Annotated in this window: 48 protein-coding genes, 1 rRNA gene and 5 pseudogenes; 25 read left to right on the forward strand and 29 right to left on the reverse strand. The window is 38.1% G+C overall.

The genetic code is table 11. The features are described 5' to 3' along the window. The 5 genes and pseudogenes from LFLEISCH_RS07315 to yugI form a co-directional block, all read right to left on the reverse strand. Positions 1-485: ribosomal RNA gene (locus tag LFLEISCH_RS07315) — 16S ribosomal RNA — on the reverse strand; the annotation flags it as partial. 337 nt (positions 486-822) lie between these two features. Next, a pseudogene (locus tag LFLEISCH_RS07320) lies at positions 823-1,580 on the reverse strand (DeoR/GlpR family DNA-binding transcription regulator). A 56-nt stretch (positions 1,581-1,636) separates the two neighbouring features. Next, on the reverse strand, positions 1,637-2,989 hold the full coding sequence (locus LFLEISCH_RS07325) for a glucose-6-phosphate isomerase (protein WP_007474984.1): 1,353 nt from the start codon (positions 2,987-2,989) through the stop codon (positions 1,637-1,639). A 74-nt stretch (positions 2,990-3,063) separates the two neighbouring features. Continuing rightward, complete coding sequence (locus LFLEISCH_RS07330; RefSeq protein WP_007474986.1) at positions 3,064-3,486, reverse strand: NUDIX hydrolase; 423 nt, start codon at positions 3,484-3,486, stop codon at positions 3,064-3,066. Between the two features lie 183 nt (positions 3,487-3,669). Then, complete coding sequence (yugI, locus tag LFLEISCH_RS07335) at positions 3,670-4,020, reverse strand: S1 domain-containing post-transcriptional regulator GSP13 (RefSeq protein ID WP_007474988.1); 351 nt, start codon at positions 4,018-4,020, stop codon at positions 3,670-3,672. A gap of 175 nt (positions 4,021-4,195) precedes the next feature. Here yugI and LFLEISCH_RS07340 point away from each other — a divergent pair, with 175 nt between their 5' ends. The 3 genes from LFLEISCH_RS07340 to LFLEISCH_RS07350 all read left to right on the forward strand — a co-directional run bounded on the left by LFLEISCH_RS07340 (position 4,196) and on the right by LFLEISCH_RS07350 (position 7,289). Then, positions 4,196-5,365, forward strand: a complete 1,170-nt coding sequence (locus LFLEISCH_RS07340; RefSeq protein ID WP_007474989.1) for a MalY/PatB family protein — start codon at positions 4,196-4,198, stop codon at positions 5,363-5,365. A 146-nt stretch (positions 5,366-5,511) separates the two neighbouring features. Continuing rightward, positions 5,512-6,609, forward strand: coding sequence for an ABC transporter permease (locus tag LFLEISCH_RS07345; RefSeq protein WP_007474991.1), 1,098 nt, complete (start codon positions 5,512-5,514; stop codon positions 6,607-6,609). Next, on the forward strand, positions 6,609-7,289 hold the full coding sequence (locus tag LFLEISCH_RS07350) for an ABC transporter ATP-binding protein (protein WP_007474993.1): 681 nt from the start codon (positions 6,609-6,611) through the stop codon (positions 7,287-7,289). Before LFLEISCH_RS07345 ends, LFLEISCH_RS07350 begins: the two co-directional genes overlap by 1 nt. Positions 7,290-7,478: 189 nt before the next feature. On the opposite strand, the gene LFLEISCH_RS07355 is transcribed toward LFLEISCH_RS07350, so the two are convergent. Then, positions 7,479-7,790 carry a PTS sugar transporter subunit IIB gene (locus tag LFLEISCH_RS07355; RefSeq protein WP_007474995.1) on the reverse strand — a complete coding sequence of 104 codons (312 nt, stop codon included), beginning with the start codon at positions 7,788-7,790 and terminating at the stop codon, positions 7,479-7,481. A gap of 228 nt (positions 7,791-8,018) precedes the next feature. Here LFLEISCH_RS07355 and LFLEISCH_RS07360 point away from each other — a divergent pair, with 228 nt between their 5' ends. Then, entirely contained in the window at positions 8,019-9,380 is a 1,362-nt protein-coding gene (locus LFLEISCH_RS07360; protein ID WP_007474997.1) for an aspartate kinase, read from the forward strand. A 73-nt stretch (positions 9,381-9,453) separates the two neighbouring features. Here LFLEISCH_RS07360 and LFLEISCH_RS07365 read toward each other — a convergent pair whose 3' ends face one another. Next, positions 9,454-10,041: a peptidylprolyl isomerase gene (locus LFLEISCH_RS07365; protein WP_007474999.1), complete on the reverse strand. Its 588-nt coding sequence runs from the start codon at positions 10,039-10,041 to the stop codon at positions 9,454-9,456. A gap of 239 nt (positions 10,042-10,280) precedes the next feature. On the opposite strand from LFLEISCH_RS07365, the gene LFLEISCH_RS07370 reads away from it, so the two are divergent. The 8 genes and pseudogenes from LFLEISCH_RS07370 to mnhG all read left to right on the forward strand — a co-directional run bounded on the left by LFLEISCH_RS07370 (position 10,281) and on the right by mnhG (position 17,639). Next, positions 10,281-11,489, forward strand: a complete 1,209-nt coding sequence (locus tag LFLEISCH_RS07370) for a lmo2377 family MFS transporter (RefSeq protein ID WP_007475001.1) — start codon at positions 10,281-10,283, stop codon at positions 11,487-11,489. A 168-nt stretch (positions 11,490-11,657) separates the two neighbouring features. Continuing rightward, positions 11,658-14,071 (forward strand): annotated as a pseudogene (locus LFLEISCH_RS07375) (Na+/H+ antiporter subunit A). Continuing rightward, the gene (locus LFLEISCH_RS07380) at positions 14,058-14,480 is read left to right on the forward strand and encodes a Na(+)/H(+) antiporter subunit B (protein WP_007475018.1); all 423 of its coding nucleotides are present in this window, start codon (positions 14,058-14,060) and stop codon (positions 14,478-14,480) included. The pseudogene LFLEISCH_RS07375 and the gene LFLEISCH_RS07380 overlap by 14 nt, the downstream one beginning before the upstream one ends. Further along, entirely contained in the window at positions 14,481-14,828 is a 348-nt protein-coding gene (locus tag LFLEISCH_RS07385) for a Na(+)/H(+) antiporter subunit C (protein ID WP_007475021.1), read from the forward strand. Next, positions 14,821-16,305, forward strand: coding sequence for a Na+/H+ antiporter subunit D (locus LFLEISCH_RS07390; protein ID WP_112153719.1), 1,485 nt, complete (start codon positions 14,821-14,823; stop codon positions 16,303-16,305). The genes LFLEISCH_RS07385 and LFLEISCH_RS07390 overlap by 8 nt, the downstream gene beginning before the upstream one ends. Before the next feature lie 51 nt (positions 16,306-16,356). Then, positions 16,357-16,790 (forward strand): annotated as a pseudogene (locus tag LFLEISCH_RS07395) (Na+/H+ antiporter subunit E). Beyond that, positions 16,787-17,074 (forward strand): Na(+)/H(+) antiporter subunit F1, encoded by a 288-nt coding sequence (locus LFLEISCH_RS07400; RefSeq protein ID WP_007475025.1) that lies wholly within the window; start codon positions 16,787-16,789, stop codon positions 17,072-17,074. The pseudogene LFLEISCH_RS07395 and the gene LFLEISCH_RS07400 overlap by 4 nt, the downstream one beginning before the upstream one ends. Beyond that, entirely contained in the window at positions 17,058-17,639 is a 582-nt protein-coding gene (mnhG, locus tag LFLEISCH_RS07405; protein ID WP_007475027.1) for a monovalent cation/H(+) antiporter subunit G, read from the forward strand. Before LFLEISCH_RS07400 ends, mnhG begins: the two co-directional genes overlap by 17 nt. 36 nt (positions 17,640-17,675) lie before the next feature. On the opposite strand, the gene menI is transcribed toward mnhG, so the two are convergent. After that, complete coding sequence (gene menI, locus LFLEISCH_RS07410) at positions 17,676-18,050, reverse strand: 1,4-dihydroxy-2-naphthoyl-CoA hydrolase MenI (protein ID WP_007475029.1); 375 nt, start codon at positions 18,048-18,050, stop codon at positions 17,676-17,678. Positions 18,051-18,167: 117 nt separating this feature from the next. On the opposite strand from menI, the gene LFLEISCH_RS07415 reads away from it, so the two are divergent. Together LFLEISCH_RS07415 and LFLEISCH_RS07420 are read left to right on the forward strand one after the other, a co-directional pair. Next, the gene (locus tag LFLEISCH_RS07415) at positions 18,168-18,650 is read left to right on the forward strand and encodes a divergent PAP2 family protein (protein ID WP_007475031.1); all 483 of its coding nucleotides are present in this window, start codon (positions 18,168-18,170) and stop codon (positions 18,648-18,650) included. Positions 18,651-18,737: 87 nt separating this feature from the next. Then, entirely contained in the window at positions 18,738-19,169 is a 432-nt protein-coding gene (locus LFLEISCH_RS07420) for a hypothetical protein (protein WP_223196413.1), read from the forward strand. A gap of 43 nt (positions 19,170-19,212) precedes the next feature. Here the strand turns inward: LFLEISCH_RS07420 and LFLEISCH_RS07425 are convergent, their stop codons facing one another. Further along, entirely contained in the window at positions 19,213-20,424 is a 1,212-nt protein-coding gene (locus tag LFLEISCH_RS07425; protein ID WP_007475033.1) for an NAD(P)/FAD-dependent oxidoreductase, read from the reverse strand. A gap of 445 nt (positions 20,425-20,869) precedes the next feature. On the opposite strand from LFLEISCH_RS07425, the gene LFLEISCH_RS07430 reads away from it, so the two are divergent. Continuing rightward, on the forward strand, positions 20,870-21,865 hold the full coding sequence (locus LFLEISCH_RS07430) for an NAD(P)/FAD-dependent oxidoreductase (RefSeq protein WP_007475034.1): 996 nt from the start codon (positions 20,870-20,872) through the stop codon (positions 21,863-21,865). 82 nt (positions 21,866-21,947) lie between these two features. On the opposite strand, the gene LFLEISCH_RS07435 is transcribed toward LFLEISCH_RS07430, so the two are convergent. After that, on the reverse strand, positions 21,948-22,145 hold the full coding sequence (locus tag LFLEISCH_RS07435; protein WP_040504798.1) for a hypothetical protein: 198 nt from the start codon (positions 22,143-22,145) through the stop codon (positions 21,948-21,950). A gap of 178 nt (positions 22,146-22,323) precedes the next feature. Between LFLEISCH_RS07435 and LFLEISCH_RS07440 the strand changes: the two genes are divergently transcribed. Then, positions 22,324-22,953 (forward strand): SDR family oxidoreductase, encoded by a 630-nt coding sequence (locus tag LFLEISCH_RS07440; RefSeq protein ID WP_007475035.1) that lies wholly within the window; start codon positions 22,324-22,326, stop codon positions 22,951-22,953. A gap of 45 nt (positions 22,954-22,998) precedes the next feature. Here LFLEISCH_RS07440 and LFLEISCH_RS07445 read toward each other — a convergent pair whose 3' ends face one another. Further along, complete coding sequence (locus LFLEISCH_RS07445; RefSeq protein ID WP_007475036.1) at positions 22,999-23,232, reverse strand: YuzB family protein; 234 nt, start codon at positions 23,230-23,232, stop codon at positions 22,999-23,001. A 47-nt stretch (positions 23,233-23,279) separates the two neighbouring features. Beyond that, entirely contained in the window at positions 23,280-23,609 is a 330-nt protein-coding gene (locus LFLEISCH_RS07450) for a YuzD family protein (protein WP_007475037.1), read from the reverse strand. A 391-nt stretch (positions 23,610-24,000) separates the two neighbouring features. Here LFLEISCH_RS07450 and LFLEISCH_RS07455 point away from each other — a divergent pair, with 391 nt between their 5' ends. Then, positions 24,001-24,237, forward strand: a complete 237-nt coding sequence (locus LFLEISCH_RS07455; protein ID WP_007475047.1) for a NifU family protein — start codon at positions 24,001-24,003, stop codon at positions 24,235-24,237. Between the two features lie 85 nt (positions 24,238-24,322). Further along, positions 24,323-24,823, forward strand: coding sequence for a phosphatidylglycerophosphatase A family protein (locus LFLEISCH_RS07460; RefSeq protein ID WP_007475049.1), 501 nt, complete (start codon positions 24,323-24,325; stop codon positions 24,821-24,823). Positions 24,824-24,843: 20 nt separating this feature from the next. Here the strand turns inward: LFLEISCH_RS07460 and LFLEISCH_RS07465 are convergent. From LFLEISCH_RS07465 to LFLEISCH_RS07480, 4 genes and pseudogenes are all read right to left on the reverse strand, one after another. Then, positions 24,844-26,135: pseudogene (locus LFLEISCH_RS07465) on the reverse strand (hemolysin family protein). A gap of 42 nt (positions 26,136-26,177) precedes the next feature. Beyond that, a complete protein-coding gene (locus tag LFLEISCH_RS07470; RefSeq protein WP_007475051.1) occupies positions 26,178-26,942 on the reverse strand; it encodes a TIGR01457 family HAD-type hydrolase in 765 nt (254 codons plus the stop codon). Positions 26,943-26,957: 15 nt separating this feature from the next. Continuing rightward, complete coding sequence (locus LFLEISCH_RS07475; RefSeq protein ID WP_007475053.1) at positions 26,958-27,233, reverse strand: YutD family protein; 276 nt, start codon at positions 27,231-27,233, stop codon at positions 26,958-26,960. Then, positions 27,230-28,606: a bifunctional metallophosphatase/5'-nucleotidase gene (locus tag LFLEISCH_RS07480; RefSeq protein WP_007475055.1), complete on the reverse strand. Its 1,377-nt coding sequence runs from the start codon at positions 28,604-28,606 to the stop codon at positions 27,230-27,232. The genes LFLEISCH_RS07475 and LFLEISCH_RS07480 overlap by 4 nt, the downstream gene beginning before the upstream one ends. Before the next feature lie 139 nt (positions 28,607-28,745). On the opposite strand from LFLEISCH_RS07480, the gene LFLEISCH_RS07485 reads away from it, so the two are divergent. Both LFLEISCH_RS07485 and LFLEISCH_RS07490 read left to right on the forward strand, forming a co-directional pair. Next, positions 28,746-29,582 carry a sulfite exporter TauE/SafE family protein gene (locus tag LFLEISCH_RS07485; RefSeq protein ID WP_007475057.1) on the forward strand — a complete coding sequence of 279 codons (837 nt, stop codon included), beginning with the start codon at positions 28,746-28,748 and terminating at the stop codon, positions 29,580-29,582. Continuing rightward, positions 29,583-29,954, forward strand: coding sequence for a DUF1634 domain-containing protein (locus tag LFLEISCH_RS07490; protein ID WP_007475059.1), 372 nt, complete (start codon positions 29,583-29,585; stop codon positions 29,952-29,954). 42 nt (positions 29,955-29,996) lie between these two features. On the opposite strand, the gene LFLEISCH_RS07495 is transcribed toward LFLEISCH_RS07490, so the two are convergent. The 3 genes from LFLEISCH_RS07495 to LFLEISCH_RS07505 are packed head-to-tail and all read right to left on the reverse strand — an operon-like array spanning position 29,997 to position 32,099. Then, the gene (locus LFLEISCH_RS07495) at positions 29,997-30,629 is read right to left on the reverse strand and encodes a DUF5105 domain-containing protein (protein ID WP_007475061.1); all 633 of its coding nucleotides are present in this window, start codon (positions 30,627-30,629) and stop codon (positions 29,997-29,999) included. 9 nt (positions 30,630-30,638) lie between these two features. After that, the gene (locus LFLEISCH_RS07500) at positions 30,639-31,235 is read right to left on the reverse strand and encodes a hypothetical protein (RefSeq protein ID WP_007475062.1); all 597 of its coding nucleotides are present in this window, start codon (positions 31,233-31,235) and stop codon (positions 30,639-30,641) included. 60 nt (positions 31,236-31,295) lie between these two features. Next, entirely contained in the window at positions 31,296-32,099 is an 804-nt protein-coding gene (locus LFLEISCH_RS07505) for a YusW family protein (protein WP_007475064.1), read from the reverse strand. A gap of 216 nt (positions 32,100-32,315) precedes the next feature. Between LFLEISCH_RS07505 and LFLEISCH_RS07510 the strand changes: the two genes are divergently transcribed. From LFLEISCH_RS07510 to LFLEISCH_RS07520, 3 genes are read left to right on the forward strand one after another with little or no spacing between them, the layout of a single operon-like run. Continuing rightward, positions 32,316-32,645, forward strand: coding sequence for a PadR family transcriptional regulator (locus LFLEISCH_RS07510; protein WP_007475066.1), 330 nt, complete (start codon positions 32,316-32,318; stop codon positions 32,643-32,645). Continuing rightward, positions 32,638-33,120 carry a DUF1700 domain-containing protein gene (locus tag LFLEISCH_RS07515; protein ID WP_007475068.1) on the forward strand — a complete coding sequence of 161 codons (483 nt, stop codon included), beginning with the start codon at positions 32,638-32,640 and terminating at the stop codon, positions 33,118-33,120. Before LFLEISCH_RS07510 ends, LFLEISCH_RS07515 begins: the two co-directional genes overlap by 8 nt. Further along, a complete protein-coding gene (locus LFLEISCH_RS07520; protein ID WP_007475070.1) occupies positions 33,117-34,202 on the forward strand; it encodes a DUF4097 family beta strand repeat-containing protein in 1,086 nt (361 codons plus the stop codon). The genes LFLEISCH_RS07515 and LFLEISCH_RS07520 overlap by 4 nt, the downstream gene beginning before the upstream one ends. A 226-nt stretch (positions 34,203-34,428) precedes the next feature. Here the strand turns inward: LFLEISCH_RS07520 and LFLEISCH_RS07525 are convergent, their stop codons facing one another. The 4 genes from LFLEISCH_RS07525 to LFLEISCH_RS07540 form a co-directional block, all read right to left on the reverse strand. Continuing rightward, positions 34,429-35,271 (reverse strand): DUF72 domain-containing protein, encoded by an 843-nt coding sequence (locus LFLEISCH_RS07525; RefSeq protein ID WP_007475072.1) that lies wholly within the window; start codon positions 35,269-35,271, stop codon positions 34,429-34,431. Positions 35,272-35,357: 86 nt separating this feature from the next. Then, the gene (locus LFLEISCH_RS07530; protein ID WP_007475083.1) at positions 35,358-36,116 is read right to left on the reverse strand and encodes a tyrosine-protein phosphatase; all 759 of its coding nucleotides are present in this window, start codon (positions 36,114-36,116) and stop codon (positions 35,358-35,360) included. 20 nt (positions 36,117-36,136) lie between these two features. Beyond that, positions 36,137-37,072 carry a ribose-phosphate diphosphokinase gene (locus tag LFLEISCH_RS07535; RefSeq protein WP_007475085.1) on the reverse strand — a complete coding sequence of 312 codons (936 nt, stop codon included), beginning with the start codon at positions 37,070-37,072 and terminating at the stop codon, positions 36,137-36,139. 114 nt (positions 37,073-37,186) lie between these two features. Continuing rightward, positions 37,187-37,432, reverse strand: coding sequence for a DUF896 domain-containing protein (locus tag LFLEISCH_RS07540; RefSeq protein WP_007475087.1), 246 nt, complete (start codon positions 37,430-37,432; stop codon positions 37,187-37,189). A 153-nt stretch (positions 37,433-37,585) separates the two neighbouring features. Between LFLEISCH_RS07540 and LFLEISCH_RS07545 the strand changes: the two genes are divergently transcribed. Beyond that, positions 37,586-38,551 carry a cation diffusion facilitator family transporter gene (locus LFLEISCH_RS07545; RefSeq protein WP_007475091.1) on the forward strand — a complete coding sequence of 322 codons (966 nt, stop codon included), beginning with the start codon at positions 37,586-37,588 and terminating at the stop codon, positions 38,549-38,551. Between the two features lie 32 nt (positions 38,552-38,583). On the opposite strand, the pseudogene LFLEISCH_RS07550 reads toward LFLEISCH_RS07545, so the two are convergent. Further along, a pseudogene (locus LFLEISCH_RS07550) lies at positions 38,584-39,613 on the reverse strand (SDR family oxidoreductase). A gap of 104 nt (positions 39,614-39,717) precedes the next feature. Between LFLEISCH_RS07550 and LFLEISCH_RS07560 the strand changes: the two are divergent. Further along, positions 39,718-40,149 (forward strand): MerR family transcriptional regulator, encoded by a 432-nt coding sequence (locus LFLEISCH_RS07560; protein ID WP_007475098.1) that lies wholly within the window; start codon positions 39,718-39,720, stop codon positions 40,147-40,149. A gap of 16 nt (positions 40,150-40,165) precedes the next feature. On the opposite strand, the gene LFLEISCH_RS07565 is transcribed toward LFLEISCH_RS07560, so the two are convergent. From LFLEISCH_RS07565 to LFLEISCH_RS07585, 5 genes are all read right to left on the reverse strand, one after another. After that, on the reverse strand, positions 40,166-40,927 hold the full coding sequence (locus LFLEISCH_RS07565; protein WP_007475100.1) for a carbonic anhydrase: 762 nt from the start codon (positions 40,925-40,927) through the stop codon (positions 40,166-40,168). A gap of 260 nt (positions 40,928-41,187) precedes the next feature. After that, complete coding sequence (locus LFLEISCH_RS07570) at positions 41,188-41,790, reverse strand: SGNH/GDSL hydrolase family protein (protein ID WP_007475102.1); 603 nt, start codon at positions 41,788-41,790, stop codon at positions 41,188-41,190. 67 nt (positions 41,791-41,857) lie between these two features. Next, positions 41,858-42,601 carry an alpha/beta hydrolase gene (locus LFLEISCH_RS07575; RefSeq protein WP_007475104.1) on the reverse strand — a complete coding sequence of 248 codons (744 nt, stop codon included), beginning with the start codon at positions 42,599-42,601 and terminating at the stop codon, positions 41,858-41,860. 179 nt (positions 42,602-42,780) lie between these two features. Continuing rightward, a complete protein-coding gene (locus LFLEISCH_RS07580) occupies positions 42,781-43,731 on the reverse strand; it encodes an immunoglobulin-like domain-containing protein (protein WP_007475106.1) in 951 nt (316 codons plus the stop codon). Positions 43,732-43,898: 167 nt separating this feature from the next. Next, a partial coding sequence (locus tag LFLEISCH_RS07585) for an immunoglobulin-like domain-containing protein (RefSeq protein ID WP_007475108.1) occupies positions 43,899-46,462 on the reverse strand: 2,564 nt, incomplete at its 5' end.

Here is a 46,462-nt window from a genome sequence, read left to right on the forward strand (position 1 = left end):
GACAAGCAGTGACTCTTATCCTTGTTCTTCTCTAACAACAGTGCTTTACGATCCGAAAACCTTCTTCACACACGCGGCGTTGCTCCGTCAGACTTTCGTCCATTGCGGAAGATTCCCTACTGCTGCCTCCCGTAGGAGTCTGGGCCGTGTCTCAGTCCCAGTGTGGCCGATCACCCTCTCAGGTCGGCTATGCATCGTCGCCTTGGTAGGCCTTTACCCCACCAACTAGCTAATGCACCGCGGGCCCATCTATCAGTGACAGCCGAAACCGTCTTTCAAAAGAAGTTCATGCGAACTTCTCTATTATGCGGTATTAGCACCTGTTTCCAAGTGTTATCCCCCGCTGATAGGCAGGTTGCCCACGTGTTACTCACCCGTCCGCCACTCACCGACAGAGAAGCAAGCTTCTCTTTGGTTCGTTCGACTTGCATGTATTAGGCACGCCGCCAGCGTTCGTCCTGAGCCAGGATCAAACTCTCTTTAAAATGTAAATCGAATTTGAATACTTATTCAACACCGTGAATAAGTTTCCTTAGCGTCACAAATTGACTTTGCTAGCTTCTTACTAGTTTTTTTGGAAACATCTTTTTGTTTCCTGTCCTATGAATTGATTGGTGAAACATCTGTTTCATCGCTTTTTCATCTTCGTTCTGTTCAGTTTTCAAAGGTCATTCTTTCTTTCGTCTCATGCGCGTTTAACGCATCAGCAACGTTTATAAATATACCAACTTTTTATGCATTCGTCAATAGTTTTTCTTATTTTTTTTAAATTACTTGAAAAACAATTGAGATTTTGATGTCTGGACGTTCTGTTACGCCCATTTATGTGATGTATATTTGAACTCCTTTTTCTTCAAATTGTAGCTTTAAAACGGGATCAATTTCGCTTCCTGTAATAATATAGGAGAGATCATCGAGTTCTGCATATTTGTATAGCGAGAGTCGGCCGAATTTTGTATGGTCGGTTACGAGGATGACTTCGTCTGCCGAATGAATCATTTGTTGTTTCGCGGGGACAAGATATTCGTCATAATGCATTAACCCTTTGTCGCTATCTAAAGCCGGAGTTGTTACGAATGCTTTGTGGACATGTAAATTGCGAAGGGTACCGCTTGTTATCATTCCATTTAAAATGTAGGTTTCAGGGTAGACAACGCCACCTGTTACAATGATTTTTGATTTTGAAAACGGAGAATAGATGCGGCGTTAATGTCATTTGTGATAATTGTTAAATCTGAACGTGCCTTTAAGGCTTCAGCGATATGTCCGGTTGTTGTGCCGGCATCTAGAAGGATGGTGTCACCTTCTTCGACCATTTCCGCTGCATAAGTCGCAATTTTTTTCTTTTCTTCATAGCGGACTTCGCTTCTTTTTTTCCAATCGGGCTCTGAAACTACTTTTTCTTCTATCATAACGCCACCGTGAGTTCGCTTTAGCTTTTTGTCTTTTTCAAGTGCGGTTAAATCGCGACGGATGGTCGCCTCATGCACTTCAAAATGCCTGGCTAGTTCACTAACGGTAGCAATTTTGCGTGATCTTACATATTGAACAATTGCGCGTTTCCGTTCAATTGATAGCATTGTTTCTCCTTTCAAAAAAAAGAGCCCTTGCAAAACGCAAGGACTCCTTAAACATTTTAGTCGTTTAAGCGTTTTTCTAATTCTGCTTTTTTCTCTTCGTATCCAGGTTTCCCTAGTAAAGCAAACATATTCGCTTTATAAGCTTCAACACCTGGTTGGTCAAATGGGTTTACACCGTTTAGGTAACCGCTAATACCTACCGCTTTTTCAAAGAAGTAAACAAGATATCCGAATGTATATGGATCAAGTTCCGGTACTTCTACAACAAAGTTAGGTACTTCGCCGTCTGTATGCGCAAGAAGTGTACCTTCAAAGGCCTTCGTATTAACAAAGTCAACTGTTTCACCTGCTAAATAGTTCAAGCCATCTAAATCTACTTCTTCTTTATTAATGGTTAAATTATGACGTGGCGTTTTCACCTTCACTACCGTTTCAAAAAGGTTGCGACGACCGTCTTGGATATATTGACCAAGTGAATGCAAGTCAGTGGAGAAGCTTGCGCTCGACGGATAAATTCCTTTTTGATCTTTTCCTTCACTTTCGCCAAACAATTGTTTCCACCACTCATTAAAATATTGCAAGCCTGGTTCATAACTAATTAAAAGTTCTGTTACCTTCCCTTTTCTATAGAGAACATTACGTGCTGCTGCATATTGATAAGCTAGATTTTCTTTTAAAGAAGGTTTTGCAAAATCTTTACTTGCCGCTTCAGCACCTTCCATCATTTTTTGAATATCAACGCCACTTACTGCAATTGGAAGAAGTCCCACTGCTGTTAGTACGGAGAAACGTCCACCCACATCATCCGGAACCACGAAAGTTTCGTATCCTTCATTATCAGATAGCGTTTTAAGCGCACCCTTTGCTTTATCTGTTGTTGCGTAAATACGAGATTTAGCTTCTTCTTTTCCGTATTTTTTCTCTAAAAGTTCTTTGAAAACTCGGAATGCAATGGCAGGTTCTGTTGTTGTACCTGATTTAGAAATAACATTCACAGAGAAATCACGATCGCCTACTACTTCAATTAAATCGTGTAAATAGGTAGAACTAATGCTGTTTCCTGCAAAAAATACTTGCGGCGTTTTGCGGTCCGCTTTATCTAATACATTATAGAAAGAATGGTTTAATGTTTCGATAGCAGCACGTGCGCCTAAATACGAGCCACCAATTCCGATAACGATTAAAACCTCTGAATCATTCTTAATTTTTTCTGCTGATTTCAAAATGCGTGCGAATTCTTCTTTATCATAATTGCTCGGCAAATCTACCCAACCAAGATAGTCACTTCCTGCGCCTGTACCATTATGCAACAAGTCATGCGCTGCTTTAACTGCAGGTTCCATGTACTCTAATTCACGTTCTTCAAAAAAACGCAGTGCTTTGGAATAATCAAAATTAATGTGTGTCATTATTTCCCCTCCAAAATTATAAATATTTCTGTTCTAACTTTACTGCAAAAAGTGAACTTTAGCAAGGAATGTCGCTAACTAACAGGAAACTCATTGAGGTGGTCATAAAGCACACCTTTATCAAAAATCAGTTTATTTAACGGCGTTTTTTCAAGAGCAAGAAGCCCGTCAGCCGTAGGAATAGATAGCCACTTTACACGAAAAACACTTTCGTCATTAATAGGACGATTAAAATCACCAATTGCGGTTGCTTTGAACACAATTGTGCAAACATGCTCCCATTCTGTGCGACGCTCCCGGCAAAAAAGTAAACTATCAATTGAAATTTCAACGTTTGTCTGTTGTTTGACTTTTTGAATTAAAGCTTCTTCCATTGTTTGATCTTTTTCAACTGTGCCCCCAGGAAATCCCCAAGAAAGATCACGTCTGCGAACTGCTAAAATTTCATCTTTTTTCTCATTATAGATAAACCCTTCAACTTGAATCGTCCTTTTCATGGTATCCTCCCTTTTATTACAAATTATTTCATTGAATCAAATAGTCAAAAAATTAATTTACTGTATTCCACAAATTCACACTGACCATTAGTCAATTGATGCAATACTGCATAAAACGCGAATTATCTGACTTTTTAATCCAAAATTTCGGAAGCCTCTTAAAAAAGAAGTTTCCAAACCTTATTATTTATCTGCTTTTTCAACCCACTCTTGTAATTTATCTCGCAGTGTGTTGAAGCCTTCATCAGCGCCTTTAGTATCTTTTTTCACTGGCGATTTTCTTTCTGGCTTCACTTCTTCTGTCGCACGAATTGAAAGGCTAATTTTATTATTCTCTTCATCTAAATCGAGAATTTTCACTTTTACTTCTTGACCGATTTCTAAAAAATCATGAATATCTTTTACAAAACCATGTGTGACTTCTGAAATGTGCACAAGCCCTTGGGTACTATCATCCAGCGCAACAAATGCACCGTATCCTTGAATGCCCGTTACTTTTCCAGTTATCACATCTCCTACTTGAAATGTACTCATCCTAAAACACCTGCTTTCAAAATTACCGATAATGCACAATTATACCACTTGCTATACGTAACTACAATTATTCATTACTCAATCTTTTAAAGCGAAAGCTGATGCACCGTTAGCAAATTGTGATACAATGACATTGTAAAATGAATACACGCTATACATAAAAGGAGGAACTACAATGAGTCAATTTGATGAAGTCATTCCACGTCTTGGAACAAATTCCGAGAAGTGGGACGGAGCAGAAACTTTATTTGGGAAGAAAGACATTATCCCTATGTGGGTTGCGGATATGGACTTTAGGGCACCTGAGGCCGTTTTAAACGCTTTTGAAAAGCGTATTCAACACGGGATTTTTGGTTACACAAAAAGTGAAGCAAGTATGACAAAAGCCGTTATCGAATGGAATAAAACGCGACATGACTTTCTTATAGATCCAGCTGCTATCCTTTTTAACTCAGCTGTTGTCCCTTCTATCTCGCTTGCTGTTCGGGCGCTCACAAAACCATCGGACAAAGTTTTAATGCACTCGCCTATTTACCCGCCGTTTTTTAAAGTAACAGGGAATGAGACGAAACGCGAAGTCGTTTTATCGCCATTAAAATTTACGGGTACGCGGTTAGAGATGGATTTTGCGGATATGGAACAAAAACTCGCAACAAATGATATTAAGTTATTTTTACTTTGTAATCCTCAAAATCCAGGCGGAATTTCTTGGAAAAAAGAAGAACTTACGAAGTTGGTCGATCTTTGCGAACGTTATAATGTGCCTATTGTTTCGGATGAAATTCATGCTGATTTGGTGGCCAAACATCTTGTTCACACACCGCTCGTGAAAGCGGCACCGCATTATAAAAATCAAATTATTACGCTTATGGCACCGACTAAAACGTTCAATTTGGCGGCTCTAAAAGTATCCTACTTAATTATTGATAATCCTGAATATCGTGCTAAATTTAATGAGTTACAACAATATGTTCATTCACCAGGTATTAATGAATTTGGCCAAATTGCGCTAGAGGTGGCCTACAATGAAGGTAGTGCGTGGTTAGATGAACTTCGGGATTATATTTATGGGAATTTTGAATACGTGAAGGAAGAGCTAAGAAAGAATTGCCCTGAAATTGGCGTAACCGAACTAGAGGCTACCTACTTAATGTGGTTAGATGCTAGGAAACTTAAGAAGAATGAAGCGACATTGTATCAAGATATTATTGATGCCGGTTGTGGGGTTCAAATGGGTTCCGGCTTTGGCGCTGTGGCGGATAAATTCATTCGGCTCAACATTGCTTGTCCACGCGAAACTCTTCAAAAAGGAGTTCAAGCTCTTATTGCTGGGATTCAAAAATAATAATGAAAAACCAGGCTTTGTCGAGGTCTGGTTTTTGTTTTGGCAAATATCCGTTATCATTGTTATACTAAAATTGTAGTAGATTTATTAGGAGGAACGAAAATAACCGTTTTTTCTATATTTTTATAAAAGGAGTTGAAGATTTTATGTTTTTAGGGCTACGTGAAATGCTCTATTCAAAATTACGATACATACTCGTGACAGGCATCATGGTTTTAATTATGTTGCTCTCACTCATTTTATCAGGTCTAGCAAATGGCCTCGCTTATGACAATGCTTCTGCTGTTTCGGATAATGGGGTGCCGTATTACGCCATCGCAAAAGACGCGCAGGGAAAAGTGTCACGCTCACTTTTTGATGAAAATGAGCTGGATAGCGTGAAAGAAGATAAAACAGTGAAAGATGCAGCTGTTCTTGGACAGTCAATGCAAACACTAAAGCGCGAAAGTGATGAGAAAAAGTTTAGCATCGCCTTCTTCGCGATTCAACCCGGTACATTCCTTGACCCAAAAATTTCTTCTGGGAAAGGGCTCGAAGTCACAAAACCCGATGAAATCGTAGTAGATTCTTCTTTGAAAAAAGAGGGGATTAAGCTTGGGGACGTTTTAATGGACGACATGCTCAATAAGGAGCTGACAATCGTTGGATTTACAGAAAACAAAAAGTACAGTCATGCGCCGGTCGTTTATATAAACATGCCAACTTGGCAGTCCATTAATCCGGTTTTATATCACCAAAAAATCCCACAAGTAAGTGCTATTGCGATTCAACCTAAAAATGAAACGGTAAGTTTATCGAACAAGAACCTCTCCGTTTTAACCCAAGCCGAATTTCTAGACCAGATTCCCGGATATTCTGCGGAGCAAATGACGCTTAATATGATGATTTATTTCTTAATTGTCATTGGCGGCTTCATTTTAACAGCTTTCTTCTACGTGATGACGCTACAAAAAACAACCCAATTTGGTATTTTAAAAGCACTCGGCACAAAATCCAGTTATATTGCGGCGAGCGTTATTACTCAGGTTATTACCATTTCTATTATTAGTATACTCATTAGTGTTGGCGTGACACTTTTACTACCTAATGTTTTACCTGAGGCGATGCCATTCCGGATTTCGAACTTTACTATCGGCTTATATAGCGTGATTTTCTTTGTTGTAGCACTCGTTGGTTCATTGCTTTCGATGTGGAAAATCAATAAAGTTGACGCACTTGATGCCATTCGCGGAGGTGACGAATAATGCAACCTATTTTAAAATTTGAAGGGGTTACAAAAAACTATAAATCTGGCCCTACAACGATTCACGCTCTACGCGAAACGGATTTTGAAGCTAAAAGCGGCGAACTAATTGCAATCGTTGGCCCTAGTGGATCTGGTAAAAGTACATTTTTATCACTTGCAGGTGCCCTTTTATCGCCAACGGACGGCAAAATTATTTTAAACGGTCAAGAAATTGGCCAATTAACGAAAAAAGAGCAGACACAAATTCGCCTGACTGAAATTGGTTTTATTTTCCAAGCCGCACATCTAGTCCCTTATCTTCGTGTGGTTGACCAAGTTCGCTTTATTGGTAACCAAGCTAAACAAAATAAAGATGAGGTCACAAAAAAGAGTGTCGACTTACTTAACCATCTTGGACTCGAATCAAGGACAACCTTTTATCCAAAAGATTTATCTGGGGGGGAAAAGCAACGAGTTGCGATTGCCCGCTCCTTAATTAATTCACCGTCTATCATCTTAGCGGATGAACCAACGGCAAGCTTAGATACCGAGCGAAGCCGCGAGGTTGTGGAGCTACTTAGAAAAGAAGTCGAAGGTACGGAACGCGCGGCGATTATGGTGACACATGATGAGCGAATGCTTGATTTATGTGATCATGTTTACCGAATGGAAGACGGGCGTTTGACGAAGGATAGATAATAAAAAAGGCAGAAATCCAGTAAAGTCCATTTTTAAGATGGTACTCACACCGGCTTTCTGCTTTTTATTTTTCGAGAATAAGTATCATTCGTGTGTTTTTTAGAAAAACGACAAAAAAAGTATAAACCTAACCATCCTAAAAATGTATGGACTAGATTTATACTCTTTTATTATTTTAAAGTAGTTATTTTATTTATTTTCTTCCAATAATTTTAGTGCTTGCGCGTATACTGTTTCGCCGTCCATTTTCCCGTATGCTAGCATATCAATAACATCAACTGGAATTCGACCTGCTACTGCATCTTTCACAGTTTTTTCTTGGTAACGAACTTGTGGACCAAGCAGAACAACATCAGCATCCTTTACAACATCGTTAACTTCAGCGATTGAATAAGCAGCGATTTTAGCATCGTCACCTTTTGCTTCTGCTGCTTTTTCCATTTTTGTAACCAGTAAACTAGTGGACATTCCTGCCGCACAGATTAAAACGATATTTTTCATTCGAATTCTTCCTTTCTATATTAAACGGCTATAGTTGTAACACCCTCATTATACAATAAGAAAAGGATTTTAAACAAGTAAACGTTATTAATGTGACAGCTTTTTAACAAAAATGCTGAAATTTTTAAAATAAACTAAAAATAGATTGCACTTTTGAAGTAAAAGAGTGATAATAGACAGAAAATACCTAAATCTTAACCAAGATAACATAAGACAGGAGTTGTATACATGAAAGTCGTTAAATTTGGAGGAAGTTCTCTTGCTTCCGGAATTCAACTGATGAAAGTATTAGATGTTGTAAAAAATGATGATATGCGCAAAATCATTGTGGTTTCTGCGCCTGGAAAGCGATTTTCAGATGATACGAAGGTAACTGACCTTTTGATTGACTGTGCGGCAAAGGCTTTGCTTTTAGAAGATACGACCGAAATTTTTAATAAAATCATCTCGCGTTATCGTGATATTGTACTGGATACGGGTATGGATGACTCTGTTATTTCGGAAATCAGCGGGAATTTAACGGCCATTTTAAAATCAGATAAATCAAATCCTGATCAATTTATGGATAAAATGAAAGCTAGCGGCGAGGACAATAATGCGAAACTAGTTGCCGCGTTTTTTAACCACCAGGGCATAACTGCAACCTATGTTAACCCTAAAGATGCGGGACTTTTTGTAACTGAGGATCACGCAGGGGCACGTGTTTTACCGGAGTCCTATGATAATCTTTTCGCTTTGCGCGACTACTCAGGGCTTGTCATTTTTCCAGGGTTTTTCGGCTATACAAAGTCAGGCGAAATTTCTACCTTTTCCCGTAGTGGCTCGGATATAACAGGGGCAATTGTCGCAAACGGCGTGCAAGCTGAACTTTACGAAAACTTCACAGACGTGGATGCGGTTTTTGTTGTAAACCCTGCTATTGTAAAAAAACCCCAACAAGTAGCTGAACTGACGTACCGAGAAATGCGTGAACTTTCTTATGCTGGCTTCTCTGTTTTTCATGATGAGGCGCTCATTCCAGCCTTCCGTGCGGGTATCCCCGTTCATATTAAAAATACAAACAATCCTGAAAGCACTGGAACACGTGTCATTCGAGAGCGTGATACGTCAAACGGACCCGTCGTTGGTATCGCAAGTGATGATGGTTTTTGTAGTATTTATATTAGTAAGTATTTAATGAACCGCGAAATTGGTTTTGGTCGACAAGTGCTTGAAATTTTAGAGCGAGCTGGCTTAAACTACGAGCATATGCCATCTGGAATTGATGATTTAACAATTATTTTACGAGAAAACCAACTTGATGCTACACTCGAAGCGAAATTAATCCACGAACTCACCCATAAATTAAATGCTGATTTCGTCTCCATTGAACGTAGCCTTTCTCTTATTATGATTGTAGGCGAAGCGATGCGACAAAATATTGGAACAACCTTCCGCGCTAGTCGTGCCTTGTCTAGTGCAAATGTCAATATTGAGATGATTAATCAAGGATCTTCTGAAGTGAGTATTATGTTTGGTGTAAAAAAAGATGATGAACATAAAGCAGTGCAAGCCCTCTACCATGAATTTTTCCAAGAAATAGAGGTATAATAAAAAGCGAGGACATAAAAATGTCACTCGCTTTCTGTTTGTAGAAAAACGCAAAGTTTACGCCAAAATAAGGCTATTCTACAATATTAATTTTTTCAATGACAACATCATGAACAGGTTTATCTTGTGCTCCTGTTTGTACGCCGGCAATATTATCCACGACATCCATTCCTTCGATGACATGTCCAAAAACTGTATGGCGTCCGTCTAACCAAGGTGTGCCGCCTTCTTTATATGCTTCGATGATTTCAGTCGGAAAACCAGCTTCTTCCATTTGTCCTACCATCTCGACTGGCATATCTGGTTTTTGCACGATGAAAAATTGACTTCCATTTGTATGAGGACCTGCATTAGCCATAGATAACGCACCGCGCAAATTAAAAGCATGTTGTGAAAATTCATCTTCAAACGGTTCTCCCCAAATACTTTCGCCGCCTGTTCCCATTCCTTCAGGGTCTCCGCCTTGAATCATAAATTCAGGGATAACGCGGTGGAAAATTAGGCCATCATAATAACCATTTTTTGCATGTGTAACGAAATTTTCAACTGTTTTTGGCGCCACTTCTGGGAAAAGTTTGATTTTAATTGTGCCGCGATTTGTCACCATTTCAGCCAAAATTTCATTTTCAGCGATTTCTTTTGATAATTGAGGGTATGTCATATACGTGTAAGCTCCTTTATAATTATTTAACTTCCAAACCAGATTACTAAAAGATTTACGAAAACCGCAACCATGTATAACACTAAAATTGTTGCAAGTATCCATATAATAATTTTTTTAACCATGAGGCGCTCCTTTTGTTAGAAGAGCGACTCTTGCCGCTCTGATTTATTCAGTTCTTCTTTATTCTAATAAAAAACAGCGCGTTTTGAAACTAAAACGAACGGAGATGACAAAATATGTCAGTAAAAAAACGCAATTTATACATCTGTATGCTGGCGAATTTACTTATGTCCGCTAGTACAACTATGATTATGCCTTTTTTATCACTTTATATCGAAACTTTTGGTGACCATGATCCAGCCTATGTACAAAAATGGGCCGGCTATATTTTCGGCGTTACCTTTCTTGTCGCCTTTATTTTTTCACCAATTTGGGGACGAATTGGCGACCGCTTTGGCTATAAAAAAATTCTCATCTTCACCTCGTTTGGTATGTCCATTAGTATTTTTCTAATGGGATTTGCTCATTCTGTTACAAATTTACTTATTTTACGGATTTTTATGGGGATTGTAACTGGCTTTATTGGGATTTCAAACGCTTTTATTGCACGGCAAACGGATAAGAATGAAGCAGGTAAAATTCTTGGTACACTGCAACTAGGCGGGGTAACAGGGATGCTATTTGGACCTTTACTTGGCGGAGCGATGGCTGATTTATTCGGCTTTAAAAACACTTTTACGGTAACGGGTATCGCTATTTTAATCGCCTCTTTCCTTGTTGCATTCGGTCTTAAAGAAGTGCGAAGTGATGGCCAAAAAGAGGGTCGTCCTATCTATTCACGGAGAGCCGTATTGAAGAAAATTTTTACCCTAAGAGTTCTTTTTACGGTTATGATTATTACAGCCTTAATTCAAATTGCGAACTTTAGCGTACAACCCCTTCTAGCCCTCTATGTGGGGGAAATGACGCATTCTTCAAATATCGCCTTTATGTCAGGCCTCGCATTCTCGGCAACCGGTTTTGGAAATCTTGTAATGACGCGCAGTTGGGGGCGACTTGGCGATAAATATGGCTATGAAAAAATCTTAAATATTTTACTCATTTTAGCGGCACTTACCGTAATCCCACAAGCGTTTATTAGCCATCTATGGACGTTTATTATTTTCCGTTTTCTATTTGGTATCGCAATTGGTGGGATGGTTCCGTGCATTACAGCGTATATACGTCTTGCAGCGCCTGGCCCTATGCAAGGTGAAATGCTTGGTTACAACCAAAGCGCTCGTTTTTTAGGAAATGTGATTGGACCTATTTTAGGAGGGACACTAGCTGGTTATGTCGGGATTAGTAATGTCTTTTTATTTATGAGTGGTATGTTTTTAGTTGCCTTCTTTATTTTATTATACGCCTTACACGCAGACCGAAAGCGTCACCTGAATGTAGACTAATTGTCATGGTAGGGAACTTGTTTTTAGACAAGTTCTCTACTTTTTTTCCTGTAAAAAAGTATGTTATAATAAACTGTATTTATTTTTTTAGCAAAATAAATGTAAGTACTTGCTTAAAAAATTTTTGACATTCTTGTCATTTTATCATAGAAAAAAGGAGGAGCCGTTTTGTCTTTATTGCATCTTGCAATTATTCTGCCATTTGTTGTGGCGATTATTATTCCTATCATTTACAAATGGACTAAGAAAATTCATACTGGCTGGTTAGTTCTACCGGTTCCAATTATTCTTTTCATTTATTTTTTAAGTTTTATCCCAAAAACAATGAATGGTTCTACCGTAGAAACTTTCCAGTGGATTCCAAGGTATGGGATTAATTTTACAGTTGTCGTTGATGGCCTTAGCTTGCTATTTGCGCTTTTAATAACCGGGATTGGTTCGCTAGTTGTATTTTATTCCATTTATTATTTAGGTAAAAATAAGGAGCGCTTAAACAATTTTTATGCCTTTTTAATGATTTTCATGACCGCTATGCTTGGAGTTGTGCTTAGCGATAACTTAATTGTTCTCTATCTATTCTGGGAACTCACTTCTATAAGTTCATTTCTACTAATCGGTTATTGGTATCACCGCGAACGTTCGCGGTATGGTGCCAGAAAATCAATGATGATAACCGTTTTTGGTGGACTTATGATGCTCGGTGGTTTCATTATGCTTCACATTATGACAGATAGTTTTTCCATTCGCGAAATCCTTGCCGCAAGTGAAGCTATCTCACAAAATGCACTTTTTATCCCCGCTATGATTTTAATTTTACTCGGTGCTTTTACAAAATCCGCTCAAGTGCCTTTTCATATTTGGCTACCAGACGCTATGGAAGCACCCACCCCTGTTAGTGCTTATTTACACTCAGCAACGATGGTTAAAGCCGGCATTTATGTTGTAGCGCGCTTTACGCCTCTTTTTGCTCTATCACCTATTTGGTTCTGGACAATTGCTATCGTCGGGACCACTACACTTCTTTGGGGATCCATTAATGCAACTAAGAAGAATGACTTAAAAGCTATATTAGCTTATTCCACGATTAGCCAGCTCGGTTTAATTATGACTTTGCTCGGCATCGGTGCAGCAAGTTTACATTTTGACAATTTGAGTGATGATATTTATGTGTTAGCGATTGTAGCCGCTGTTTTCCATTTGTTTAATCACGCTACTTTTAAAGGAAGTCTCTTTATGATGGTTGGGATTATCGACCACGAAACGGGAACACGTGATATTAGACGCCTCGGAGGCTTATGCGCATCATGCCCATTACCGCAACCATTGCCTTTATTGGTACATTTGCGATGGCCGGATTGCCTCCTTTTAACGGTTTTTTGAGTAAAGAGATGTTTTTAGAGAGTCTTCTAAATTTAACGAAGCTTAACCTTTGGAATGCAGATACTTGGGGGATACTCTTACTTATCGTTGGCTTTATTGCTAGTGTTTTTACGTTCACGTACAGTATGATTATTTTCTTTAAAACTTTTACTGGGAAACAAAAAGCGTATTTATTACCTAAAAAGCCTCACGAGGCACCGTTTGGCTTGCTACTTTCTCCAGCCATTTTAGCTTTTCTCGTGCTTTTCATTGGTATTTTCCCGAATGTGATAGCGGCTCCGATTTTAGAGCCTGCTGTTAAATCGATTGTTCCTTCACTTGCGACAAACGCGGACTTCCATATTCACATTGGTCTATGGCATGGCATTACGCCTGCGCTTCTCATGACTGTTGGTATTGTTATTCTTGGTACAATCCTTTATAAAACACATCGTTTCTGGAAACCGTTTATTACAACGCGCGTGCCTAAGAAACTTCGAATTGGTAAAAGTTATGACAAAGGGATGTCTTATCTTGAACAAGGATCTTATCGTTTTACTATGACAGTGATGACTGGTTGGCTAAGAACCTATTTAAATTATATGCTCTTTGCCTTTATTGTTCTTGTGTTAGGTTCCCTTATTCTAACAGATTCCTTAAATTTAAAATTTGAAAATCTAACGTCTGTAACGCTAGTAGATTTTGTGTTAGCAGCTGTTATTCTTGTCACGCTGATTGGGATTGTTTTTTCAAAATCTCGTATCACATCTATCATTTTACTTGGCGCAATGGGATATACCATTAGTATTTTCTTCGTGATAGCACGAGCGCCAGACCTTGCACTAACTCAGCTTATTATTGAAACCATTTCCGTAGTCCTTTACTTGCTTGTTTTCTATCACTTACCACAGTTTAGTAATATAGAAGAAAAACCACGTTTCTTTTCTGTTAAAACATTTTTAAGTATCGGTATCGGTATTACGATTACACTAGTCGCTTTATCCGCCTATGATACTACTTTTTATGATTCTATTTCGCAGTATTATATAGATAATACGTATAAAGAAGCAGCTGGAAAAAATATCGTCAATGTGATTCTTGTTGATTTCCGTGGCTTTGATACATTATTTGAAACAACAGTTTTAGCGATTGCTTCTATTGGTATTTTTACAATGATTAAATTACGACTTACGAAACGGAGGGACAAGAATGAAAACCAATGACGTTTTGCTACGAAACGTAACAAAAGTAGTAGCTTTTATTATCTTTTTATTCTCTCTGCACCTCTTTTTTGCGGGACATTATAATCCCGGTGGTGGTTTCGTAGCTGGACTTACAAGCGCCGGGGCCATTACGTTAACGCTCCTCGCTTATGATATTAAAACTGTTAAAAGCATGTTAAATATGAATACCATTATTATAACCGCAGTCGGGCTTATCTTTGTTGTAGGAACAGGTTTACTAGGTGTATTCAGTGGCAAACCATTTCTTACACATTTATACGGACATGTTGATTTACCTGTTTTAGGAGATACTTCTCTGCACACGGCAACCCTATTTGATTTAGGTGTGTATTTAGTTGTAGTTGGCGTCACGCTTACGATTATTCAAACAATCGGGGAGAGTGATTAAATGGAATTACTAATATCCATCCTCATCGGATTAATGTTTGCCGCCGCTGTGTATTTAATTTTATCCAAAAGTTTACTTCGGATTATTATCGGAACGGCCATTTTGAGCCACGGCGTTAATTTACTCGTCTTGACTATGGGGGGAATTAAACGGGGGAACGTTCCCATTTTAGGTTTAAAGGTTACCGCCTCCTATAATGATCCCATTCCCCAAGCGCTCATTTTAACCGCTATCGTTATTAGCTTTGGTGTTACTGCTTTTTTCCTAGTTTTAGCTTACAGAGCCTATCAAGAATTAGACAGCGAGAGCGTATCCAAAACGAGAGGACATGAAGCCGATGATGAATAATATTATTTTACTACCCATATTTATCCCCTTAATCGGAGCCATCATCCTCATGCTCGCTCCAAAGAAGGTCACTCTACAACGAACGATTGCCCTCATCATGAGTTTCATACTCGTTGCATCTGATTTATTTTTACTCTTTTATGTAAAAAACCACGGTATCACGACGCTTAACATTGGAAACTGGCGTGCACCGTTTGGTATTACAATTGTAGCCGATATGTTGGCCGCTTTACTTGTTGTGACAACTAGTTTTGTCCTAACATGTGTCATCATTTATTCCTTTTATACAATCGGCAAGGCCCGTGAAAAGTTCCTTTACTACCCTTCCGTTTTATTCCTCATTGTGGGGGTAAATGGTTCCTTTTTAACTGGTGATATCTTTAATCTATTCGTCTTTTTCGAAGTTATGTTAATGGCGTCCTACGTTTTACTTGTTATTGGAGGCACGAAAATACAACTAAAAGCCACCATCAAATACTTGCTTATCAATGTAGTAGGCTCAGCCTTTTTCGTTGTCGCGATAGGAATTTTATATTCCATGATTGGCACACTTAATATGGCCGATATTTCACGCAAAATAAATGCCCTGCACGGCGTTGATACTGGGATGATAAGCGTTGCCGCTGTCATGTTCCTTTTCGTTTTCGGGCTAAAAGCTGGACTCTTTCCGCTTTATTTTTGGCTACCAGGCTCCTATTTCGCGCCACCAATGCCTGTCCTCGCATTATTTGGCGCTCTTTTAACCAAAGTAGGGGTTTATGCCATCATTCGAACGTACAGCCTATTTTTCGCAAAAGAAACCACTTTTGCCATGCCACTTCTTGGCGTTTTAGCGCTCATTACGATTATTCTAGGCGTTATTGGAGTTATTAGTTATTATGATTTAAAAACGATTGTTATTTACAATATTTTAATCGCAATCGGTGTTATTTTGTTTAGCGTTTCTATTATGACACGCGAGGCTATGACGGGTGCGGTTTACTATCTTATTCATGATATGATTATTAAATCCGCTTTATTCCTCATTATTGGGGTTATCATGGCCATTACCGGTACATCCACGGTGAAGAAGTTTAGTGGTTTGATGACGGTGAAACCTACGCTAGGCTGGTCATTCTTTATTGCAATTCTGGCCATTGCGGGAATTCCGCCTTTAAGTGGATTTTTTGGTAAATTACTGATGGTAGAAGGTGCCTTTAGTACTGGTGAAATGTTTGGTGGTATTGTTATTCTTCTATCTAGCTTATTCGTCTTAATGTCTTTAATCAAAGTCTTTACGAGGGGCTTTTGGGGTGAGAAGACTGGGAAATTTAATTTAGCCATTCCTTATAAAAAAATGATGTTACCTGTCATTATTTTACTCACATGCTCCGTTTTATATGGTATTTTTTCAAATGCGATTTATCCGTTTATCTCTGACGCTGTTGACCCAATTATCGATCCAAATCTTTATATTAATGCTGTGATAAAGGAGTGATGACCCATGGCATTTCAGTTAATTATTAATGTAATTCTTGCTTGTCTCTGGATGTTCCTTGAGTCATCCTTTACATTCGGTACCTTTATTATTGGCTTTGTGATTGGCATTGTGTTGCTCTTTTTCATGCGACGCTTCTTAGGCTCTACGTTCTACTTGTTTAGACTTTTTGCACTAATAAAGCTACTTTACAACTTTTTACATGACTTAGTTGTTTCCACCGTTCATGTTAGCCGAATTGTGTTAAAAAAAGATATGAACATTCGCCCAGGGATTTTAGATACGATACTTTGTTAGAAACTGATTGGGAAGTGACCATGCTTGCGCTTATGATTACCTTAACGCCTGGTACCCTCTCGATTGATATTTCTGATGATTATAAATCAATTTACGTCCATTCCTTGCACGTTCCAAATATCGAAGAAGAAATTGCAACCATTCGAAAATCATATGAAGGTGCCATTATGGAGGTGTTTCACGGATGATATTAAAAATCGCTTTATCCATTGCACTCCTTCTTTATTCTGTATCCACATTTTTATACCTTTATCGTATTTTAAAGGGACCGACAACATCAGATAAAGTAGTTGCACTTGATTCTATTGGGATGAATTTAGTAGCGACCGTTGCATTATTATCTATGTTTTACGATACAAACGCATATTTAGATGTTATATTGCTTATTGCACTACTTGCCTTCATCGGTACAGTTTCCTTCTCTAAATTTATTGAGAAAGGTAAGGTGATTGATCGTGAACGTGATAATTGAAATTATTATTTCTATTATGGTTCTTATCGGAGGCCTTCTTAGTATTTTAGCCGCCATTGGTGTCATTCGCCTTCCAGATGTTTATACGCGAACACATGCAGCGGGTATTAGTAATACATTCGGCGTTAGTATTCTCCTTTTTGCCACAGTAGGGTACTTCTTCCATTCGGGTGAAGGCTTTAACGCTCGAGTTATTCTAGCTGTATTTTTCATCTATCTTACAACTCCAGTGGCCTCGCATCTTATTAACCGTGCCGCTTATGATACAGGTGTCCCTCTAGCGATACGGATTCGCGACCAACTACGCTCTGTGAAAAAGCAAGATATTAAACAACGTAAGAGTCTGATTATCCGCCAAGAGCAAATTGAACGCGCGAGACAAGAAAAAGAAGAGTTAGAAGATCGTCTGGATTATGAACTTCGAGAAGAGCAGATTGAAGCTTACGAGCGCGATGAAAATATCGAACGCGAACGCGATGAACAAATGATTGAAGAAGAAGCCGATGATTCGGAAAATCAAATTATCGAACAAGATGATGATTCCTCTAATGAGGATGAAAAATAAAAAAACAGCTCTTAGCCTGATGTGGCGGAGCTGTTTTTATTTGGCACGCTTCTTTTTAACTGCCATCGTTACACGGCAAATCGCTATTAAATCGCTATTTTCAGATTCAATCTTAACTTGCCAAACTTGCGTCGTCTGTCCGGCATGTAAAATTTCTGCGATGGCATAAATCGTGCCTTCACGAATGCTTTTTATATGATTGGCATTTATCTCCAAACCAAAAGCAATTTCATCTTCGGCTACAAGTTGGATAGCGCCAATGCTTGCTGCCTGTTCTGCAAGGGCGACTGAAACGCCTCCGTGCAGGAAGCCAAACGGCTGTCTTACTTTATCCGTAATCGGCAATTTTAATTTTACGCTACCTTTTTCAGCGAAAACCTGTTCAATTCCGATATTTTCCCCAAAATTCATCCTGTCACCTTCCCTCTTCTTTTATTATAAAGCTTTTCTCGGAATTGGCAAAAAATGGGTTTCTCTTGCGCTAATTGTGGTAAAATAAAAGAAAGATGAAAGACTGGGGAGATTGTGATGACCATTTTTGAAAACGTACCTCTTGTGGCATCGATTGTTGCCATTTTATTTGCTCAATTTGTGAAAGTCCCGATTCGATTAATGGTGTCTAGAAAAATAGAATGGGGCTTAATGTTTTCTACTGGTGGTATGCCAAGCTCCCATTCAGCCGCTGTTACAGCACTCATGACGACACTCGCTATTGAACATGGCATAGAATCACCTTATTTTGCCATTGCTGTTGTTTTTGGAATCATTGTGATGTTTGATGCAACAGGCGTTAGACGTCAAGCTGGGGAGCAGGCAGCTGTTTTAAACAAGCTCGTGACAGATTTTCAAGAGTTTGTTGAACATGCCAAAGGGTTAACGGCTTCTGAGCAGGCAGAAAAACAAAAACATTTAAAAGAGCTTCTTGGACATAAACCGATGGAAGTTTTTTTCGGGGCGGTAACAGGAATTATCATTGGTTTTTTGATGGCTTTTTTAATGGGAAGTTTGTAAAGTTTCACTAATCTGTCACAGTATTTTTATTTCTATCGTGCTAAAATAAAGGTAGATTTACACGAAGGAAGTGATATTTTGAATACCGTGGTGGATTTTTTAGATCGAAGAACTGAAGACTTTGTCAATTACTGGATAAGTACGTACTATGTTTACTCAGAGGAATATGCTTTAAGGCGACATGTCGAAGGTTTCCTAGATGCTCAACACCGCGAAACCACATTCCTTTTTCGAAAAGCACTTCAATATTTTGGAAAAAATGAGGGGGTCCCTCATCTTGAAGAAATTGGTCAAGACCGACATGATATGCAAACGCCATTTGATGATGCATATACAAATCTATCAACCTTTTTCACAGCTTTAATGGAATTTTTAATGATTCATCATGAAAATCGAACATTGAATTGCTCGCAAGCAAAACTTTTTAAGGCGCTTTTAGAAATTCGGAAAATGGAGGCCGCTTCAGGCTTATCCCTCATCACCGGATATTATTCGCAAACTGAAGAAATCAACATATAAAAAACAGATTGAAAACCAACGTTTTCAATCTGTTTTTTCGTTTTTATTTATAAAACTTAAATTTACCTTTATTCATCATAATACCAGGGCCACCAATTTGAAGTAAAGCACGATCATCAATTACTTTTTTCATAACAGAGGCCGGATAGCCCTTCAAGTTTTTACCAAATACGACACCAATTGCATCATTATCACCAATCGAACAAACTGTTCCTTTTTCGTGATATTCAAAGTCAACTAGATCCGTATCGCCAACTGCAAGCTTCGCCAAGTTAATAGCCGCAATATCCGCTTGTTGCATTGCGATTTGTGCTGTTGGTGGATAAGGACGATCATTTGCTGGATTAATAATAAGTGAACAATCCCCTACAATTAAAATTTCCTCATTGCCAGGAACAGTCAAGTTATTATTTACTTTCACACGACCTCTTCCTTGTTCAAAACCAGAAGCTTCAATGACACTATTGCCGCGAACACCGGCAGCCCAGATAATTGTAGCTGCTTTTATTTCTTTCACTTCTGTTTCGCTTGCCGCATATTTCACTCCTTCGGCCGTAGCTTCTTTAACTGGTTTCCCAACTAAAAACTCTACCCCGCGGTCTTCCAGTACACCAACACCGTAATCCACAAGTTTAGCATCAAATTGCGGTAAAACTTTCGGTGCGGCTTCAAGACACACAATGCGAACTTTTTCTTTAGGGACATCATACATTTTAACTAGCTCAGGAATGCGATTAGTTAGTTCACCTAAGAACTCGATACCCGTAAATCCAGCCCCACCAACAATAATTGTTAAGAGCTCATCTTTTTGCTCTGTCTTCCATTTCGCAAATTGCGCTTCAATATGAGCACGAATTTTCTTCACAGACTCGACACTTGTAATCGTAAGAGCATATTCTTTTAATCCAGAAATACCGAATGTTTCGGCTTCTGATCCTAAAGCAATCAATAGATAATCATATGAAACATCACCATTATTCGCTAAAGATACTGTTTTTTCATCTTTATTAATTTTTACAACCGTATCTTGAATAAACGTGGTTTTGCTTGGTTGAATGACTTTGTCTAGCGGATAAATTAACTGCTCAGGTTCAATTGTCCCTGCCGCTGCTTCGTGCAACCAAGTTGTTTCATGATGATAGTCATTCTTATTCACAAGTACAAGTTCAGCACCTGTATTTGCATGTTGCAATTTCTTTAAGGTTTTTAAACCTCCGTAACCCGCTCCTAGAATGACAATTTTTGGTTTATTCATCTGTAATCACATCTACTTTCCCTTTATATTTTTTTCACAAACTAATGTAAAACAAGAATTTCTTCTTACCAATTATGTAGATTGCGCTAAAAATCTACCAGAAGTGGACTTTCCCACTTATAGTTTCTATGATAGACGTTTTAGGCAAGTATTTCAAGGGTTGATACTTAAATTAATGGGCATTCACCATGCTTTTCAAGTGGTACAGTTCCAATCCCCTTATTTAATGCGGTAAAGAATTGCCTTGACCGTTTTGTTTACTTTTTAACAATAATTGGTACAGCTCCTAATTTTTTGTCAACAAAAAAATTCCTTACCCCCTTTTTCCCGATATTGTGAAAAACGAAACATATTTTATTATTTCGTTCGAAGCAAAACGTACTTTGCTTTTAAATTTTTTATGCTAGAATGTAGATAATGTTTTTTATTTAAGGGGGAGTTTATTTTGGATGAAAAAACCAAAATTTATGATATAACCATTATCGGCGGAGGCCCAGTCGGAATTTTTGCCTCATTTTATGCTGGCATGCGCAAAGCAAGCGTAAAAATCATCGAAAGTTTACCTCAACTCGGCGGACAACTGACTGCTTTATATCCTGAAAAATACATTTACGACATTCCCGGGTTTAAAGCTGTGCGTGCCCAAGAACTCATTAATAACCTAGTTCAGCAAATGCAACCATTCGATCCCACCGTTTGCCTAGAAGAATCCGTTCTAAAAGTTGAAAAACAGGCGGATGGTACATTTGAAATCACAACAACAAAAGATGTTCATTATAGTAAAACTATCATTATTACAGCTGGAAACGGCGCATTCGAACCAAGAAAGTTACAATTAAAAGAAGCGGAACGTTTTGAAGGTACAAATCTTCATTACTTCATTAATGATTTAAATCAATTTAAAGGCCGCCGTGTAGCTGTTTGCGGTGGCGGTGATTCAGCCGTGGATTGGGCATTAATGCTAGAACCAATCGCGAAATCGGTTTCCATTATTCATAGACGTGGATCATTCCGCGCACATGAACATAGTGTCGAAAGCCTAGAGAAATCATCCGTATCCATTATGACACCTTTTATTCCAACTGAACTTCACGGCACTGAAGCAGGCATAGAAAAAATTGTTTTACAAGAAGTAAAAGGAACACAAACTAAAGTCCTTGAAATTGATGACTTTATAATAAATTATGGTTTTGTAAGCCAACTTGGTCCAATTAAAGAATGGGGACTTAATATCGAACGAAATTCCATTGTCGTAAATTCTAAAATGGAATCTTCTATTCCAGGAATTTATAGCGCCGGTGATATTTGCACCTATGACGGAAAAGTCAAATTGATTGCGACAGGATTCGGCGAGGCGCCTACAGCAGTTAATAACGCGATTAATTTTATCGATCCGACAGCGCGTGTCCAGCCCATGCATTCCACATCGATGTTTTCATAAATAAAAAGGAACTTAGCAATTTTGCTAAGTTCCTTTTAACCGTTAAACTCTATCATGGTTTGGTTTAAGTTCAATCATCTTTTTATTGGTGCTTTATTAAGCGTCTATCTTTATCATTATAAATTTGTTCTTGAATGTTTCGCATTCTCGCTTTAAGCTCTTCCAACTCTCGCTCAACGGAATCATTCTGTTCTTTTTTTTCTCTGAGTTTAGCTTTAATCCTCCTTAACAAATTTATCACCTCGTATTTTCTTTTTTCTCTATAGCTAAATGGTAACATAAAAAGAGACCCTAAAACGCAAAATACCCTAGAAACCCCATTTTTAGTCGTAAACAACAAATGTAAGCGTAATTTTCATATTTTTAGTATTATTGCCAGATTTTTCTATTTTTTAATTCCGTTTTGTTTTAAGTAGCTACGGGAAAAGACAACTACAAAAGATGAAGGAGGCTAAACAATGAATGTTTTAGTAATCGGGGCAAATGGACAAATCGGTCAACAAATCGTTCATTATCTCGCAATAGAAAAAGGTTATTTTGTTCGTGCCATGATTCGAAAAGCAGAACAAATTGAGCAATTAGAGAAATTGGGTGCTAAGCCTATTATCGCTGATTTAGAAAAAGATTTTAGCTATGCTTATGATGGCATTGAAGCCGTGATTTTTGCCGCAGGTTCTGGCGGACATACAGGACCTGAAAAAACGATAAGCGTTGATCAAGAAGGTGCCATTAAAGCAGCGCAAATTGCAGAAGAAAAAGGCGTCAAACGCTTTATTTTGATCAGTACGATTCTTTCAGGAGAACCGGAAAAAGGGCCTCAGTCTCTTGCCAATTACTTAGAAGCAAAAGGAAAGGCAGATGAAGTTGTCATCGCTAGCCAGCTAGACTATACTATTCTGCGCCCCGCGACCTTAACGAATGAATCTGCCACCGGACTTGTTGATGATGCAGGCGAACTAGGCAAGGCTACTATCACAAGAGCTGATGTTGCTAAGTTTGCTTGTGAAGTCCTTCCAGAAAAAAGCAGCTACAAAAAAATCTATACTTTTCAAAATGGGCAAATACCAATTGAAACTTATATTCAGTAAAAAGAGCGAGAAATTCATTATCGAATTTCTCGCTCTCATTTTATATTAAATCGGATTTTCTTCCAGAAACTGATAAATTTTTTGCAATAAATCAGCCGCATTATCTCCGCGAACAACTTCACCATCCACTAACGCAAATAAGCTCGTTGCACACAAATCACAATAAGTTAGGCAGTCATATTCCACTACGTCTAGATTTGGATCTTCATTTAATTGTTCATAAACTTCTCTTGCTCCGTTTGCTAAATTATTGACGCAAAACTCCACAATTGGATTCACGCTTTTCTTCCTTTCTTTAAAACGGAAGCCTTTCACACTTCGTCTTTCTACATTGTTGGCTCATAGCCACGATCAGTCATTACTTTATAAATATCTTTTAGGCGAGGATTTCCTTCCGCAATAATTTCATCATCCACAACAATAACCGGATACATATAATCTTCGTCCACAATTTTTCGTGCTAGGGCCTGAACATTCGGGCTCACTTGCTCGGGGTCAAAAATATCAACATATTCAACTTCAAATGGTTGATTGGCGAATTTCCGTCCAACGGCTGCTCGTAGCCATTCTTCCGTTTCTTTTGAAGAAGGAGCTCCTACACAGCTCGCGCAAATCACAGAAGAGCCGTACACATAAAGTTTTGTTTCGCTTTTCATAATAACTCACCTCATGCTCATTGTACTAAAAAAAAACTTTAAAATCGACTTTCCTGTTTTCGCTATAAAAAGCATTGATACGACCATATTATTCATTGACAGCCTAAAGCCCTTATATTATAATAATTAAAATAATTCTGTCACTTTAGCACTTGTTTGTGATAAAGCGACAAATTGTTTACAGTTGTTATCGTATCTATTACGATTTATATAACAACACTCCCTTTTTGGCTGGTGCTACTACCAGTCTAACGCGGATTTACCTCCCGCGTTTTGCCCGTTCCTTTTTGAGCCTTAGGAGCGGGCTTATTTCATAAATTTTAATACTTCCATCCCTCTCCTACTCCTGTTATAATAATGAATATCACTTGAAAAGGAGTTTTGTTCACGTATGGAAGAAATTAGTTTTGATTCAGTTGACAAAGCTTTACAAAAGTTCCGTCCGTATTTACTCCGAGATGGTGGCGACTATGAACTTATTGATGTAACCCAAGATGGCATCGTAAAAATACGCCTTCTAGGGGCTTGTGTCACTTGTCCTAGTTCAGATATGACTTTAAAAATGGGGATTGAACTCACACTTTCAGAAAAAATTTTTGGCTTTAAAGAAGTCGTTCAAGTTTTTTAAAAAAAATGCGACAATTTTCATTGTCGCATTTTTATGTTTCAACTCGATTCATTTCGTCTAAGTACAGGTTAGGAGGGTTAATCTTATGGTTGAAAAACAAAGTATTTTAGAACAAAAAGCGCGTAGCTCACTTATAGAACGCGGTGTCACTATCGAAGACATTGCCGATTTAGTTCTTTTTCTGCAAAAAAAATATCACCCTAAATTAGAGCGTTCCATTTGTATTGAAAATGTGGAGCAAGTTTTGCGAAAACGTGAAGTTCAAAACGCGATTTTAACAGGGATTCAATTAGATATTTTAGCTGAAAATGAAGAACTAATGCAGCCACTTCAAAATATAATTAGTAATGATGAAGGTTTGTATGGTGTAGATGAAATTTTGGCGCTATCTATTGTGAACGTTTATGGATCGATTGGTTTTACAAATTATGGCTATATTGATAAGGTAAAACCAGGCATTTTAGGTAAATTAAATGAGCATAATGGGCGTGATGTACACACCTTTTTAGACGACATTGTAGGGGCTATCGCTGCCGCTGCGGCAAGTCGCCTTGCACACAGTTATCATGATGATATTGTGCAGTAAACATCAAAACAGACAAGCCACTAAAGGTTTGTCTGTTTTTTCACCTCAACCTGGCGAACAGAGTTTTTATTCATCGCTAAAATCGTAAATCGATAATCAGATTCCTGAATCACATCGCCACTCTCTAATTGATAGTTTTGCAAAAGCAACCAGCCGGAAAGCGTATGTACACCTTGCCCGATAAGTTCAATCCCAAGCACCTCTTCTACACTAACAAGCGGCTCCGAACCATCCATAATAAAGTGGTTTTTCGCTAACTTGCGAATCCCTTTTGGCCCTTTCGCCTCTTCCATATCCCCCACAATAATCTCCATTACATCCTCTAGCGTGACAATCCCTGATGTTCCCCCGTACTCATCCGTTAAAACGACAAAAACTTCCGCCGCTTCCTGCATTTTCACAAGCAGTTCCTCAAGCACCATCCCTTCAAACATTTCAAGCACATCTGTTATAAAAGGCTCAATCGATTGGTCTAAAATATCCTGGTTTTCACCTAGTCCCGCCATAACACGACTCACTTGTAAAGTGCCGATAATTTTATCCTTATCATTTTGTCTTGTGACAGGGAAAATGTGATACGTGTGCTCCGCCGTTAATTTTAATAAATCTAGTACAGTCGCCGTTTCATCAATCGTCACAACACTTGTTCTTGGAATCATAATCTCATTGGCAGGAACATCCGCAACTTAAAAATATTTTTCATATATTTAAATTCCTGTTGATTTAAAAGCCCTTGGTTATAACTATCCTCAAAAACAATTTTAAGTTCAGTTGGTGTCATACGGTCATTATCAGTATCATTTTTATTTGAAAATGGTTTTGTAATCATCGCTGCCGAATGATTTAACAGCCAGTTAAGCGGAAATGTGATTTTATACCAATATACAAGTGGTCTGGCAATTAAAAGCGCTACTTTTTCGGTACTTTGAATGGTCAATGTCTTTGGTGCAAGCTCACCTAGTACTACATTAAAAAATGTAATAAGTAAAAAGGAAATGAAAATAGAAATGGGGCCTAGAACGGATTCAGGAAGGGGCATCCATTCAAACACTGGTGCCAGAAATTTTTGCATCGTCTCCTCGCCAACCCAGCCCATTGCAAGTGCTGCCAGTGTATTTCCCAGCTGACAAGCGGCCAGATAATCATTCATATTTTCCGTTACACGCGCCACATATTTCGCTCGCTTATCGCCGCTTGTGACAAGACTCATGACTGTTGGCCTGCGAATCGCGACAATGGCAAATTCGGAAGCAACGAAAAATGCGGTTGCCAAGATTAAAAATACAACAAATAAATCACTTAAAACGGCCATAACAACTCTCCTTTAAACGTAAAAAGAGCGCACTAAACGCTCTTAAAATTGCCAATCTGTTAAACTAGATAATGCATATGTGGGTTGAATTTCCTTTTCTTTCAAAGCTTCTTTTGTCGTAAATCCTGTATGAACGATTAGCGTATCCATGCCGGCTTTAATTCCTGCTAAAATATCTGTTTCATAATTATCACCGACCATAATCGCTTCCTCGTTCGAGACATTTAGTCGTGCAAGAGCTTGCTCCATAATAACACGCTCAGGTTTTCCAATAATCAATGGTGAAGATTCACTCGCAACAGCAATCATGGCCGTAATCGAACCATTTCCCGGCAGTAAACCTTGCTCAGTCGGAATGGCCGCATCGATATTAGTCGATATAAAACGGGCCCCGGAGCGAATCGCAAGCACCGCTTTTGCCGCCTTCTCATACGTTAAGCTCGTGTCCATGCCCACAACCACAAACTGAGGATTTTCTTCTTCCACAAAAAATTCAGCTTCATGAAGTGCTGTCCTAAGCCCTTCTTCCCCGATGAAAAAAACGCTCCGCTCGGTTGATTGCTCTTTCATAAATGCGGCTGTCGCCTGCGCCGAAGTAAAAACATCCTCTGGTTCAGCAGGAATTCCCATTTTCCGTAAACGCTCACTTACTTGTTCCGGCGTTTTAGTTGAATTGTTCGTCACAAATAAATGTGGAATCTTTTTTTCATTCAATGTTTTTATAAATGGAATGGCCTCAGGAATTACTTCCCCACCTCGGTACATGGTGCCATCTAAATCAATTAAATAGGCTTGATACTTTTTCAAACAAAAAACGCCCTTCTATTTTTTAACTTTTTTTAATACAAAATAGGCACAACCAAAATTGCAATACTCGTATAAATATTCTTTTAGCGTACTAATTTTATTATCATACGTAGCTTTACGATTTTGATCATCAAAGAAACCTTTTAAACGCAGCTGATCATAGCCATAATCGCCAACAATATAATCATAGCGTAATAAAATGTCACTAAAACGCTCGTTTAGCTTTTCTTCATCGAAACATTCTCGGTAGTTGGTAATCAGTTCATAATCTTGTTTTTCAATGGTAATCATTCTTTTTCCTCCCCGTATCGCTTTTTAAGTTGCCAAGTAAAAATATCACGGAGTAGTTCCGGAGTATATACTTCTTTTTGCTTTGCTTGTTTAATTATAGGGAAAAATGGCGCATATACAAACGTATCATGTGTCACAATGCGGTATTTCCTTCTTAAAATAACAGGTTCCCCGTCCCAAAGCGGCACACCAAACGTTTTATCAAACCCCATTCGTTTCATTAAAACAGCCCCAAATATTTCGCCACGAAAGCCGAACCCTCTTAGCGGAATATCTTTTAGTTCCTCTTGTTTGCGGATAATTTCTTGGATTAAAACTTCAAGTTCACGACCTGTAAGTGTAACCACAATTAGATTTAGCGGATGCGGTAAAAGCTGATGAATATCAAATGCCGTTATATCGCCCGCCTCAAGGTCCGTCATATAAATACCTGCGTTTGTTAAAAACGTATCGGCTTTTGTAAAGCTACAAGCTGCTTCATAAAAAAAATCTGCAATTTCCGAGTCTCCAAACCAATTATGCGCTAACTTCGTAGGGAGTGCAACTACTTTCTTGGATAGCATATCCTTACCTTTTTCAAAAAAGCCCGTAATTTGTGCCACTTCATCTTTCGGCGCTTCCAAATCCTGCGTTTTATATACCGTAGCCGTTTTTTCAAGCACTTTATTTTGCTCATCAAACGTGAGTGTAACTTGCCCCACGTATTCTCCCCATCTACCACATGCAGCGAGTAACGTTGAACCCACTTTTTTCCCCTCTTCTAAAAGGTGGTGGGTGTGACTTCCTAAAATTAAATCGATTTCCGGGAAGGTTTCAGCAATTTGTTCATCAAACGGTAATCCCAGATGAGAAAGTAAAATGATGCAATCCGTATCTTCATCCAAGAGCGCCAATTGTTTTTTCAAACAAGAAAGTGGCTCCTCCACCCCAAAATCAAGCGATTCATAATATTCACTGAAGGCCGCAGTTAACCCAATGACCGCGATTTTAACCCCTTCGACAAATTTATAAATAAATGGCTTGGCAAAACGTGTTTGCGTTTTTCTAGCTTTATCGCCGTAAATATTGGCACATACAACTTCAAAGTTTGCTTCCTCATAAAGTGTCTCTAGTCCCTCATAAGAAAGCGTAGTACCTTCATTGTTTCCTATTGTAACAGCATCATAAGGTAGCTCATTTAAAAGCGCCACATTCGCTTTTCCGGCACTTCCCTCTGTTAATGGATGAACACGATCTAAAAAATCGCCAATATCAAAAAACAGACTGTTTTCCGGATTATTTTCTTTTTTATCTTGTAAAAAAAGTTGAATTCTTGGCCAGTTCTCTAAATGGCTATGGACATCATTCGTATGCCAAATTTGAAGTTCTTTCATTGCTACATCCCCTATAGTTTTCTCCTTCTATTGTAGCCTAAAATTAATTTTTTGACACGCAACACCGCTTCAAACCTTTTCATTTTATTCTTTTTGGCGTATGATAAAAAGATGATTAAACGAAGAAAGAAGTGAATCTATGGATACGCAAACGATGATGATACTCCTTATCGCCATTTTTGCTGGTATACTAGGCTCCATATTAGGGCTTGGGGGCGGAATTATCATCACACCCGCCTTAACACTTATTTTTGGCATCGACATTCAATATGCCATTGGCGCAAGCATTATTTCCGTTATCGCAACAAGTAGCGGCTCAGCTATCGCTTACATAAAAGATCATATCACGAACTTACGCGTAGGTATGTTTTTAGAAATCGCAACAACACTCGGCGCCATAACAGGGGCTTTTGTTGGCGGACTCCTTTCAGCCACCGCGCTTTATATTATTTTCGGTCTACTCCTCCTATATTCCAGCTATAATATGCTTAAAAAAGTAGGTTCCGAGTTTCCCGTAAACGTAGAAAAAGATCCTATCGCTACCAAATTGAAACTCCACGACAGTTATTATGACAAAGCTTTACGAAAAGAAGTCCATTATAATGTCACAAATGTCAAAGCAGGATTCGGAGTTATGTATGGCGCAGGTGTCGCAAGTGGCTTACTTGGAATCGGCAGTGGCGCCTTCAAAGTGATGGCTTTAGATGTATTTATGAAAATGCCGCTAAAAGTTTCAAGTGCAACGAGTAACCTCATGATGGGCGTAACCGCAGCGGCGAGTGCAACAGTTTACTTATTTAAGGGTGACATTGATCCAACTATTGCAGCCCCAGTGGCCATTGGCGTTTTAATTGGCGCAACAATTGGAACACGAGTCATGCAGCGTTTAAAAAGCAAAGTGATTCGACTCGTTTTTATCCCTGTACTTCTTTATGTGTCTATTCAAATGATTCTTGAAGGATTGGGGTGGATTTAGATGACTCAGGATAAACAAAAAGAGGAAGAAATGTATCAGGTGGAGCTTATTGTTGGTGGGCTTCTTCGTATTGGCGTTTTACTCAGCGCTGGTATTATTGTTTTAGGCCTTGCGCTTTATTTATTTACTGGTGAGAGCGGCTACAGCGGCGCGACTTATCCGACTTCTTTTTCAACAATCTTTTCTGGGCTAGTTGACTTAAAACCATTTGCCATTATTATGTTTGGCTTACTATGTCTCATTTTTACGCCCGTTTTTCGTGTTGTCGTCTCCCTGTTTACTTTTTTAAAAGAGAAGGATTATTTATATGTAGGTATTACAGGTATTGTCCTATTTATTTTATTGATAAGCTTTTTAATTGGTAAAGGATAAAAAAAACAGAGATTTCCTATTAACTGGAAATCTCGTTTTTAATTATAGACCAAAAGCTTCATAAATATTTTTGAAAAATACATCCTCATTTACAATTTGCCACTTTTCTTTATCGTCTGGATTTTGTTTTAATTCAAGTTTAACAGTGACAGCTTTTTCTTCAGCAGGGCTTTCTAGATACATGGTTTCGAGTCCTTTATAACTCACTTCGTTAATCATTGCATCTAATTCCGCTTCCGAACTATCTGCTTTCACTTTACTTTCTGTTTCTGCAATCAATTTATTTATCTGGTTATCTACAGACTCATCGTCCGTATCTAAGCCCTTTACTCCAATTTCTAGTGTTGCGGCTTCTTTACTTTCATTTTCTACTTTAATTGTGTAAGAACTAACTTTTTTCAAATGTTTTTGAACCTTTTGCTGAAAACTTTCTAAGTCAGACTTTGATTTTTCTGGAAATTGGTTTTGAATTGAGGTTACAAATGTATTTTGGTTTTCCTTTATCATACTTGTATCATCAATCCCGAAAATGGCTTTTAATTCAGGTGTAGATTCCTCATAAATGTAGCTTTGTATGAGCGCCTCCCCAGCTTGTTTCGCATCTTCCGGTTGTTTGCAGCCGGCAAGCATAAGGAAAATAACGCCAAAAATTACTAAAAAGAAAGATTTCTTCATTTTATTCTCCTAACGATGGCTTTGATTATAGTTTTTCTTTTCTTCAATAATACGTTGACGTTCCGCATCGGAAAGATTAGGATCACTTAGTTTATTCCCATATTCTCGGTTTTTCTCTCCAATTTCCCTTCCGCTTTGGCTCGCCCCGGTTGTGACATCCGGCTGGCTACTTTGTTGCTCTTTTTGTTCACTTGTTTCTGAATTCGGTGTTGCCTTTTGCGTATTATTTTTTTGCGTTCCGGAATCACTGGATTGGCTAGATTGGTTCGGCTCACTGTTAGAAGCTGCTCTTTGAGATTGCTCAGCTTGTTCAGCCGCTTTTTGTTGTCGTATTTTTTCTTCTTGTTGCTTTTTCAGGGCCGCTGCTTTTTGAGCCGCTACTTTCTTATCTTCTATTTTTTTCTCTTCCACTTTTTTATCATGCGTTGTATCCACTTTTACTTTTACTTTTGCCCGTATATGAGCAATTTTTTTCTGAATAGCATTCGCTTGAATTTTATTAAAAGCAGATGGCGCACTAGCTTGTGCAGATGGTTGGAATAAGATGGTTAGTATCACCAAGAGGCAAATCGTGCAAACTGTCTTGACATATTTTTTTCGAAGCATGCTCCTACTCTCCTTTTTATATCATACAAAAGGAGCCCGATAAAACGGGACTCCAATTAATTATTTAACTTTAAATTCGATTTTCGCACCATTTGTATGTTTTACTTCATACTCAAACTTTTTAAAATCTTTACCTAAGTTTAATTTAGAGGTTACATGGTTAATGATTTGTGTTTTATTTTTATTTTGGAAATCAAAACCATTAAAGATTTTTTCGATTGCAACTTGTGCATCTTTTCCTTTTAATTTTTGACCAGTAAATTCATTTTTAAATTCTGCCTCTACTCTACCATTACTTTTCACTTCATAATCAATTTCTACATCTTGCTTTTTATATTCAATTTCAACTTCTAAATCTTTAATTTTAAGTGCTGCAGAAGAAACAGCTGTATCATCACCTGGTGTTGGCGTTGGTGTTGGTGTTGGCGTTGGTGTCACTGAACCATTTGAATAAGTACCAAAGTTAACTTGAGTAGTCCATGCGTTAGAAATATAGATAACTTTAAGCCCTACTGTTTGATTTTTGGCGATTGAAGTTAAGATACCTTTTAATTGATTCGCATAACTTACATATCCTGCATTTGTTGCAATTACCTTAGCTTGTGCTTTTGTATAACCTGCTTTTTCCCAAGTAGTCGCTAGTTTCAGTTGATTGTAAGCCTTTGTTACGTTTGCAGTTGTAAGCTTAACCCCAGTTACTTTTTCTACATCAGCTTTACTAAATTCAACAATTTTCTTATACGCGTCTTGATAGACAATGTCCCCCGTCGTAGTTGCTGCCTCAGATACGGTTGGAGCAAGAGTTGCTACACCTATCGTTAAGGCTAATCCTGTGATTGCTGTTGCTTTTACAAATTTGTTCATCTTTTCATTTCTCCTTTGTCCTATAAATTTTGTAGTATTGTTTTATTTATACTAGCTAACCTTAGTATAAACACAGCTCGTTTATTCGTCAAGCTTTTTCTACTATTTTTTTTATAGTAGTGAATATTAGATTGTGTTAAACCCTTGTAAATGCTATACTTAGAGATATTCACAACTAATATAAAAAAGTGAATAGTGAATGTAGGAGGAAAGAAAATGCGCTCATCCGCACAATTTAAAAAAGGTGTTCTTGATATCTGTGTCCTCTATCTATTACAAAAAAAAGATCGTTATGGATATGATCTGACACAGCAAGTAAATAGTTACATACCGATTACAGAAGGAGCCCTTTACCCATCTTTAAGACGTCTTGTAAAAGATGGTTATTGTTCTACTTATCTGCAAGAATCACCAAACGGCCCATCACGAAAATACTATCATATTACAAATACAGGACGAGTTTATCTTGCGGACATGCTCACGGAATGGGATGAGTTCGTTGCAAGTTTCAATCAACTAAGGAAGGAAGCTGATTTAGATGACTAAATATCAATTCCTTAAAGAATTAGACAAAGCGTTTTCCGGCTTACCTAAAGAAGAAAAAGAAGAGCTCATCCAATACTATAAAGAATACTTGGACAATGCTCGTTTAGAAGGAAAGACAGAAAAAGAAGTCTTAAATGAACTTGGAAAACCAAATCAAATTGCAGAAGCCTATTTAGAAGCAAACAGTGACATTCCACTGGAACAAAAAGCATATGAACAACTTGCTTTGAAAGGTTTTTGGAAGCGATTCGTTATTTCAGCTTTTTTTATAATCGGCTTTGTACTTCTTGGAATCATTTGCTTAGTTAGCATAGCAAGCCTTTTCTTACTGGTCTTAGACATGGTCTTCTTCCGGCAAGTTTTGGTCTTTCAAATCTTCGTCTTATTGTTTTCAATTGGTGTGATCTACATGTCCATCATTGGCATTAAACAATTAAGACATATTTACACAACAAGAAAAGGGCGGTTCTTATGAAAAAACATATTTGGGTCAGTAGTATTTTTTTAATTATCGGAGGCGTTGGCATTTTATTTTGCCTGCTCACACAAAATTATCAGGACGAAGGAAAAAGATATTCAAAAAAATGGGCATTTTCAAATGAAGAATTTAAAAATTTGAATTTAACGAGTGAAAAAATGATGGCCATTACAATCGAAAAGGCCAATGTCAATACACCAACTGTTCAAGTTTCAGGGCACCTATCTCATAGAGAAATCATGGATTTAAAACCATCTACAACAAAAGATACCACCAAAATCAAGATTGGCACTTTTAGAACATGGTTAGAAGAATGGCACTTGCCTTCGTACGGAATGCAAAAAATGAATATTAAAGTCCCTAAAGACTATTCATTCAACCAACTTTCCGCAATTTTAAAAGATGGTAACTTTCATATCAATCATTTAACCGGACAGAAACTTTTGGTTACATTAAAAGATGGCGACTTTGTTGGCGAAAAAAGTAATTTTTCAAATACAAATGTGAAAACAGATTCTGCTGAAGCAGATTTAACGAACTGGAATGGTAAAATCACGTTACAATCAGATTCTGGAAATCAAATTGTAAAAGATTCAACTGGTGACTTCACGTTAAATAATCGTTCTGGAATGTCTCAAGTCCATCGTCAAAAAGCCACTTCTGGTGAAATTACAAATGCTTCAGGGAAAGTCATTACTACACGCGTAAAAGCAGACCATTTGACCATTAATTCTAAAAACGGAACAGACATCATCGAGCAGATGGAAGGCAAATTATTCCTTTCTTCTTTAAGCGGAAAAAGTGTTTTACGTGACAACCGCGGCGAACAAAATATTGAAAGTAAAAGCGGCGATATCATTGTAGTAGAAACCGCTGTTAATGGAAAAATGAATGTGCGAAGTGAAACAGGACTTATAAAAATGACTCTCTCAAAAGGCTATCATAATAAGCAATTCCAAATTATTGCCCCTCACGGCCAAGTAACCTCTGACTTTTTATGGCAAAATCACGCCATTAAATCTGCCGTTAAAATTCAAACTACAGATGGTGTAGTAAAGGTACTCGAAGGGGATGCATAAAAAAAGAAGTAGCGGTAGCTACTTCTCAGCTTGTAGAAAAACTCAAAGCTTTCGCAAAACAAAACGCTCCTCGCCAAAATCAGACTGCTGACAAATGGTGAGATTCTAGGCAGTGCCGAGTACCGGAGTGGAGCGTACTTGAGTACGTGAACACCGGAACGGAGGTACTAACGACGAAGATTGCCGTTTGTCAGCAGTCTGAGAAGTAGCGGCGGCTACTTCTTTTTTAATCTCCAAATAAATCCATTTGCAACGGAGCAAGATCTTTATATTCAATTTTTAACATTTCTTGTAAATGCTTTGCGTTATCAGCGGCATCCCCGCCACTATTATTATTAAATATCACGATAATTTCATCAGATTCCTTTTGTAAATGTGAAATATATTTTGCCCACTCGGCTATCTCCTCTTGATTATAACGATAAAGCGTTCGTACTTCCCGCCATTCCGGACTATTCGCTTTCATCCATCCGTACTGATTTCGCCCATGTAGTCGCACAATCGTTTGGGCTTTATTCGTTCCTCTTAAAACAATGGGCACACTTCCAGTCCCAATTTGAGGTTCATCTACCACAACATGAATCATTTTTAATTCTTCTAGGAAAGCCAACGTTTTTTCTTTATTGGCCTCACTATACCAACTGGAATTTCTAAATTCTACCGCTATTGGTAAATCACCCATTTGTTTCGCAATATGCCGCAAGTAAGCCACATTTTCTTTTGTACAATTAAAATAGGGTGGAAACTGGCATAAAATAGCTTTTAATTTCCCACTCTCACTAATAGGCGCAATAGCATCCATAAAACGGCGGTACATTTCAATCTCAGAATCAAAATAGTCCTGCCATTTTTTATGCATCGTCATCGCACTAAAAGCCTTGACCACAAAAGAGAAAGTTTCAGGCGTATCTTCCACCCATTTCGATGTAGTTCTTGGAGAAGGAATGGCATAAAAACTCGTATCAATTTCAACCAGCGGAAAGTGCGCCGCATAATCGATTAATTTATGTTTGTTTGATAAATTTAAAGAATCATGATCACTAAAACCAGTTAAGCCGATTGTTATCATTTATACCCCAGCCCTTCTAATGATTTTCTTTTATTATACCGCAACTAAAAGAGGAGCTCAAAAAAACAGAGTATAGTATACTCTGTTTAAAAAAGGAAAAACTTTTTCTTAAGCTCTACAGGTTCAAGTGTCTCAATCACTTGGTCATTTAAAACGAGTTTGGCATTTTGAAACATATAATCGGCTCTATTTTCTCCTTTTTCCTTTTGAAGTTTCCGAACAGCCTGCTGAACGTCCATCGACCGCCCTTTATAAAGATGGGCATCCGTTGCAATGAAATGAACTAAATTGGTATCAATTAATTGTTCACTCAATTTCTTCACTTTTTTACTTACGCGCCCTTCAAAAGAACCGAACGTTAATTGTGCTAAAGCGCCTGCTTCAACTAATTCATAAAGCGGATCTAAATGCCTCATGACCTCTAGGTTCCTTTCAGGATGAGCAATAATTGGCGTATAGCCTTTCATTTGCAAATTAAAAAACAACTCTTGTGTAAAAAGTGGAATCGATTCTGTCGGAAACTCAATTAAAATATACTTCGTTCCTGCGAGTGTTAAAACTGAACCATTTGCTAGCCCTTCAAGCATTTCGCCGTGAATACGTACTTCTTGACCTGGATGTACAGTAAGAGCGATATTCTCTTTCGCTAAACGCTCATTAAAATGCTCCACCTGTCTCTTCACGGCATCACCCGGATTTGAAAACTGTCCTTTAAGATGGTGCGGGGTTGCAATTATATCTGTGAACCCTTGTTCTACAGCCTGCTTGGCCATTTGTAAGCTATCCTCTAACGTTTTAGGTCCGTCATCAATCCCATTTAATATATGGCAATGAATATCTATCATCTTGCACCAACTCCTTTTTATTAAAAAAGTGGATGAAGCGAACGGTTTTCCTGCACACCAGAAATGGCCTTCGCTAATATCTCACCTATCGTTATGATTGTCATTTTCTCATTTAACTTTTCGTTTGGAATATCAACAGCATCTGTTAACACGATTTCTTGAATATTTGAATCCGCAAGACGTTCTGCAGCATGACCAGCCAGCACCGCATGTGTAGCGCATGTTACAACGGACGTTGCTCCACTCGCTAACAGTTTGTCAGCAGAAGTAGTTGCGCGGTAACCCGTATCAATAATATCATCTACAACAATCGCTAACTTACCATGAACATCGCCAATGACACTTGAAATCTCCCGTTCATTTGGCCTTGGTTTTCGGTTTAAAATGGCGATTGGCGCATTCATTTTATCTGCCACCCGGCGTGCACGCACAACGCCACTGTGATCAGGGGCCACAATAACGACATCTTCATTTCCATACTTTGAAATCAAATGGTCCGTTAGTAGCGGGATTGCTGAAATATGATCAATGGGAATATTGAAAAAGCCTTGAATTTGTGCAGCGTGTAAATCTACTGAAATGAGCCTCGTCGCACCTGCTTGTTGTAATAAATTGGCAATTAATTTTGCTGTAACCGGCTCTCTGCTATGCGCTTTTCGGTCCTGCCTCGAATAACCATAATATGGCATGATAACAGTAATAGAATGGGCAGACGCACGCTTTAAGGCATCAATCATTATTAACATCTCGATAAGGCGCTCGTTGACATTACTGTTCATGGACTGAATCACATAACAATTCTTTCCGCGAATGCTTTCTTCAATGTTAATTTTCACCTCGCCATCACTGAACTTTTGCAATTCAATCTCACAAAGCGGTATGCCAAGTGCTTTCGAAATTTTAATCGCAAGCGGCCGTTCATTGGTTACAGAAAAAAGCCTCATCTCATTCGACATTTGAATCCCCTTTCAACTAACTATTTAACACTTCATATTATATAAAACATGACCTATTGTCGCAACTTTCTTATCTTACTAAAAAAGACTCGCTAATTCCATATTAAAATCGAACTAGCGAGCCCTATTCATTTTTATTTTTTTTAATTCTGCTTTAATTTCTTTTAGTTTATTGGGTGTTACATCATCGCCTAGCGGATCCATGATTGTCACATGATGTAAATTATCTTGAAGAGTCCCACGAATCATTTGGCAATATTCTTGACGAAGTTCAGCCTGATGCGCTTTTTCTTCCATTGTTAGTCCTTCGTTTCTTTGTTTTGCCCCGTAATGATTGATTTTACTTAATAATTCTTTCATGTGATCCCTCCTCTTAAAAGTTACTCTTTGTAAGTAACTAACAAAATAATAACACAATGGTCAAAAAAAGTCAAACTTTATCTTTTTCGCTATTATCCTCTTTACTTTCATGCTAAAATAAGAGCATTCTATGATGCGAAAGAAGGAGACAAATTGAAAGAATTTTTCCAGCTATTAAAACAAGGCAATAAATCTGCACTTACAGCCGCCGTAGTCAATGCCCTCGTTTCACTGGTAAAAGGGGTAACTTACATTTTTACAGGAAATGTGGCGATGTTTGCTGAAACGCTTCATAGTCTAGGCGATGCACTGAATCAGCTTTTTGTTTTTACTGGGTCTGCTTTAAGTAAAAAACGCCCAACGAAACGCTTTCCAAAAGGCTTTGGTCGTGTTGTAAATCTTGTTTTATTAGGCGCCGTGATTGTTGTTGGCATTATGGCTTATGAAACCATTAAAGAAGGCATCAGTCATATTATCCACCCTAGCGAATCGACTGGTTTTTTAATTAACCTACTTGTTTTACTTGGTTGTACTTTTTTAGAGTCCACGGTTCTTGTAAAAGCTATGAAGGAAATCACGCATGAGGCGGGCATTCAAGCAACTGGCTTCAAACTATTCCCTGCTGCTTTAAAAAATTTAAAATCAGCTAAAGCTGCTACAAAGCTCGTTTTTATGGAAGACTCTGTTGCAACAGGAGGTGGACTTTTAGCCGCTATAGCTGTTGTCATTTCCCATTTTACGCCTTTTCATCAAGCAGAAGGAATTGCTTCTATTCTAATCGGGCTAATGATGTTTATCGTTGTTGGCGAGGTCTTTTTAGATAACGCTGCGGGCGCGATTGGTGAATCGGATGAGGGCATGCACTTACAAGTAGGTCAACTTATTATGTCTGATCCTGATGTAAAAGATATTCAAGTGCTTACCGTTTTAAAAGAGGGCGATTCTTTTCACGTAGATGCTGAAGTGGAGTTAGACTCCTCCTTAACACTTGCTGAAATTGATCAAATCCGGGAACGTATTGAAGACTCTGTTATGACTCTTCCGCATGTATCCGATGTATTAATTACTTTTGATGAAGTTGATTCCGTAACCGACTGGGAATACGGGGATGGGCGTTAAAAAGAGAGCGGAAACTTATTCCGCTCTCTTTTCTATTTAATTAAATGATATTTCGTCAAGCTGTCTACTGCAGACAATATCGCTTCTTCTTTTGACCGACTAGGCGACCAATCTAGAATTTCTTTTGTTTTTGCATGGCTGATTTTCCTATTAATTTTTAACAATAAAGCTCCTTCTCTTGCTTGTTTATTAAAAAGAGCACCAAAATGAATAATTCCACTCGAAATGACTTTCTCTGTAACCTGATTAGCTAACTTTGGACGTTCCTTTTTGATTAGTTGGGCCATCTCTAAAAAGCTAATTTCCCCTTCTGCTGATGCGATAAAACGTTGCATCGCGGCTTTCTTAGATGTCATCGCACAAATATGCAAGTCCGCCACATCCCTTACATCCACTACATTTAAAGGTATATTAGGAATTCGCTTCGTTTTTGGGCTTAAAATCATTTGCAAAACATCAAAGCTACCAGACACATGCCTGTCTAAAGAGGGACCAAAAACGGCTACAGGATTAATGGTCACTAACTCCAACTTATTTTGCTTCCTCACAAAATCCCAAGCGGCCTTTTCTGCTAAAAGCTTAGATTTTTCGTAAATGGATAGACCTGGTTCCTGCTCATCTGTCCAGTTGTCCTCTGTTGTCATTTTTTGTGAATTTTTATTGCTAAACCCTATCGCGCCAAAATTGGATGTCATAACGACTCGTTTAACATTTGATTTTACTGCGTTTTTTAAAATACGCAAAATGCCCTCTACAGCTGGCCGAATGGCCTCTTCTTCTTTTTTAGGTTGGTCAAAAAAGACAGGCGAAGCAACACTAAACACATATTTACAATTCTCCATTGCTTTATCCCAGCCGGCATCTTCAGTTAAATCGGCTTCCACAAACATTAATTTTTCTATTTGAGTTGCGCCGTTGTCTTTTAAAGTTTTTTAATACTTTTTCTTTACTCGCCAATGAACGGACTGTCGTTTTAACTGAATATCCTTTTTCTAACAATTGAATGATTAGGTGCATGGCCATAAACCCTGTACCCCCCGTAACTAAAATTTGTTCTTCCAATCTGCATTCCTCCAAAAAATTCCATTATCTAACAAAATAGATTATACTTATCCTACACCCTCGACCATAGTCTAGGGCAAGCGTTTTAAAAAAAGGAGAAAAAAATGACTTATTCAATAAAAGAAGTTTCTGAAATGTTCCATCTTAGTATTTATACATTACGTTATTACGATAAAAAAGGCTTATTACCTTTTGTTTCCAAAAATAGTTCTGGCTATCGTGAGTTCACCGATTCAGATTTAGAATTTATTCACACAATCTGCTGCTTAAAGGGGACCGGAATGGCTATAAAAGACATTCGCTCTTATATTGAATATTGCATGGTCGGAACTAGTACAATTGCCAAGCGAAAGGAGTTACTTTCGAATCACCGGAACAAAGTGTTACAAGATATCGAAACCCTAAAAACAAACTTAAAAGGTGTAGATCAAAAATTAGACGTTTACGGCTCAAAAAAAGCAAAAGAAATAATTGAAGCACAACGAGAATTTGTTCGCCATGAAAAACAAAAAGCCTCTCTTTCTAATCCTTATTAAAAAGAGAGGCTTGCAATTATTCTTTATGCTCTAACACTTTACGACCATTTAACTTTTGTATTTTTCTATTGTTCGCATCATAATATTTATCAAATTCTTTAATTTGTTCACTAGAAACCTCAACTGGATTTTCCATCACATACCACTCCACATTTTCCGAAAGCGGTGGTGTTGTTAGCGAACCTAAATAGTGATAATAACTTGTGTTTGCTGGAATCATGCTCATCACATTAATTTCATCATCTACATTTACTTTTTCACCCTTCTTAATGTTTGAAAGTACTGTATTAAAGCCCGCGTTTTCTTTTCCTTCTTTGAAAAATACTGCAATAACAGCCAATCGGCCATCTTGAGATTGGTTTACAAAATGAGCTTCGATAGGATAATGTTGTCCATTTACAGTATGCTCACTTTTAGCATGAAAATGAAACTGGTTTAACTCAAAATTCCGCCCGTTAATGACAGCAGTTCCTGTATCATCGACCTGAATACTATGCCCATTATCAACCTCATCAACAGCAATATCAGAGTAATCGAGCGTAATGCCTCCATTATCTTTCATCGGTTCAACCTTATTGGTATCAATGTTAATGGGAGATTGGGCATCCCCAGATTCAAACTCCCACCCTTTCTGATCATCATAATCCAAGTGATCCTCTTTTTTTGACTCCACTTTAGTTTCTTTGCCATTAACCTTAGATGTACTATCATTTGAACAACCCGAAAGCGCAAAGGCACCTACAAGTATTGCCGCAAACACAAATAGAATTTTTTTCATTTTCCTTACCTCCCGAAATATTTAATCAACTTAACTAATATATCGAAAAAAAAGGAAAAATACTATGGATAAAATATGACTTTTTTCACAAAATTTGTATAAAAAATACAAAAAAGCACCCATTTTTTAATGGGCGCCCTGTCTTTACGAGACATTATGCGGTTTTCTGCGGATTTCCACAAATCCATTATGCAGAAAACAATCAGCAGCAAAAAGTATGCTGCATCCGGCTCATCGCATAGCCTTAATATAGCATTTATTTATTTTTTTGTAAAGCTAGTAAAAGAAGAATACCATGCTTCCGCAATCAACTCATGTCCTCTTTTTGTCGGGTGAACCCCATCAGGTGCAATTTCAGAATATCCTTGCGCTATCCCTGCTGCGTTTAGCATCCCATCAAGAGGCACATATAACGCCTGATATTTACTCGCAAGTTCCCTCACCACTTGAATTTTAGGATCCAAATCGGCCCGCCATTCCTTCCTATCTTGGGGAATCGGCAAAACAAAAGGCTCCATCAAAATGAGCTTCGCATCCGTCTTTTGAATAGTCTCTTCCAAAACATCCGTGTAAATGGCCCGATAAGCGCTCGTCGAAGTATCCCGCCATTCAGAAAAGCTTCTCCAAGTGTCATTAATCCCAATTAAAATGGATACATAATCCGGGGCTAACGAAATCGCATCTTTTTCAAAGCGAGCTCGCATATCAGCAGTTAAGTCCCCTGAAACACCCCGATTTAACACCCGAAATTCAGGTAGTCTCCGCGCAATCATTTCAACATAACCATTTCCTAAACTCCCCGTATCCGCGCGATTCCTCCCCGCATCTGTAATGCTGTCTCCTTGAAAAAGTATTGTCTCCATAAAAAGCCTCCTAATTTTATAAAAAAACACTAACAAGTAGGTACTACTCATCAGTGTTCATCTTACATTATACAACTTTTTCTTCCAACCAATTTAAATCATCTAAGAAGTCAAGTAAATCTTCTTCTAAAATATCACGTTCACAGTCATTCACAATGTCATGACCACTTCCTTGGTAAAAACAAAGTTGTTTTTCAGTTGTATGGATATTTTTAAAAATATAATTCGCATTATCTGCATCAATTTCTTCATCTTGGCAACCTTGACCAATCATTGTTGGCACGTGGATTTTTTCAATATTATCTGCCACGAATTTATAAAAAGCAGAACGTGCGTCTGTCATCTTTTTAATTTCCGGCTCATAGCTTTTAAGCATTGCTTCTGAAACTTCAGCTTTGAAACCTTCTTTTGATAGTTGTTTTAATAAATACTTTTCTACTGGAATGTAACGCATTTTACGGTTAACATTGGCACAAAGAGGCACAATCGCTTTTGGTGAGAAAGATTCCGCCATTTTAAGCGCAAAAACACCACCCATTGCAACACCAATAATTGCAATTTCATGATAACCTTCTTTTTCTAAAAATTCATATCCAGAAACAGCATCCGCGTACCACATTTCAGGCGTCGTCCTTAAGAATAATGCTGGCTCATCTCCGTGTCCACGAAAATTGGGAGCATAAACAGTATACCCATTTCCAGCTAAATATTCCCCTAAACTTTTGACATCTTCTGTAGTCCCTGCAAATCCATGCAAGAGCAAAACAGCACGATTTCCCGCTTTTAACATAAAGCTACGATCCGCACTCATTTTTAAGCAATCCTCCTAAATTTTCATTACGCTATTCCCTTAAAAATAAGGTTTTGCCAAATACAATAGACCTATCATAACTCGAAGTAAGACAAGTGTCAACCCTTAAAAAAATCAATTTTATACTAGAAAAAATTAAAAAGAGAAAGGAGAAACCTTTTACAGTCTCCCCTTTTCTTTTAGTCAATAATAGTTAGGTTCTTAGTGTCCATTACGAGGCCATAACGATCTAGTAATTCAATTTGCACGACATCCGTTTTTGAACGGATTTTATCTCGTAAACCAACATAATAGCTAAATGTTCCACCAGAAACCGTTCCACCTTGTTGCAAGGCCGTTCCGTTAACAGTTAAACGAAGAGAACGTCCTTCTCCTGTGTAAGCTCCTCTTACTGAGCTTGTTTTAAGAGAGAAAACAGATGGTGTTAATGTTCCTACTTCTGGTGTTAAATCTTTCAATACTACCGCTTTGTTATCTAATTCACGGCCATTCTTATCATAAGCGTAAATTCGAACAGTATCTTTAGAGTCTTTAATCTTGTCACCAATCCAGAAGCTTAAACGTCCTCCTGAAATAGTACCACCAACATAGTCAACTCCATTGATGACTACTTTAACAGATCTAACAGCATTTGTTACATTTGCCGTTAAAACGGTGTCTTTACGAACAGTATATTCATCTGGGTGAATATCACCATTAATATTTTTAATTTCTACAGGTTTCTCATCTAATTTCTTACCATTTAAATCATAAGCAGAAATAAAGACTTCATCTCCTGAAGAGGTAATCTTATCGCCAATCCAGAATGATGCATTACCATTTGATAATGTTCCACCTATATAGACTTGGTTGTTAATTGTTACTTTAATAGATTTTACGTCACCAGTATACGTTGCTGTAATATCACTATCTTGTCCTGCAAGAAATAGGTTTGGTGTAATAGTACCTGATGTATTATCAGATATATCTTTTAACGTAACTATTTTTTCTTGCAGCTTTTGATTATAAGCATCATAAGCAGTAATATTCACAGTGTCATTTTTTGAAACAATTTTATTTCCAATGAAGAACGTAACGTTACCATTTGAAACTGTTCCACCTGTGTGTTCTACACCATTAATCGTTACCACAACACGTTTAACATCTCCAGTATAAGTCGCTGTCAAATTACTATCTTGACCAATAACAAATTCATTTGGAGTTATGGTTCCACTTGTATTTGGTTTTGTAACAACAACCGGCGTTGTAGCAATTCTTGCTCCTTGTTTATTGATACCATAAACCGTTACATCGTCACTTACTGAATTAATCTTACCCCATGCATAAAACTATAGGTTCCAGTTGCTTTATCTAATGTTCCACCTGCATATTCAGTAGTTCCAACTTTTACAATTAAAGAATGGACATCTCCAGTAAATGTTCCTGTTATCCTTGTGCTAGTACCAATGACAAAATTATCAGCGGTAACTGTTCCAGTGCCACTAATTGTTTCATCTTTAGCATCACGTAAACTTATTACATCCGTTGCTATTCGGTTTCCATTTTGATCAGAACCATACATTGTAGCTGTTTTTGTTTTATCTTTAATAGTGTTTAGTGCATAGAATGAAAAAGTTCCATTTGAAAGTGAACCACCTCGGTATTCTGTCCCATCATAAACTAAACCAAGAGACACTACATCGCCTGTATATGTTCCTGTAACGTTGCTATCACGATGGATTGTAAATTCATTAGTTTTAATCTCACCTGTCCCTATTCTACCTGGATCTTTTGCATCTCGTAGGACAATAGGCGTTGTCGCAATGCGGTTTCCGTTACGATCATAACCATACATTGTAGCTGTCTTTGTTTTATCTTTAATGGTATTTAGCGCATAGAACGAAAAAGTCCCATTTGAAACTGTTCCTCCTCGATATTCTTTTCCATCATAAACTAAACCAAGAGAAACCACATCACCTGTATAGGTTCCTGTTACATTTAAATCACGATGAATTGTAAAGTCATTTGCTGTAATTGATCCAGTACCTGCACCACCTGGATCTTTTGCATCACGTAGTGTAACAACTGCTGTCGCAATTCGGTTTCCATTACGATCATAACCATACATTGTAGCTGTTTTTGTTTTATCAGTAACTGTACTTAAAGCATAGAATGAATAGTTCCCATTTGAAACTGTTCCACCACGGTACTCCGTTCCATCATAAACTAAACCAACCGCAACTACATCACCTGTAACTGTTCCAGTTATATTGATATCACGGTTTATCATGAATTCAGTTGCTGTAATAGAACCTGTCCCTATACCACCTGAATCTTTAGTATCTCGTAGTGAAAGAACTGTCTCAGCAATTTTAACGCCGTTTTTATCATAACCGTACATTTTAGCTGTTTTTGTTTTATCTTTAATTGTGCTTAATGCATAGAATGAATAGGAACCAGAGCCAACACTTCCTCCTCGGTATTCTACTCCATCATAAATTAAACGTACAGATTTTACATCACCTGTATAGGTTCCTGTTACAGAGATATCTACTCCAATTGTAAACTCATTCGCTGTAATAGTACCGCTTTTAGGAAGTGATTTCACTGACGCAGATGCACTTGGACTTGCTTTTCCATTTGCACCCGTTTGGTAAGCTTGGTATGTTGTGTTTTCTTGTGCAGCTGGAATTGTGAAAATTGCTTTACCAGTAGCATCTGAAACTAACGACATTTTACTTCCAGTTGGTAATACTAAAGTGATACTTGTATTAGGTTGTCCTGTAACAGTCACTTGCGTGTTATCTTCAGTAATTTCACTGATTGAAGGAGCTCCTAAAGTCGTATCAGAAACGGTTACAGATTGTTTTGGACTTACATTACCATTGTTTGGGTTCGTTTGTGTCACTTCAATTTTCGTTCCACTGGTTTGTTTTGGAATTGTCACCGAATAAGCTCCACTTCCACTTGCTGTACCTGTATACGTGACACCGTTAATCGCCACTGTAATATTGTGATTAGCAGCGCCTGTTCCAGTTACTTGTGTTTGAACATCTGATACTGGATTTACACTTGGCGCTAAAGGCGTTGTTGTGTCTATGACAGTAAACGTATCTTTTGCACTTGCTTTTCCATTTTCACCTGTTTGTGTTGCTTCAAATACATTTCCGATTTGAGCTGCCGGTACACTAAATATTGCTTTCCCTGTTCCATCAGCTGTCATTGATGGTTTACTTCCACCAGGTAATGTCAATGTAATGCGTGCTCCTGCTGTACCTGTTACAGTTACTTGTGTATCGCCAACTTTTATATTTGAAATTATTGGCGCACCTAAAGTCGTATCAGAAACGGTTACAGATTGTTTCGGACTCACATTACCATTATTTGGGTTCGTTTGTGTCACTTCAATTCTTGTTCCACTGGTTTGTTTTGGAATCAGGATTGTATAAGCCCCGCTTCCACTTGCTGTGCCAGTGTATGTTGCGCCATTAATCGTCACAGTAATGCTGTAGTTAGGGTCAGCTGTTCCAGTTACTTGTGTTTGAACGTCTGACACTGGATTTACGCGTGGTGCTAGAGGTATTGTTGTATCCGAAACAGTAAACGTGTCTTTTGCACTTGCTTTTCCATTTTCACCTGTTTGTGTTGCTTCAAATACATTTCCGACTTGAGCTGCCGGTACACTAAATATTGCTTTCCCTGTTCCATCAGCTGTCATTGATGGTTTACTTCCACCAGGTAATGTCAATGTAATGCGTGCTCCTGCTGTACCTGTTACAGTTACTTGTGTATCGCCAACTTTTATATTTGAAATTATTGGCGCGCCTAAAGTCGTATCAGAAACCGTCACTGTTTCTTTTGGACTCACATTACCATTATTTG

Origin of the sequence: Listeria fleischmannii subsp. fleischmannii LU2006-1 (assembly GCF_000344175.1) — a bacterium.
In the GTDB taxonomy this organism is placed as follows: Bacteria; Bacillota; Bacilli; order Lactobacillales; family Listeriaceae; genus Listeria; species Listeria fleischmannii.

Bases quoted from the DNA above. Each gene is read 5' to 3' on its own strand.
- LFLEISCH_RS07560 (WP_007475098.1), top strand. From the start codon at position 39,718: ATGACTTATTCAATAAAAGAAGTTTCTGAAATGTTCCATCTTAGTATT.
- LFLEISCH_RS07540 (WP_007475087.1), bottom strand. From the start codon at position 37,432: ATGAAAGAATTATTAAGTAAAATCAATCATTACGGGGCAAAACAAAGA.
- LFLEISCH_RS07515 (WP_007475068.1), top strand. From the start codon at position 32,638: ATGACTAAATATCAATTCCTTAAAGAATTAGACAAAGCGTTTTCCGGC.
- LFLEISCH_RS07520 (WP_007475070.1), top strand. From the start codon at position 33,117: ATGAAAAAACATATTTGGGTCAGTAGTATTTTTTTAATTATCGGAGGC.
- LFLEISCH_RS07340 (WP_007474989.1), top strand. From the start codon at position 4,196: ATGAGTCAATTTGATGAAGTCATTCCACGTCTTGGAACAAATTCCGAG.
- LFLEISCH_RS07415 (WP_007475031.1), top strand. From the start codon at position 18,168: ATGACCATTTTTGAAAACGTACCTCTTGTGGCATCGATTGTTGCCATT.
- LFLEISCH_RS07455 (WP_007475047.1), top strand. From the start codon at position 24,001: ATGGAAGAAATTAGTTTTGATTCAGTTGACAAAGCTTTACAAAAGTTC.
- LFLEISCH_RS07380 (WP_007475018.1), top strand. From the start codon at position 14,058: ATGAAAACCAATGACGTTTTGCTACGAAACGTAACAAAAGTAGTAGCT.
- LFLEISCH_RS07460 (WP_007475049.1), top strand. From the start codon at position 24,323: ATGGTTGAAAAACAAAGTATTTTAGAACAAAAAGCGCGTAGCTCACTT.
- LFLEISCH_RS07495 (WP_007475061.1), bottom strand. From the start codon at position 30,629: ATGAAGAAATCTTTCTTTTTAGTAATTTTTGGCGTTATTTTCCTTATG.
- LFLEISCH_RS07400 (WP_007475025.1), top strand. From the start codon at position 16,787: ATGATATTAAAAATCGCTTTATCCATTGCACTCCTTCTTTATTCTGTA.
- LFLEISCH_RS07360 (WP_007474997.1), top strand. From the start codon at position 8,019: ATGAAAGTCGTTAAATTTGGAGGAAGTTCTCTTGCTTCCGGAATTCAA.
- LFLEISCH_RS07345 (WP_007474991.1), top strand. From the start codon at position 5,512: ATGTTTTTAGGGCTACGTGAAATGCTCTATTCAAAATTACGATACATA.
- LFLEISCH_RS07330 (WP_007474986.1), bottom strand. From the start codon at position 3,486: ATGAAAAGGACGATTCAAGTTGAAGGGTTTATCTATAATGAGAAAAAA.
- LFLEISCH_RS07570 (WP_007475102.1), bottom strand. From the start codon at position 41,790: ATGGAGACAATACTTTTTCAAGGAGACAGCATTACAGATGCGGGGAGG.
- LFLEISCH_RS07390 (WP_112153719.1), top strand. From the start codon at position 14,821: ATGAATAATATTATTTTACTACCCATATTTATCCCCTTAATCGGAGCC.
- LFLEISCH_RS07535 (WP_007475085.1), bottom strand. From the start codon at position 37,072: ATGTCGAATGAGATGAGGCTTTTTTCTGTAACCAATGAACGGCCGCTT.
- menI (WP_007475029.1), bottom strand. From the start codon at position 18,050: ATGAATTTTGGGGAAAATATCGGAATTGAACAGGTTTTCGCTGAAAAA.
- LFLEISCH_RS07530 (WP_007475083.1), bottom strand. From the start codon at position 36,116: ATGATAGATATTCATTGCCATATATTAAATGGGATTGATGACGGACCT.
- LFLEISCH_RS07575 (WP_007475104.1), bottom strand. From the start codon at position 42,601: ATGAGTGCGGATCGTAGCTTTATGTTAAAAGCGGGAAATCGTGCTGTT.
- LFLEISCH_RS07325 (WP_007474984.1), bottom strand. From the start codon at position 2,989: ATGACACACATTAATTTTGATTATTCCAAAGCACTGCGTTTTTTTGAA.
- LFLEISCH_RS07450 (WP_007475037.1), bottom strand. From the start codon at position 23,609: ATGAAAAGCGAAACAAAACTTTATGTGTACGGCTCTTCTGTGATTTGC.
- LFLEISCH_RS07490 (WP_007475059.1), top strand. From the start codon at position 29,583: ATGACTCAGGATAAACAAAAAGAGGAAGAAATGTATCAGGTGGAGCTT.
- LFLEISCH_RS07525 (WP_007475072.1), bottom strand. From the start codon at position 35,271: ATGATAACAATCGGCTTAACTGGTTTTAGTGATCATGATTCTTTAAAT.
- LFLEISCH_RS07565 (WP_007475100.1), bottom strand. From the start codon at position 40,927: ATGAAAAAAATTCTATTTGTGTTTGCGGCAATACTTGTAGGTGCCTTT.
- LFLEISCH_RS07480 (WP_007475055.1), bottom strand. From the start codon at position 28,606: ATGAAAGAACTTCAAATTTGGCATACGAATGATGTCCATAGCCATTTA.
- LFLEISCH_RS07385 (WP_007475021.1), top strand. From the start codon at position 14,481: ATGGAATTACTAATATCCATCCTCATCGGATTAATGTTTGCCGCCGCT.
- LFLEISCH_RS07510 (WP_007475066.1), top strand. From the start codon at position 32,316: ATGCGCTCATCCGCACAATTTAAAAAAGGTGTTCTTGATATCTGTGTC.
- LFLEISCH_RS07500 (WP_007475062.1), bottom strand. From the start codon at position 31,235: ATGCTTCGAAAAAAATATGTCAAGACAGTTTGCACGATTTGCCTCTTG.
- LFLEISCH_RS07370 (WP_007475001.1), top strand. From the start codon at position 10,281: ATGTCAGTAAAAAAACGCAATTTATACATCTGTATGCTGGCGAATTTA.
- LFLEISCH_RS07440 (WP_007475035.1), top strand. From the start codon at position 22,324: ATGAATGTTTTAGTAATCGGGGCAAATGGACAAATCGGTCAACAAATC.
- LFLEISCH_RS07365 (WP_007474999.1), bottom strand. From the start codon at position 10,041: ATGACATACCCTCAATTATCAAAAGAAATCGCTGAAAATGAAATTTTG.
- LFLEISCH_RS07475 (WP_007475053.1), bottom strand. From the start codon at position 27,233: ATGATTACCATTGAAAAACAAGATTATGAACTGATTACCAACTACCGA.
- LFLEISCH_RS07505 (WP_007475064.1), bottom strand. From the start codon at position 32,099: ATGAACAAATTTGTAAAAGCAACAGCAATCACAGGATTAGCCTTAACG.
- LFLEISCH_RS07485 (WP_007475057.1), top strand. From the start codon at position 28,746: ATGGATACGCAAACGATGATGATACTCCTTATCGCCATTTTTGCTGGT.
- yugI (WP_007474988.1), bottom strand. From the start codon at position 4,020: ATGAGTACATTTCAAGTAGGAGATGTGATAACTGGAAAAGTAACGGGC.
- LFLEISCH_RS07350 (WP_007474993.1), top strand. From the start codon at position 6,609: ATGCAACCTATTTTAAAATTTGAAGGGGTTACAAAAAACTATAAATCT.
- LFLEISCH_RS07425 (WP_007475033.1), bottom strand. From the start codon at position 20,424: ATGAATAAACCAAAAATTGTCATTCTAGGAGCGGGTTACGGAGGTTTA.
- LFLEISCH_RS07355 (WP_007474995.1), bottom strand. From the start codon at position 7,790: ATGAAAAATATCGTTTTAATCTGTGCGGCAGGAATGTCCACTAGTTTA.
- LFLEISCH_RS07435 (WP_040504798.1), bottom strand. From the start codon at position 22,145: ATGTTACCATTTAGCTATAGAGAAAAAAGAAAATACGAGGTGATAAAT.